Consider the following 44,884-nt stretch of genomic DNA (forward strand, 5'->3'; position numbering starts at 1 on the left):
GATCTCGTATGCCGACCAGTCCTTGACCGTCAGCAGTCCCAGGATCATGTACGAGGTAGGTGTGAGATCACGCTGAGCCACATGGCTCCCTTCGTTCCGCGGTTACATCCGAGCCTACAAGTGCTACTTCCCTTCACCGTTTGCATCCTCGGTGTCGGCGATGTCGTCGGATGTGTCCTGAGCGGGCTTGCCGTAGATGAAGGGGACGAGCGCTGCAGCGACGGCAGAGGCCGGGGCGAAACCATCGGCCGTGGGTGCCAGATTTCCCCACACCACCAAGGTCACGTCGTTGACCGGGTCGTACCCCATGAACGAGTTGTAGCCGGGCAGTTCGCCGATGTGGCCGTACATCGGACCCATTTGAGCGATACCGTATCCGTATCCTGCAGATCCTTCGCCATCTGTGGGTTGCACACTGTTCAAACGCAACTCTTGTGTGGCGGGACTCAGGAGCGAACCGGTTCCCAGAGCTTTGACCCATGTCGCCATGTCGTTTGCAGTCGAAATTCCCTGACCTGCAGACCATGTCCACGAGGGATTGTGCCTAGTGGTGTTGGTCGGTTTTTCGGTGCCTGCGGCGATCGCGTCGAGGCGAGATTGTGGGAGAGCCTCTTTGCCTTCGCCGAGCGTTTCGACGTTGCCACTGTAGGTGTAGCCGTCTGCAAAGGGAGTCGGGATGCTGGTGTCGGTGTTCGCAGGAAACGACGTCCCTGCCAGTGCGAGTGGCCCGAAGAATCGGTCCGCGAAGATCTGCTGAATCGGCTTGCCGTCCAGCTGCTCGGCGATCAAGCCGAGGAGAACGGTATTGGTGTTGGAGTAGTGATAACCGGAGTCGGGCGCGAAATACGGCGGCTGGCTCAGCCCCATTGCCAGCAGTTCCTCGGGTGTCCACACTCGCTCCGGTTGCTCGTCGAGCGCCCGGTTGAGTTCGAGGGTTTCGGTGTAGTTGTACAGGCCGCTACGCATGTCGAGCAGGTCGCCGATGGTGATGTTGTCGCCGTTGGGGACATCGGGGCGGAACTTGCTGACCGGATCGGTTACCGCAACCTTGCCTTCGTCGACCAACTGCAGGATGGCCGTACCGGTCCAGGTCTTGGTGTTCGAGCCCACGCGAACCTTGGTGTCCAGAGTGGGAGGCTCGTTCACGCCTTCCTTGACCGAACCCCATGTGTTGACGTACTTCTGCGTCGGCGTCGTGACCATGACCACCATTGCGATCTCACGGAACTCTTCTGCCTTCTCGGAGACGACGGAATCCATTGCGGCGCTGTCGAAAGACAAGACGGCGCTGTCCGCAGACCCGGCGGAGGTCGGCGGGGACGATGAGGGGGACTCGGAATCGGTTGCGGACGAACAGGCTGAGAGCAGCAATGCCGTAGCGATGCAGGCCACAGCCACTTTGCGGGTCTTGACGTTGTGAAAGGACGTCGACTTCCCAAAAGGGTTCATAGAGGGACTTTAAACGATACTGCACTCTGCATGCTGCACTTTGCAGTAAATTACGACAAATCAGTCATGCATCCTCAGGAGCGTCCATGCCGCACACCACATCAGTTCGCGCCGTCGCTGCGTTGATCAGCGTCGGAGTAGTCCTCACCGCATGTTCGGCGAAGCCGTCGAATTCCGATTCCGCATCGGCTCCGGCGCAACAGGTTCCAGAGGAGGCAGCCCGCATCATGGCCACCGATCCGTACGCCATGGCTCGGTGGTCCTATCTCTTGGTCGACCCCGCCACCGACGAGGTGATTTACAGCAACAATGCTGATAGCTCTATGTTTTTGGCTTCCCAGACCAAACATTTCACCGTCGGCACCGCCTACGACACCCTTGGTGTAGACCACACTGTCACCACCCCCGTTTATGCCACTTCTCTCCCCGTCGAGGGCACCCTTACCGGTGATCTGGTGCTGGTCGGCTCCGGTGACCTCGCGCTCGGTGGGCGCAACGCCGCACAAGGCCGATTCGATTTCGCCACCGACGGCATCGACCACGTCTACGCCGATGCCCTGCCAGGAGCCGTTCTCGCGCCCGGTGATCCGCTGGCAGGCCTGAACGATCTCGCACGACAAGTAGCCGACGCCGGCATCACTCGGGTAAACGGCGACGTTCTGGTGGACCCTCGTCTGTGGGACACATACTCGACAGTCGAAGGCCTGGTCCCGTCGATTTTCGTCAACGACAACCTCGTCGATATCCAGGCGAGTCCGGGTGCGGTAGGTGAGCCCGCCGCCATCGACATGCTTCCCGGCAACGGCCTGTTCCGCGTCGATGCTCAGGTCACCACGGGTGAGGAAGGTAGCGACTCGACTCTGAAGGTTGCGGCCGATCCGTCCGATCCCACCCGGATCAACGTGACCGGGTCGGTGCCGGCTGGAAAGACATCGCTGACTGTCTATCGCATTACCGACGCGCCGACGTGGGCGCGTCAGCTGTTCGTAGAAGCACTGCGACGCAATGGAATCGAGGTTGCATCGGTATCTCGTACGAACAGCACGGCTGCCCTGCCTGTCGATCGGACATATTCAGGAAGTCGACAAGTTGCGAGCCTGCAATCGGCACCAATTTCGGAGTCGGGAGGGATGATTCTCGCGACAAGCTACAACACGGGCGCGAACACTTTCTTGTGTCTGTTGGCAGTAGCGACAGGATCGTCGTCGTGCAGCGACGGTCTTCCCACCGTGCGGGCACTCGCCGAGAAGGCAGGTATTGCAGCATCCGACCTGGTGGTCATGGACGGTCAGGGTGGAGACCCGTCACAATCGACGCCCGCAGCCGTCCTCCAGTGGCTCGACTGGGTGGACCAGCAGCCATGGGCCGATACGTTCTGGGCAGGTCAACCCGTACTCGGTGAGCGAGGCTCGTTGTCGGGCGTGGGAACCGACAGTCCGGCAAAGGGGAAGGTCATCGGTAAGACGGGAACATCCGCCGACGTCGAATCTGACACCGGCAGGTTGATAGTCACTCTTCAAGCGTTGTCGGGTTACATGATCACCCCCGACGATCGCCGACTTCTGTTTGTCGTCGCCGTCAGCGATGCAGTGTTTCCCGACCTGCCTAGGGGCGTGTTCCAAGTCGGGGGAGACGTCGGTGGTGTTGCCGCTGCATTCCAACAAGCACAGACGAATTGACGGGGCGAGACGGAGGTCCGGCGTTCGGGCGCTCATCCCTTTCGAATGAGGCACGAACGATGTAAGCGCACAGAGTGTCAGCATTGGCGCGCAGCGGTATCGACTGCGTCCCGATGAGAAACGAGTTTTGACATGGGTTCCGTTATCGGAGATCTCCTCCCCATAGCTGTCGGTGTCGCCGTGTCTCCGGTAGCCGTCATCGCCACGATCTTGATGTTGCTCTCCAAGCGCGCGGGTAGCACCAGCATCGGGTTCGCGTTGGGTTGGCTGCTCGGAATCTTCATTGCCACAGTTCTTTTTGTCATCCTGTCCAGTGCCCTCAGCGCCTCGGGCAATGGACCGTCTGCCACGGTATCGTGGATCAAACTAGCTCTCGGTGTACTCCTGTTGGCGGTCGGGGTCAAGCAGTGGCGAGGGCGCAGCGGCGAGCACGAAACACCGAAGTGGATGCAAGCCATCGACGAGATGACCGCGGTCAAGGGGTTGGGCCTAGGATTCGCGCTCGCCGCGATCAACCCGAAGAATCTGCTGATGTGCATCGCGGCGGGAGTGTCGATCGGCTCGGCGTCGCTGGCGACCAGTGGAGTGATCGCCTCTGTCCTCGCCTTCACGATCATCGCCAGTTCAACGGTCGCGATCCCGGTCATCGGATACCTGGTGGCTGCTGATCGTCTGCGCGAGCCGTTGGCCAAACTCAAAGTCTGGCTCCAGGACAACAACACCACGGTGATGAGTGTGTTGATCTTGGTCGTCGGAGTTGTTCTGATCGGCAAAGGAATCGGCGGAGTCTTCTGATAAACCCTCTTTCAGGTGGTGTGAACGCGGACCGCCGAGGTGGGTGTCCTATCAGGCCAAGTTCACCGCGTAGTCGCCATCGGCGTGGCCGATCAGTTGCCAGCCGCCCTCTATCGGGGACAGTCGGACGTCAGCGAGATTCGTGGTCTCGAGCTGTGGCCGGTCGGTGCCGGGGTACCAGGCTTCGACCTGTCCGGTACCCGTCCCGGTAAACCCGTTGCGCGACAACCCCGTCAGTGTGCCGGGCGCTGCTCGCGGATAAGCACGCGAGAGAGGCCCGGCAAATCCCTCTACGAGCCCGAGTGATTCGCCGGAAGGGCAGTCGATGCGATTCAAATTTCCTTGCGGCTGGTGGGTATTGCCGTCCCGAACCGGGTGGGGGTCACCGCACGCTTGTGTCCACGACCACCACGCGCCGCCCATCCGGTACTTGTCGGTGGCGTCGACGAAGCGGTCGACGTCTGCTCCCTGCTCGCCGGCATCCCCGAACCAACCCCATTCACCCGTCCACAACGGGGCGTCGTACCAGGCGGCAGCGCGGTCGGCGATCTTGAACCCGTCTTCGATTCCGGGGAATTCGCTACTGACTGTTATCGATTCGCTGTAGAGATGTGGCGAGAAGACCACCAGAGGATCGGTCAGGTACTGGCGTGGGGGCAGCGCGTCGAAGCCGAATGCCGACCAGATCGCGCTGGGCTCGAAGAACACGAGGTGCGGAAATCCGCCTGATTCGGCCTGTCTGATGGCGTCGGTGGCCCGCTTGTAGAACTGCCCGATCTGATCAGCGGCGGTGAATGGATCGCGCAGGCCGGGATTCGGTTCGTTCAAAAGGTCGTATCCTGCCACCGCCGGTTCGTCTTTGAACTCGGCGGCCAACCGCGCCCACGTAGCCACGAGGCGACTCTGGATTCCTTGCTCGTCGTCGTAAAACGCCTGGAAGGCATGGGCGATCGCCGGTGCGGCTTCCCGGAGTCCACCGATGTTGCAGGTCGTCCATCCGCCGGTCAGGGTTGCCCACTCCGGTGCGCCGTCCCAGCCGACTCCCGGCTCCATGAAAGACGGGCACGACTGGTCGCTCGGGGTGCCGACGTACGGGCCCCATGCGTCCTGATGCATGTCGAGAACGGTGTAAATGCCGTGATCTTTCGCGTTCTGGACTGCGCCTCGAATCCGGTCGACATACGCAGTGTCGAATGCACCGCGGGTCGGTTCGAGGAGGGACCACGCGACGTTGAGTCGGACGACGTTGAAGCCCAGCGCAGCCATCTGCGCGAAGTCCGTTCTTCCCAGCGGCGTAACGGTGGGTAGACCGGTGCCGTTGGTTGCGTAGTCATTGAGACCGTTGGCGTTCACGCCGCGGAGCAACACCGTTCGTCCGTCGACGTCCTTGATCGTTCGATCTGCGACGGTCAGTTGGGGGAGAGTCCAGCCCGGATCCGGAGGTGAAGCGTTTGCCGCCGGGGCTGCAATCTGGATAGCCAGGATTGCAAGGGTGGCAAGCAACAGCGCGCGCATCCGGTGACCTTTCTAGACAAACGTCCAATTTGGAGATGAGGGTAGCGCGAGAAAGCCTTTCTGCGGCGCGATTCGCACATACCCGTCACGTCTTCACTGCCTGGAATGCCCCGGCTCGAGGCTGCTGTACGGGGTGCGAGAATTGTCGACAAGTCGCGACCCGAGGGAGCATTTGTGAAGCTTGCACTGACTGATCTGGCCGAACAACTACCCGGCGACGATGTGGCGATCACCCGAGCGTTCTATGCGCCGCGGCTTGCCGGTGTCGGTCCGAGTTCGCTGCAGGAACTGCTTGTGGCGCGAGCATCCAGGGTGGTTGAGCCCACGGCGACCCGGGCTGTTGAACACACACTCGACATCGAGGGTCGATCCGTTTCAGTGCGCGTAGTCACGCCGAAAGACGGCGTTGTCAACGGGGTCTATCTGTATCTTCCGGGTGGTGGTTTCTACATAAGTTCAGCGGCCAGCGCTGACGCCCGAAGTACGAGACTTGCCGACGCGGTCGGGGTGGCAGTGGTTACCGTCGATTACCGGCTTGCACCGGAATTCCCTTGGCCTGCAGCGCCGGACGATTGTGAGGCAGTTGCTTTGTGGCTACTTGATGTCGCTGCCGAACGGTTCGGGACGACCAGGCTCGCCATCGGTGGCATGTCGGCGGGAGCAACCTTGGTGACGACGACATTGCTGCGCCTTCGTGATCGAGGTCTGGCCAAGTCGTTTTCGGGTGCCGTGCTGGAAGCGGGCACGTACGACGTCAGTGCGCAGACTCCCGCGGGCCGCACCATCAGCGACGAATACTTCATCGAAGCCTATGTCGGGCATGTCGATGATCGCACTCTCCCGGATATTTCTCCGACATTCGGCGAACTCAGCGGCCTGCCGCCAACCCTCGTGGTGGTCGGATCAGAAGACGTGGTTCTGGCTGAGAACCTTGCCATGGTGGCGCGGCTGTCGGCGGCCGGTAACGACGTCGACTTGCGCCTCTATCCTGTTGTCCCGCATGGATTTACAAACCATCCAACGCCTGTTGCCCGGCGTGCTGCGCTCGATATGGGTGCTTGGCTTCGGAATCGACTCGACTCCGACCCCGCGTGACAAGCACGGGCGCGGTTCAGTGTGCCGAGGGTGTAGGAGTGGCAGGAGCGGGCAATTCGGACACCTGAACAAATGTCCGGTTTTTGGGGCAAAGTCGGGACGAGGAGCGCGCCACCCTTGTAATCTCGCACGTGAGTTTGCGGGGGCGCGGGGTCGTCCAGCACAGCGAGTGAAGAGGACGACGATGACGACTGCTTACACGCGCCGCCGAGGGGCGCATTCTTTCGGAATTGCCCTCACTGCGCTGTTTACCGTGGTGGCGGCCTTGACCGTTCCCGCACTCGCCTCCGCCTCGAGCGGCGACCCGCAATCGGGTTCGAGCCAGTTCGGATCGTCCGAGGAGCAACCGCCGCTGCCGGAGATCCCACCGCCGTCCGCGGCCGAGATCAGGCTCGACGAGGCGCGGAACTTCCGCGACATCGGCGGCTATCGGACTACCGACGGCAGGACCGTCCGGACAGGCCTGGTGTTCCGTTCCAACAAGCTCAGCTCGCTCAATGAGACTGATCTGGCCAAACTCACCGCCGCGAACCTGACCCTCGACGTCGATCTGCGTAACACCTCCGAACGCACGGAGGATCCCGATCGGATCCCCGCCGGGGTCACCTACCAGGTCGCCGACGTCGTCAGCATCGACCATGGCATCGCGTTCCACGAGTTCGTTCCCCTGACCCTCGGTCGCGCATTGATCGACGGCGCGGTCAACGGAACCTCGAACATCGGCCAGAGCATCGGCTACCCGTTCATGGTCAACTACCGTGGCTCCGATGTCGCCTTCCATGATCTGCTGACGGCGATCGCGAACAACTCCGACGGCGCAACCGTCTACCACTGCAGCGCAGGGAAGGATCGCACCGGTTGGGGTACCGCGATCCTGCTGACCATCCTCGGTGTCCCGCGTGAGGTCATCAGTGCGGACTTCATGGCGTCGAACACGTACCTGGGCCGGGACGACGCGGTGGACCTGTCGTGGCTCGATGCGGCGTACGCCCAGGTGGACCGGCTCTACGGCGGTATGGATACTTACGTACGGGAGGGCCTCGGCGTCGACCAGGACACTATCGACTCTCTGCGTGCCAAGCTTCTCCTCTAGGCGCAGCCCCAGGCCTCGACTTCCTGCCCACTCGGACCCTCTGCTGTTCCAGTGCGACCAATGATTACGGGAATGCGCAATTTTGTGGCGCTGCTCCTGCGGTGGGCTCGACGTTGCGGTCTCCATCATCAGGCCGCATGCCATCACCAAGTGGCGCAGAAACTTTGCTCAGAAGAAGCACGCCTGATCATGCACTCGACGCTGGCCAATTGGTCAGCATCGAATCGAGAGCCTCGAGGATCCTGGACCAGCTTTCGGCGCTGTCCGGTGCACTGTGGCTGAACGATCCACCTAACTCCAGGCTGGCATATCCATGGAAAACGCTGCCTAGCAACCGAACTGCGTGAGTCTGGTCGAGGTCGGTGAGGTTGTATCCGCGCAGAATCGATCGCATCATCTGCGAGTGTCTGAAGCCCGCGCTCGCTGCTGCGTCCTCCGGGGTGAGGCGCATCTGTGACGCGGCGTACCGGCCGGGGTGTGCCTTCGCGTAGTCGCGATAGACGTTCGCGAAGGCGGTCAAAGCGTCGCGGCCGGACCGACCGGCCACGGCGTCGGCAGCCTGGCCGGCCATCTCCTCCAAAGCGAGCAACGCGATTCTGGTTTTGAGGTCGTTCGAACTCTTCACGTGGGAGTACAGGCTTGCGACCTTGACGTCGAACTGCCTGGCGACTGCCGATACGGTCACGTGCTCGAAGCCGACCTCGTCGGCCAATTCCGCGCCCGCCATCGCGAGGCGGTCGGCTGTGAGTCCTGCGCGAGGCATGTCAATCGGTCCTGTTCGTTGGGAGGGTAAACCACTTGCCTAAAGAGTATAGGCAAATTACTATCAGCAGTAGCAAACTTCCGTAAACGATTTTCAGGTGAATGAAATGCACAGCCAGAGCAGCTGGATTACTACCGAAATTTCCGACGACATCGTGCGCGGAGCCCTCGAAATCGAACGGACCGAACGCGGTGTGCTGACGCACCGCCTACCTGCCAAGGCTCGCACGCAATTCGCTGACGGGCAGATGGCAATGGCGCAATCACAACCGTCCGGAGTGCGGCTAGTATTCCGAACCAGCGCCACGAGCATCGAACTAGATACTCTGCCCACGAAAATGATCTACACCGGCGCTCCGCCGAGGCCGCAAGGGGTGTACGACCTGCTCGTCGACGGCGAACTGGCCGGGCAAGCAAGCGCTACGGGCGGCAATACGGTGACGATCGACATGGCTACCGGTACCGCTCAGAGGCAGTCCGGACCTGTCAGTATCATCCGTTTCGCGGAGCTGCCCGCGCGATCCAAGACCGTCGAGATCTGGTTGCCACACAACGAGACCACCGAACTTGTCGCATTGCGAACCGACGCGCCACTCGAACTCGCGGTTGATACGAAGCGCCGCGTGTGGCTCCATCACGGAAGCTCGATCAGTCAAGGATCCGGCGCTGAAAGTCCCTCCGGCACTTGGCCTGCTCTTGCAGCCTCCGTCGGCGGCGTGGATCTGATCAACCTCGGGTTCAGTGGCAGTGCTCTGCTGGACCAGTACACCGCCCGCGCGATGCGCGACACTTCTGCTGACCTGATCAGCATCAAGATGGGCATCAATCTGGTCAACTCCGACGTGATGCGCCTACGGGCCTTCACATCTGCAATGCACGGCTTCCTCGACACGGTTCGCGACGGTCATCCAGTGGCTCCGCTGTTGGTCGTTTCGCCCGTCTATTGCCCGATCCACGAGGACACACCGGGGCCTGGCGCCTTCGACTTCGACGCTCTTGCCAGAGGCGAAATGCGATTCGTTGCCACCGGAGATCCCGCCGAGCGGGCATCCGGGAAGCTGACGCTGCGCTCGATTCGGGAAGAGTTGGCGCGCATCGTAACCCAGCGGTCAGTCGATGATCCCAATCTGCATTACGTCGACGGGTGTGATCTCTACGGTGCCGCGGAGAACGAAGAGTTGCCGCTTCCCGATCAGCTCCATCCGGACGCTGCAACGCATCGTCTCATCGGCGAACGCTTTGCCCAACGTGTATTCGCAGACGGCGGTGTATTCGCCGGCGAGGTGTAATCGCCGGCGAGGTGTAATTGCGCAATCTGATTCGGCTCACACCACCACTCACATCACGGTGAGCCGAATCAGCGGGTACTTGCGATCGGACTTGCTCTGGTACTTGGCGATTCGGGGCTGGGCGGTGGCCACTTGGTGCCACGCATGCTCGCGATCGTCGCCTTCGAGTTCGTGAGCTGTGACTGGTACGACATTTCGGCCGGGCATCTCGATAGACACTCGATCGGGATGCGCCACCACATTCGAGTGCCAGTCCGGGTTTCGACCGCCGCCGCCCGAAGCCACGATCAACAGACCGCCCCTGCCGTCGGACAGGTGCATCAGCGGAGTCTCTCGGGGTTGCCCGCTGCGTCGGCCTACCGTGTGCAGGATGAGGACGTCCATTCCCATGAACGTGCCTTTCCCGCGCCGAATCTTGCGATTCGTGCGGGCGTTCGCGTTCCGCTGCATCCACCGTGACAGTGCGCCGGGACCGCCGGACTTCGGTTCGCAGTGATTCCCGATGGGATCTCTCGGTGTTGGATCCGTCTGTGCCATGGTCGGCTACCTCCAGTTTGTCGGCGTGAGCGTCGTTTCGACAAACCTATGAGGCTTGCGGGCTCGGTGCTTCTCGATTTCTGATCACTGTGTTTTCCGGTCACTGTGTTTTGTGATCGGAGTTCACAAGATTTGACCCTGACGTAGCGTGAGGGCTCACGATGACTTCATGACCGACACCTACCCTGCATTCGACGTCAGCCCCGTCCCTGTCCCTACGACCGATGCCGTGCCTCCGGAACAGTTCCGAGGTCTCTACGGTATGCCGATGTTCGTGTCTGTTCCGACTTCGGATCTGGCCGAATCGGCAGACTTCTGGATCCGCGGGCTCGGTTTCTTCGACCTCTTTTCGGTGCCTGATCGACTGACGCATCTGCGGCGCTGGGCATTTCAAGACGTTCTGCTCGTGCCCGGCGAGCGAGCAGATTCACCACCGTCCATCAGCGTGAGCTTTGCGTGTGTGCTGAGTCAGATCGACCAGATAGCAAAGGCGTGTGAGGAATTGCGGCCCGGATGCACCAGCGGTCCAGACCTGAAGCCGTGGAATTCACTGGAGTTGGAGATCGTGACACCGGAGAACGCGCGTGTGATCATGACGGCCGCTCGTCCGTACGACCCGAACAGTGCCGAGGCCGAGCATCTGCGAGGTATGGGAATTGACGGACCCGACGACTGAACAGAAGTCTGACGCGGTGGTCTCGCGCGCCGCGTCTGTCAAACTGGATGCCGTGACGGACCAACTCTTCGGAGGCGAGGCAGACAGTGCTCTTACCGTCGGTGCTGCCGCATCTCGGCTGGGCATAACTGTACGTACCCTTCATCATTGGGACGCAATCGGTTTGGTGTGCCCGTCCGGGCGCAGTGACGGTGGCTACCGGCTGTACACCGACGCCGACCTCGGCCGAATTGGTCGCGTACTTGTCTACCGCGACGTGGGCTTGTCGCTCGACGAGATCGGGATATTGCTCGAATCGCCGGCAGCCCACGTGGATGAAACACTGCGCGGGCAGCGCGCCGAGTTGCGACAACGGATTGCCGACTTGGAGCAACGGGGCGAGTCCTTGGATCGCATCATCGATGCCAGGAAGTCCGGTGTGCTGTTGCCGGCAGACGAGCAGGTGTCGATCTTCGGCCGACACTGGCAGCCGTCATGGGGGCCGGAGGCGCACGAGCGTTGGGGTGACAGCGCGCAGTGGGCGCAGCACGCGGAACGGTCGGCGGGTAGGACCGCTGAGGATTGGCAGAAGATCACCGACTGCGTCGAGACGCTCAACGAAGATCTGGCGTTGGCGTGCCGCGCGGGTGTCGAACCGGGAAGCGCCGAGGCGAATTCGCTGGCAGAACGCCACCGAGCGTCGATCGGGGTCTACTTCGACTGCACACATTCGATGCAGGTGTGTCTGGGGCGGATGTACGTGGCCGATCCGGGATTCTCCGAGTTCTACGACGCGCTGTTCTACGAGACGGTCGAGGACGGTCTGACCGCGTGGCTCCGCGCTGTCATCGATGCGAACGCTCTGGCACATGGAGTTGTCCCCGAATCGGCGACATGGGTGTGAGTGAGCTGGTGGTCGCTCGTCAGTCCAAAGACGCGCAGGCAGTGCACCACGGTCGGCCGTCGACCCCGGGGGCACGATGGGGTACTGCGATGCGCGCGGCCAAAATGCAGCTTTCGTTGTCGTGATAGACGTCGAGATCCGAAGGAACCGTCGAGTGGAACGCCGGGACCTTCATGTCTACCTCCGTTGTCACTCGCCAGAGAGTTGGCTCGTTGCGGTAATCCTCCCACCCCAGCGATCATCTCGCCTGTCGGAAGAAGCACGTGTCAAGGCGGGGGCCGACACCTGCTGTCCTCGCCGCGCGATCATGGAGCCGCACAGCGGTTTACAGGTGTGAGAGCCTGATCACCCTTCCGGCCGAACCGATGCGCACTGCGCGCGCGGTGTGATCTTCGACGGCGCTCACCGCAGAGAATCGCACAGGGATAGGCTGGACGAATGCGTGGAGAGTACAAGGTTCCTGGTGGAAAACTGGTCGCGGTCGACGTCGAGGTGGCGGACGGTCGGCTGGCCGAAGTCGCAGTCTCGGGGGACTTCTTCCTCGAGCCCGACAGTGCGCTCGACGACATCAACGCGGCGTTGCGCGGAATGCCAGCCGACTCGGATGCAGAACAGTTGGCACAAGCTATCTCCAGTGCGCTCGACGAGTCCGTCTCGATGATCGGCTTCACGCCGCAGTCGGTCGGTATTGCGATCCGGCGCGCACTCGGTCACGCCACGAGTTGGGCGGATCACACGTTCGACCTCATCCCACCGGTGRTTCTGGACCCAGCGATGCACGTCGCGCTGGACGAGGTCATCGCGCGTGAGGTGGCATCGGGTGAGCGTCCGCCGACACTGCGATTCTGGGACTGGGACTCGCCCTTGGTCGTGATCGGATCGTTCCAATCCGTGCGTAACGAGGTCGACTCCGAGGCTGCTGCGCGGCACGGCATCGGCGTGGTGCGCCGAATCTCCGGTGGCGGCGCGATGTTCATGGAACCTGGCAACTGCATCACGTACTCGTTGGCAGTACCGGCGTCGTTGGTCGAAGGTTTGAGTTTCGAGCAGTCCTACGCGTTTCTCGATCAGTGGGTGATGGGAGCGCTGGCCGAGGTGGGTATCAACGCTCGGTACGTGCCGCTCAACGACATCGCCTCGGACAAGGGCAAGATAGCCGGCGCCGCTCAGAAGCGATTCGCGTCCGGCACCGTGCTCCATCACGTGACCATGGCCTACGACATCGATGCGGAGAAGATGACGCAGGTGCTGCGAATCGGGCGAGAGAAGATGTCGGACAAGGGAACCAAGAGCGCAGCCAAGCGGGTCGATCCGCTGCGTTCTCAAACCGGAATGACGCGTGCAGCGATCCTGGAGTCGTTTGCGCAGCACTTCCGCGGCCAGTACGACACCCGTGACAGCGACTACACGGACTCGGAGTTGGGGCAGGCGCGCAAGCTGGTGGACACGAAGTTCAGCACCGAAGCGTGGACTCACCGCGTCCCGTGACGCCGTTGTCTCGAGACACCGACAAACCGGGACGAGACCCGAGAGGTCTCGTCCCGGTCGACCTAGCTGGCCGGAGTCGTTGAGTTTGCCCCGAGAAGTTCAGCGTCGTCGACGACGGAGTTCCTCTTCGGAATGGTGAAAGTTGCGCTCACACACAGGATTGCGATGACGAAGCACGCCAGTGTGTACCACAGGTTCCCGATGGGATCTCCAGCGCTGGTGGAACCGTCGACTGCGTCGAAGAAGTCCGGAAGCGCACTCGCCCACAGTACGGCCATGACAACCAGGTACACCACGCTGTAAATCTGGACGAACCTGTTGGTGTGTGCAGGAGCGTTCGATTCTGCCGTGCGCAGGTTTCTCCACTGGCGGACGAGAACCACGATCGCGACCACTGTGAGGACGGCGAGTTCCGCCGCATAGAGGAACCCACGAACGGTGTCACTGCCCATCCCGAAGACCGTCGCCGGGAGCGGGAGAATGAACGTACCCAGCGAGGCCAGCAGGCCGATCACGATGGTGCGCCAAACCAACTGAAGCCCGGAGAAGTGCTTGCCGGCATCGACGTGCCGTCCGACGAAGTACTGGACGCAGAATGCCAACGACATCGGCCACAGAGCGGCGAAGACGACCACGCTGGGGAGTGGAACCGCGTCGAACATGGGTTGGTTGATCGGGTTCGACGTCGACCACTCCCACCACCGCAACTGGGGTCCGAGGTGATCGAAGATTTCGTAGAACGCATGGTGGACGAAGCCGACGCAGACTGCACCCAGCAGGGGACCGTATTTGCGGAAAACGCCGAGCATTCTGACTATTTCGAAGGCCAACGTCGCCATGAGCGGGTAGATGGCAATGATGTACAGCGGCAGTCGACCCCACATGAAGTCGACGGTGAACACGTTGTGCGCGAACATCGTGTCCACTTGTTCTTCGATGCCGAACGCTGCCGGGAAGTACAGCGGAGGCTCGATGATGAACAGGTAGGCGGTGGCGCCGAACCAAAGGACCAGGTTGGTGGGGTCGCCGTTGCGGCGCAGTCGCACGATCGCCAAGACCAGTGCGAGTACCGAGCCGACGATGATCGTCCATTCGAGTACGGGCAGGGTCCAGTTCTCGAGGGCCGCCGGGTTACGGAACTCGACGAGTCCACCTGCTTCCTGACAGGAGAAACCGAGTTCTGTTGCCAGTTGGGCAAACGTGGGGGAGCAGTGCTCTGCCATCAGTTGGCCCCTGACGTGATCGACTCTTGTGCCTGAGATTCGGCGGTGTACCAGCGTGTGCAGTCGTAGCCGTCGTCGTAACGCTTGAACCACTGGTCGGCCAGTGCGGGGAGCTTCTCGTGGTCCGGGTTGTGATTGGGCATCTGGCTGCGGAAGACACCGCCGAGCGCGACGAGTTGTTCGCCGAGTTGTAGGTGATCGAAGGCGCGGGGCATGGTGCCCTTGGTCAGGTAGGGCGCAAACGACGTCAGAATCTTCTGCTTGGTGCGGTGCATGGCGAACATCGACAGTGAGTCGACTTGCCGTTCGGAGAGTGGAACGTGCTGGTTGAACCCTGCACAGGCGATGCGAATCACCTTCATGACGTGCGCGAAGATCGACGGCGCCATTCGCATCCGGTAAAGCTCGCTTCCGACAACGGAATTGAAGATGATCAGTGCCGAGCTGCGATGCTCGACCTCCTCGACGAAGTGCCAGATGAACAGCGACGCGACGCGGTCGTCTCCCGGACGGAACAAGGTCGCCTCGTTGTCGAGCATCAGTTTGAACACCGGTGTGAAGGTCGCCTCCAGATCTGCGGTGTACGCGAGCCGGTAGTTCAACGAGGTCGCCTCGGTGAGTAGATCGAATTCACCGATCACGGCGTCGAGTGTGTTCTGCAGTCCGGGGTATCGCCTGATCAGAGCTTTCACATGTTGGCGGTGGGCGGTCGAGTGGTGGCCTTCTTGACGCATGAATGCCACGGCTTCCTCGGCGACCTCCGGATCGCTGATCCGCGACTTGGTTTGCATGATCATCTTCACGATCATCTTTTCGAAACCGATGGCCAGGAACGAGACCGCGTTGGACATGCTCGACCAGGCCGGATTCTCCGGGTTCCACAGGAAGGGAACGTCATGATCCTCGAATCCGAAATCCATCTTTCGGGGCTGAAGGTTGGTCACTTGTCGAACCTCGTCTTTCGGAGGGGCTGGTCAGGTGGCCGCTCTGGCATTCGAAGCCACGTGTGGCGGTAATCATACATATTGGTGTGCAGTTGTATGTTCACTTTTCGATGACGAACGTGAATTCGAGGGACGCAGATGCAAAACCTGCCTGTGTTAGCCTGTGGCTCTTGGACTTCGAGCGCAAAGACATGGTTCGAGCCTCGTTCGAGCGAGGAAGTGGGCAGTGGCACGAAGGCGTGGGTGGGGCGGCAATCCACCGGACAACGACGAAGATGCGTCTCGTCGAATTGTCGAGGCCGCGGTCGAGCTGATCGGACGGACGAGTTCGGAAATCAGCATCGGCGACGTGGCGGAGTCACTGGGCGTGATCCGGCAGACCGTGTATCGATACTTCCCCAGCGCCGACGCTCTGATGCGGGCAGCGGCGATCGCGTCGGTGGACGGTTACCTCGATCGACTCACCACACACGTGAGCGGCATCGAAGATCCCGTCGAGGCGATGACCGAGGGTGTTCTCTACACACTGACTCAGGTCCACCGAACACCGCATCTCGGCATCCTTCTGACAAGCACGAATTCGAGTCTGCACCCGGAGGGTCTGACCTCTCAGGAGGCGCAAGCCTTCGGAATGGCGATGATCAACCGCTTCGACGTGGACTGGGTGCATTACGGCTACGACGACGCGTCACTTCAGGAACTGGTCGAATACGTCCTGCGGACGATGCAGTCGTTTTTCCTCGCGCCTGGCGACCCACCGCGGAGCGATGAGGAACTGCGGCGATACCTACGGCGCTGGATGGGTTCTGCGATCATCGCCCAGGCAAATTCTGTCAGCGATGACTCGATCAGCGCAGAACTATCGTCAAAGCAACGGCACTGACGCACGCGGCGATGACGACGGTCAGTGCGAACAGGTCGGCGAGCTGAGGGCGCTTGGGGTACGCCGCAATCAGTCCAGTGCCCCCGCGAGCGGAGATTGCTTCGCCCATTTCGGCAGACCGCCGAATTGCCACGGACATGGTTGTGGTGATCAGGTCGACTATCGAATTGTCGGCCGCGCTGTTCACCACAGCTTTCGGGCGCAGTCGTCGCGCCGCTACCAGGGTGAGCATCTCGTCGATCAACAGTGGAAGTGAACGAATGCAGAGGGCGGTCGCGATGGCCCACTCGTCGACCGGGATCTTGAATATTCGCAGCGGTCTACCGAGCGTTGCCAGTGCCGGCGCCACGTCGCTCATCGACGTGGTCCACGCCAACATCAGTGAGACGCAGAGCAATACAAGACCGAACGTCACAGCTTGCAGGTAGATGAACACCGCGTCGATGCCGATCGGAAGGTTGATCAACGCGCCGAGCAGGATCAGCGCCCACAACCACCACGGAGGCCGGGGAACTGCAGTCGGGGGGATACGTCCGATCACCGCGGTCAGCAACAACAATCCCAGTACGACGCCGATCGCCGGCCAGGACGGCGCGGCCACGACCACGATGCTGACGAGAACGACGGCAACGATCTTCGTTCCGGCCCACAATCGGTGGATCGGCGATGAAGTCGGGACTTCGCGCAGAAGTGTTGTCACGTCGTCGATCCTTCCAAGGCACTGCTGGCGGCAGGGTCGAGGATGCGACCCTGCGACAGTCGAATTGTTCTGCTGCAGACGGCATCCATGCCGTCGACATCGTGGGAGATGACGACTACTGCGGTTCCGTTCCGACGAATCCACCTGAGTACGTTCAGGATTTCGTGTCGGCCGGGTGGATCGAGCCCGGCCAATGGTTCGTCGAGGATGAGTACTCGGGGTTGGCGGACGAGGAGACCGGCCAGTACGACGCRTCGCATCTGTCCGCCGCTCAACTCGTCGATACTGCGGCCGGCGATGTGACGGTCGAGTCCGACGGCGTCGAGCGCCCAGGAGACTTGCACCGATCCGATCTCCGGACCGCCGGCGGCCTCGATGTCTTCGGCGACGGTTCGGCGTTGCAGCTGCAGCCTCGAGTGTTGGAACGTCAGACCGACAGTGCCGAGCTGACGCGAGACGGGTTTGCCGTCGAAGACCGCGGTTCCCCGGCTCGGTGCGATCAAGCYCGCCATGATCCAGGCCAGGGTCGATTTACCGGAACCGTTGCCGCCCAGGACCAGTAGCCCGTCCCCGTCTCCGATGGTCAGATTCACGTCCGAGAGTGCGCGCCGCGACCACGGAGTCCGGTCGTTGTAGGTGTGGGTGACATCGGTGAGTTGGAGGACAGTTCGAGTGCCGGCCGGCCACGGCGCAGACGGCGGACCCGCGAACGTCGACGTCATCCAACCGGGTTGGTGATCGATCTGCCGTCCGCGGTGTAGTTGAATCACCCGATCTGCGTTGCGGGTGTCGGCGTGGTGATGGGTGACCAGCACCACGGCCATCGGATGGCGCTGGGGCAGTTCGGCGAGGAGCGAGACCAATTCCTCCCGGCCGGCCTGATCGACCATCGCGGTGGCTTCGTCCGCGATCAGCAGAGCGGGGCGACGAGCCAGAGCGGCAGCAACCGCCAGACGTTGCATCTCGCCGCCGGACAGCCCTGAGGTCTCGCGCATGCCCATGCCCGCGAGTCCCACCTCGGCCAGCAGTGCATCGACGTCGGGATGCGACTCGGGCGGAAGCCCCCAGACGACGTCATCGGCGACGCGGGTTCCGAGGATCTGGCTCTCGGGACGTTGGAGGACGACGGCGGTTCCGCCGTGTCGACCGAGACCGGCGGACCCGGGCCTCGTCAGGGTCCCGACGGTCGGTGCGCGACCGGCGAGCAACCGGGTGAGTGTGGACTTGCCCGAGCCGTTGTGGCCGACGACGGTGACGAACTCTCCTCGTCGGACCGTGAAGTTGACGTCGACGAGCGCCGGCGTCGATGCACTCGGATAGGTGAAGCCCACGTGATCGAAAGTGACCGGTAGCGGGTCGATCGGACGGTCGTCGGGAGCTGTCTGGAGCGGGTCGGCCGAGGGGAGTGCGGCCAATCGATCGAGGACGGCACCGAGGACAAAATAGGAGACGACGGTGCTGAGGACGATTCCGGAGCTGATCGACAGGCCGATCCACAACCACCAGTAGTCGATGATCGAGCCGATGCTGTTCTCGATCCATTCGGCTGCGCCGACCAGCGTCGGGGCACGCTTCAAGATTGCGGCCACGCCCAGCGCGGTGTTCTCCAGCGAGGTCAACAACAAGGTGCGCAGGGGCGCGAGAACAAGCAACAGGACTATGGAGAACAACGCCAGCGCGGGTCCGATGACAAGCGACGACAGCAACGCGGAGATGAAGCCGAGACCGCGCCGCTTGACCGTACCGATGATTCCGCCGAGGAGAGCGCTCAGCGCGACCGCCGCCGCAGATCCCGAACCCGCTGCGACGAAAGCGACCGCAGTAGCCGAGACGCCGGCCGTCATCACGGCGCGGACTCGAAAGCGCTGGGCAACAATTCCCATCGGAACGGCGGCCACGAGGTTGAGGGCGCTGGCCATGGGGATGACCGTGGCAATGACGGACAACGCGACCGTGAATCCGGCCATGACGGCACCCGTTGCCAACTCGAGTGGTCGAAGGTTGCCGGTTTCGCGGACTTGCGGACGGTTGCTCACTACGTCCAGTGTGCCAGTGGTGACATAACTCCTGCCCGACTGATGGTGAGCGCATCGGCACGATTGCGTAGGCTTCACCTCAAACAATGCATCGGACGGAGCGTGGAAGACGTGAGTGCAGCACCCATCAGGGTCGGGGTTCTGGGAGCCAAGGGCAAGGTCGGTCGAGCGATCTGCGAGGCAGTGGAAGCTGCTCCCGATCTGGAACTTGTCGCTCAGGTCGATACCGGTGATCGCATCGAGACGTTCGTCGACACCCGCACTCAGGTAGTCGTCGATTTCACGCACCCCGACGTCGTCATGGGAAATCTGGAATTCCTCGTGGCCAACGGAATTCACGCCGTGATCGGCACCACCGGTTTCGACGAGTCCAGGCTGGCGACTGTGCAGTCCTGGCTCGACGAGCAGCCTGCAACGGGTGTTCTGATCGCCCCGAACTTCGCCATCGGTGCTGTGTTGTTGATGCGCTTCTCGGCTGCCGCGGCGCGCTTCTTCGATTCCGTCGAGGTCATCGAACTTCACCACCCCAACAAGGCAGATGCTCCCTCGGGCACCGCATACCGAACGGCCGCCATGATCGCCGAAGCTCGCGCGGAAGCAGGCGTCGGACGCAGCCCTGACGCCACCACGACCGAGCTCGAGGGTGCGCGTGGAGCCGACGTCGACGGAGTCCGGGTTCACTCCGTGCGGATGGCCGGACTGGTCGCGCATCAGGAAGTGATTCTCGGAACTCAGGGCGAGACGCTGACCATTCGCCACGACTCGATCGACCGGAATTCGTTCGCGCCGGGCGTTCTGCTCGGTGTCCGCCAGATCGGGTCACGTCCGGGCCTGACGGTCGGTATCGATTCCTTCCTCGATCTATGAACAAGACCACCCGCACCCTCGCGCTGATCGTTGCGATCTGTATCGCGCTCGCGGTGTACTTCGTGTTGCTCGGCCAGCGCGGAATCCAGCTCATCCAAGACGGAGGCGGCGCCGCGATCGGTCTCGGGATCGGCGTGCTGATCCTGCCGTTCCTGGGGCTGTGGCTCGTCATCGCCACCCTTCGTGCCGGCTTCACACACCAACGCCTCGCGCAGCAGATTCACGACGAGGGCCTCGCTGTCGATGCGTCTTCACTTCCGAAATTGCCTTCGGGCCGGATCGAGCGGGCGGCCGCCGACGAGTTGTTCGCTCAGATCAAGGTCGACTGGGAAGCAGACCCGGACAACTGGAAGCAGAACTTCCGACTCGCTCGCGCCTACGACTATGCCGGTGACCGAAGCCGGGCACGGGAAACCATGCGCCGCGCAGTGGAACTGGAACGTCGGTCGCGAGGTAAGTAGTTTCTCCCTGCTGTGAACAGGGGTCTGCTGGGATGCTACCGCTCCGGAACTGTTGCGGGAGAAGACGGATCCGGAGTGGTGGGGTCGAATGGCGGCGGGTTGTTCGGGTCGAAGCTAGTCATCGGCACCGAACACGTCGCGCCCACTTCGGGATACGTGTTCGGGTTGACTCGTAGCGCCGAGACGAATTGATCGATGCGAGCGTCCTCAGCGTTGTCGAGTTTGAGTTGACGGCCCCAGGACTGCAGCGAGATAGGCGAATCCAGGGTCGGATACGGCGACATCAAGGTGTAGCTCATGCCTTCGACTCGCTGTGCCAAGCGCGCCTGATCCTCACTCGAGACCAGGTCGGGGTTGTACGTGATCCACACTGCCCCGTGCTCGAGGGAATGGACCGCATTCTCGGTTCGAATGGCTTGCGGGTAGACAACTCCGGTGCAGTTTGCCCAGACCGAATCATGGCGACCACCGAAGGGCGGTGAATGTGTGTACGCCACACGTTCGTTCGGCCGTACGTGTTGAGCTGCCGGGTAGTCGACCGTGACAACTCCGTCGATGGATTCGGACGGATCCGGATTGTCGACGCTCGGAACAAACGCATCCGGTCGAGGTGTTCCTTCGAGAGAATTCGCGCACGAAGCCAGCGCGAGAACTGTCGAGATCGCCACTGTTGCTCGAAGTTGTTTGTTCACTCGGCCATGATAGCGGCGCCTGTCCGCTTTCCCGAGACGTGAATCGACTACGACCCGAGAGAGCTTGTGGTTCCGCCCGAGCGCGCGATGTCACTGGCGCCTCGAAGAATTCGGAGCGGAGGCAGCGGCCCTTGGTATGCCTCGGAGCCACTGATCAGATCACCGGCCGCGTCGAACGCGATCGCTTCACCTTGTGGCTCGTCGGGAAGGGGCACACGAATAGGATTGGTGGTCAAGGCTTTCGCGACATCGCCGTCGGGAGCTGTGTAGAGGTAGACATCGGTGTAGTTGCGCAGCGCTACCACCGTGCCGTCTTTGCTCACGGCGCCTCCGGTGACAGCCATCGTTCCGGCATGGGGGACCGGTCCACCGGAAGTGAGGGTGGGAGTAAATCTGAGCTGACCTACCTTGGCCAACATGGTCGGCGACGCCATACTCAGATCCTGAACCTGCTGTCGTTCAGCGGTTGTGTAGACCACGCTTGCGCCCAGGTAATCCTTGGTGACGATGACGGGAAGCCCGTTGCTCTGGATCAGCAGTGTCTCGGCGTCGTGCGCCCCGTCCGGATAAACCAGGGGGTAGGAGGTGGCGGTGCCTGAAGCTGGATCGAGTGCGATCAGCCCGATCGACGTTCGCATCGCGTTGTTGTCGCCGATGTCTGCCAGCCACAGATGGCCGTCAGGAGTCGACGAGAGATCCTCGACATCGACGCGAGGGGTGCCCACATTGATCCAGCGCTGAACTTGGCAGTTCGAATCGAGTTGGGCGACGCGATCGTCGTCGAACGCGAACACCTCAGCCTCGACACCGATCAGGTCCACAACAGCCTGCACCGACTGCGCCAGCACGTCACCGGCGCCTCAGTGACCCGATGCCTCGACCAGTGGGAACACATCGTGAGCAACAACGACATCGACGCCGTCCGCGAGATCGCAGCCTCCGACACCGAGACTGCCCGCGAAATGCGCAACCTCTCACCCCTGTCGGTTCTACTGAGCGAACCGGAACGCCTCTACGTGATCGACGACCTCCGTAAAGCATGAGTTCGTGAGCCGCGAAGACCTGRCCAAAGCCATCGTCGCGGCCTGTAAATGGATCGACGAATCGCAGGTGGTCATCTTCGTCTCTCAGTCGCTGCTGGGCAGCTACGACGCCGACGTTCAGCCCGAAGGCAACCAGCTCCGTCGAAGCGGGTATGACACCAGGCAGCGCCTTCACCGCTCAGACCTTCGGCGAGCGAACGCTGAACGAGAAGGTCAGCATCCTCGATGTCTGGGTGGGAGAGGACTCCGCGTTCCGCTTCTATCTCGAAGACGTTCCGCGCGTGTGGCTCGAAGGAAGCAAGGCCGAGGCGACACTTTCGCATGGAATGAGCCTGTCGATCCCGGCGTTCATTACCGCTGTCATCGCCCACCCGAAGGTGACCGGCAAAGCCGCGACGGCCTGGCCGAAACCGGTACAACCCTGAGCTGTGGGCGATGGTCCTTGGGTACGCGGCGGAGTGCTGCATCATCGATGTTCGCGTTGTCACCGCCGAGCGAACATGAAGTGGCGTGGTGGGGCTCGCTATTCAGCCAAAGAGCTGACCCGGTAGCTGATCTTGTTGGTGGTCGTCCTGGGCATGTCGTTGAGATACGAACTCAGCGCACGCGCGGCGTCGTTCGCGAGTGCCGTTGCAGCGCCTGGTGTTCGTGCGCGAGCAGTCACCGCAATCCCGGCGATGTCGGAGGCCCCAGTGATAGTCAGATCTGATTCGTAGTCTGCTGCAGCGCCGCCGCGTGTGCGTGCGAGGAGTGGCGTTTCCGGTGAAGTAGCCCTGCCCCACTCGGATGGCCACAGCGATCGACTCCTCGCGAAATCCCATGCCTAGCAGGCTCTCACGTGTGCCGTCATCGCTACGATTTGAGAGTCAACCGGTACACCCAGACATGCGGAACGCGAGATCTCGACGTCGCGCGAATGATGGTCCTCGACTACCTCGCCACCATCGAGCCCCTTCGCTCGGTAGGTCACCGTGCGTTTGCCGACAAATGACTGCACCGCGTTTGGCGTCATCATTTCGTGACCATGAGGCTCGTCACATCTCTCCGGGGAACGAACCGCCTGGTCCGGGCTTCTCCGTAATGTTTCCGTAACTCGGAGTACGACTTTAGGTGGACTGATCCGGACATTGGAGGCTAGTCGGGCATGTATGCGGTGTTGTAGCGTCCCGGTCAGACGTTCAGTTAAGTTTCGGCAATCGTTCTGGTTTCCGAGATTTCGACTCATCCCCAGGGAGACCGACCATGGCCACCACCACCGCCGAAACCGTCCGCACGTTGACAAGAAAGCGCCGCATCGGAAAAGCCGTGGGCGCATGTGCTGCGGTGTCGTCGGTATTGATGGTGAGCGCACTCGCGTTTGCCGGTACCGCCTCGGCGACCCCGACGGCACTGCCGGACAAGTTTGCAAGCACGGTCACCGATGACGGCTGGACCCTCGATCTCGCTGCTACCAAACTTTCGGCGAACCCGGTGCCGAATCTGGCCACGACGACGTTCACGCGTGAGGGTTTCGTGTCGGCGAAGGTCACCGGCACCATCTCCGGTGCGGGCGATACGGCCGTCAAGACCGGATATATCGAGCAGGGGTTGCAGATCGGTTGCCAAATCGACGTCTCCTCCGGCCTCGGCGTGGGACTGGGATTCTCCCTCGGCCCGTCCGTCGGTGTCTCCATCTCCGGGGTTCCGTCGGCGAACATCGGCGTGAACGCCTCGGTAAACCCGAGCATCCAGACGACGATTGCACCGGGCACGATCACCACGATCCCCCTGGGGAAGAAGGACCTCGAAGCCGCGAAGGCATCGATCACGGCGGAGAACGTGCACGTCAAGGTCGATGCGTGCATGGGTCCGGTCACGATCCGCTCCTACGCACAGTTCGCCGTCTCGACGGCGACGTCGGACAACAGTGTGTTCGTGTACTCCGATCCGACCTGGCTCTGACAGAACTCTCGTACCACTCGGACAGCCGAAAAAGCTGTAACCCAACAGCGTTCGAGCTCATCGGACCTGTCTTCCCAAGGGAGAACTCTGTGACCCCCCACGCACGTATGAAGAAAATCGCGGCAACGACCGCAGCAGCCACAACTGCGATCGGTGGCGTTCTGCTCACCTTCGCTCCGGCAGCATCGGCGGCACCCACTCTCGCAGAACTGGGCGCCCCCGTCGTGCAGATCCCCATCAATCACGCTGTCACGGTCGCGGCCCGCGACAGCGGCATCCCGGCCGCCCTGGCGAATGCGAATGTGATGGTCCCAGTTCCGGGGTGGGAGAGGGTGATCGACTCCTCCGCGAACGTCCTGGCAATCGAAACGGCCCGGGCGGCGCAGTACCCGAACGGCTGCGCTTCCTACGAGTTCTACCTTCCGCCGAGCGGGAAGTGGGCAGCCGGAGCCACCTCGTACATCAACTGCCCTTGGTAACAACCAGAGCTTTCTGCCCACTGATTCGTCACCCATCCGCATCTCACCCGATGCTGTTCAAGGGGGGTGACACGCATCCCGAGACCCGCAGACCGGCTGGCGGGGAAAGGCATTCACCTCCGATGACTACCTCACCGAACGCCCCGATGACTTCACCCACCCGCCGCGACATCGCGGCGGAGAACGCGTTGCCGTACATCCCACCCGGATCAGGTCGGGAGTCGTCCACCAATCCCGGCCGCTCAGGCGCTGAACCCTCGAGACAGGAGTGGGACCGCGACAGTGAGCTGAGCCAGACGTCGAAAGCGGTCATCGCCACCGTCTTCGGGCTCGCATTGTTGATTGCCGCATTCACGGTGATCGGACGCCTCGCGGACTGGGCCGAGGATTACGGGACGATCCTGGTGTATCTGGCGTTCTTTCTGTGGATGTCGATCGCGGGCAGAGTGTTCTGGTGGGGCGTAGACACACTCATCGCCGAGATTCGGAAGAAGTCGAACACGAGTGGTGATCGACGGTGAAGTCCGCACTGAAACTCAAGCGGCCATTGGCGGGGTTTCTCGCTGCCGGAGCACTGTTGACCGGGACCGCCGGCGTGATCGGTGCGGGGCTCGCGCTCACTGCCGGACCGGCGCATGCGACACCGGAAGAGGATTGCGCGGCGGTGCGGGCACGTGATCATCAGATCTACCTGAACCTGATCGCCTCACTACCACCTGGTGCATCGATCCCGCCTGAGTACATCAACCCGTGCCTTACTGCGCCGTCCACGACCGCAACAGCTGCGCCGACGACCACCGTCGGGCTTCCCGGTGCACAGGCTCCGGGCGGTGGCCCGAACGTCGGGGCGAATGCTCCGACGAACTTTCCCACCTACAACGGCACCCCGATCGTTCCCGTGCCAGGTGCGGCGCACCCGGGGCAGCCGCAGTCGCCGACACAATCTGGTATCGAGAACCCTGCAGGAATTCCGGTCCCGTCGACCACAGGCGGACCTGCCCCGACCACGCCTCAACCCGCTGAATCGACCACACCCACAGCGACCACCGATCGCGGCCCCGGACCAGTACCCACAGAAACCCCGAATACTGCTCCCGCGCAATCGGAATCGACTCCCACCGTCACTAAATCGGGGCTCAGCCAGGACGACGGCCGTGACCGCTACCTCGAATTGGTTCTCGTCGGTGCCGCAGCGTTCACGGCGGCCGGAATCGGAGTGCGCGGTCGGCCCGGACCGTTCAGTCCCCGCACACCCGAATCAGTCCTCTCGCAGGTCGTCGGAACCATCGCCTCACCGCTCATGGCGTATTCCCCTGGCGGGCAGTCTGCGTTGCGGGTGTTCGATCCGATCGCCGACGGATACCGGTTCTTCTTCCTGATCCACGACCAGGCGTCGTCCCACGAGTCCGTGATTCCGGTGACGGTGCCGCCCGGCGGTCACATGAGCGTCAACCCCGATGGCACGGCCACCGTCTTCGACGCCGACGGAAACCCGGTCTCGACGATCGACGCTCCGTGGGCCTACGACGCCAACGGCACACCCATTCCGACGCATTACGAGATCCGCGACGGACAACTCGTCCAGGTCGTCGACACCGCAGGCATCGAAAACATCCTGTATCCGATCCTCGCGGACCCACTCTACGGCGGAGACAACGTCGCCTCCGGACAGTCGATGACGGCGACCGCACTGCCGAACGGCCAGGAAGCGATCTCGGGTCAGCCGGACGGCGTCGCGGTCGTGGGTACCCCCGACCCTGGCTACACGGCGTACGTACCGAACCAGGACACGATGAAGCCTGGATCCGAAATGACAGTCGATCAGGGGGACGGCACCACCAACCGGTACAACAATCCTGTTGATTCGGCCGATGCCGAGTTGGAGGTCACCACGGTGCCCACCACTGAGGCCCTCAACACGATGGCCGCCGCGCAGGAGAACGCCAACCAAGAATCCGCAGTTGCAGCGGCGCAGGCCAAGGACGACCGCGACGAGTGGCTACGTGAAACCGCTGCAGAACGCGCACGGGACGACTGGTTCAGTGAACAAGGATCCGTCCTGACGTCGTTGTTCCGGTTCAGCCAGAATGTGCGCGGCGCCAACGGAATCGAAGGCCTTGCGGAGGCGGGGTCGGATCTTCTCGGTCTGGGGAAGTCCGTCGCCCAAGCCGTTGTTTCCTACAACCAGGACCCCAGTGGTACCACCCGTGACGTACTCGAAAGCGCCCTGCGGCTCGATGCGCTGCGGGAAGAAGGTCCGCAGTACTGGTATCAACAGATACAGCTCGATGCCGGTGCAGCGGTGCTGACCGGTCCGTTCGCCGAAGCCGGACTGGGTACGCGCGTGGCGTCCACCGCAACGCGCGTCGAGGCTGGTATCGCCCGCACTGCTGCCGACGACGTGATTGAGGGGATCGGGCGCACCGGTGTGGATGCCGGTGCCATCGCGCCGGTGAAACCTCCCGCCACTGCGCCGGTGAAGCCTCCGACAACGTCGGCTGCCGATCCTGGCCTGGCGCCCGGTAGGCCCCCGGTCGGGGCGATCGACCCCGCTACACCTACTGCCACCCCGGCACTGCCGCCAGCCACTCCGGCCCTGAGCCCGTCGCCGAAACCCACCGCCGGTATCGGGGCATACCCCGACCCTGCCGGGATCGACCCTCAAGCGGTGCGCCTGTTCCCGCCGGACGCCACGCCTTACGGTCCGGGAGGGACGCTGGCAACGTGGGAGGCAAAGTTCATCGACCCAGTAACAGGGCTTAAGTATCCTGATCAGAAGGGTTTCGTTATCGACCCCACCACCGGTCAAGCGATCTACGAAATGCTCCCTCAGTTTCCGCCCGGAACCGCGTTCGACCGCTTCGGCAAGCCCGACGGTAGATTCCTTGGGGCGGACGGGGACATGTTTCCCGCGCGCAGCCTTCCACCAGCGAATTCCGCCGAACCGTTCTACCGATACGTCATCGATCAACCCTTGCCCCCGAACATGGCGGTGCTCACCGGTGAGATCGCAGAAGCGTTCGCCGCGCCTGGCGGTGGCACCCAATTCGTGGTCACCCAAATAGACTCTGCAACTGGACTCCCAATCCTGTGGCGGGGCACTGATTACACGAACATCGACAACTATTCCCTGCTGACTATCGAGCAAATGATCGCTGCGGACATCCTCAAACAGATCTACCCACCACCCACCCCATGATCGACCTCGCTACGCGCGCACTGCGCAGTGTCGGCAGCGAACAGTAATCTTCAGCTCACACCCACCCAGGAGCAGACATGACCAGGAACCCCCTCCGCCAGGCGGAAGTAAACAATCCCCACGGCGTGGGATTGTTAACTGATGCCGAGGTCGCCGAGTTCACCGCGACCGTCGACTATCTGCGCGCTGTCATTCCTGCCGCGTTCGGGATGGGATGGAATGATCAGGTGTTTTCCGGCGACGGATACGTCGTGACGCAACTTCCGCGTAGTAGTGGTGGTTACTTCGGAGGGTATCGCGGGGTGCGGAAGACCGCGAACGGGTACGTGGCGATGACGTGCGACGAGCGGTCCTACGAAGGTGGGTTGGTGACGTTCGGTCGTTTCGAGGACGCCGTCAAGGCCTATGCGGCAGGGATAGTCGGATCGTTTCGGATGGAACTCAGTGGCCGTTACCTGGGGTATGTGGCGTGGATGTGGAGCGGTACGACCGGCCCGGGTGTTGTCACCGAGTCGTTGAATCCTCCGCACGACACGGAGTTCCGCTTCTACCTCAGAGATGATCCGAGCGCATGGCTCGAAGGAGACAAGGTCGCGGCGACGCTCTCACACGGTTTGGGAATGTCGATTCCCAGTTTCATTGCCGTCATCATCGCCCACCCCGCTGTAACGGCAAAGGACGCGACGGCGTGGCCGAAAGCAGTGAAACCCTGAGCGCTCCGCACCACCGGATGTAGCGCCTCTCCAGGTACAGCACGAATAGAGCTGACATGACCAGGAACCCTCTCCGGTGCTTGGTAATCCGACACCCGAACATGAGAACGCCCGCYAGGTACAAAGCCAGGCGGGCGATCGTCATTTTCAGGTGCTACTCGGCAGCGCTCATATCGAACGTGAAGTGAAAGCTAGTCGCTCGGGACGAGCACAGTGAACTCGGCTTTGCCCGCAGTTTCCTTCTCAGCCAGAATATCTCCACTGTTGTAATCCGTCAGTGAAGTCTGGCACGTTCCAGTAGTCGGCCGCGTCGACACCGTCAGCGTTGCATCCACGCCGTCATCCGTGGCCCCGTAATTATTCGAGAACTTTTCGATCGCGCCGACCGAACGCGAAGTGGCATTTCGGGCCACCATCACCTGCTTGCTGGTCACGCCGTACGTAATGTCGACGACGCCGACGCCGTCGGTTCCGCAGTCGACTTCCAAAGCGATGTTGGCGTTCGGCCCTGTGGCTTTCGGAACAGAGGGTTCCTTCTCGGACGAACAAGAACTGACTACCGTCGCAACACTTACCGCAATCGAGGCAGCAACCAGCAGCGAGCAGCTCGGCGCTGCACCAGCACGCCCCGGAGGTGTGCCGGTAGTTGCGTGTCGCGCATTCCGATGATCTGGACCTGACAGACTGGCTTCATGGCATCGATACACGTGACGGTGAGCCGGTGGACGTGCAGAGGACCATGGTGGCGCGGCTGGCGCCGACAGAACGGTCTCGAACTCCGCATCGAAGGGCACGGGTACACGCAGACATACGGAACGCGAGATCTCGACGTCGCCCGAATGATGGTCCTCGACTATCTCGCAACAGTTGACGCGCCAGCTCCACGCGACGCGGAGATTTGGTGGACCGACCGCGGAAAGTAGTGCATGGCAGCATTGGACGGATTTTGGGAGGGTGTGGCAGATCGCCGCCGAATTGGGCTATCAACAGTGGAATGCGTTTGCGGGCAGCGCATTGCGGTTGAAGGTGCCGGTTCGACAGCTAATCGGTTAGCGCTCGATCGTAGTGGTAACTGTCACCATCAGGGGTGTCGAAGCCTCCGCGATCGTCAGTTTTGGCGCCGGGGTAGTAGCGAGTGAGGATGTCCTCGGTGGACTGAGTGTCGTCCACGCGGATGATTTTGTCTGGTGAGTCGGCTAGGCGGCGTGTGTGACGATCACACTGACACGCGGGTGAAGTGGGCTGTGTTTCATGGTGTTTCCGACTTCCTTTTCTGGTTGTGGTTGCGAGAACAGCCTTACATGATGCAGCTCGACTCAGGTGGGTGGTAGGTGCCGTTGTTGTGTGGTGGCGATTGCACTGGAGAGAAGTGGTGCTCCGCCCTGAGGTTTGGAGAATGAAAATGGTTGGGCCGCTGGATGAACCGCGTCTAGAGCGGCCACGCCTTAGCTGCCATCTAGAGAAGCAGGCATCATACTTGGCCCTTTAGGGATGGTTAGTTGACAATAGCTCGGGGGGCCAAGCATCGACAGGGATCGTGTGAGTGCTGCGGCCTTGTTGGTCGACGAGACGGCCGTAAACTTTGACTTGCCGTATTACCAGACGGCGGTCGACGATTTGTGCGCTTGGGTGTCGATCGCGGATGCGAGTGGCGATTTGTTCGAGGTGTTCGAAGGAGCGCAAATTTACGATCAACAGCAAGTTGACGGCGCCGACCACTGCGGAGCACTGGCGTGTTTCTTCCCAGGTGCTGATGTCCTTGCCCATAGTGCGGAGGTCCTGGTCGGGGACGCTGAGCCACAGAAGGGCCATGGTGTGCCATCCAGATAGTGAGCGGGCTGCGTCGCAACGGAAGGTGATTTCGCCTTGGCTCAATAGGTCGCGAACCCGGCGACGGATTCCGTGGACGCTGCTGTTCAACTCTTCTGCGAGGTCTGTGTACGCGCGTCGACCATCTTCGGCGAGGGCGAGGAATAAATCCCTGTCTTGCGGGCCGAAAGGTCGGCTCTGTCGGGTGGACTGAGCGGCCGGATCGCGAAGAAGGTCGGTCTGAGCTCGGTTGAGTACTCCGAGCCTCCATTGGATGCCTCCGAACATGCTGCCAAAGACATGGCTGCGCATGCGCGTGACATCAGCGGGGAGTGAGATCGACTGGAGTAGAGCGTGCGTGGTCGCAGACAGTGTTGGAGCGAGCAGGTTGGCATACACCTGATAGTCGCCTGTGGTGATTCCGACCGTGCTGATGTATGGAAGTTGTGCGATATGTCGGGCTACCGCCATCTCAGATTGGGGGGTGCAACTGAGTTCGATGACTGCGCCCCGACTTTTTTCGGGTGGTTGGGTGATGGACACCCAGGCCGCGCCGGAGTTTCTCAAGCGTTCCCATCTGCGTGCCAGGGTTATGGGAGCGATTCCCAATGCGTCTCCGAGCTGTAGCCAGCTTGAACGTGGGTTGACCTGTAGGGCGTCGATGAGTGCCAGATCGGTTTCGTCGAGCACATCCTGGGTCTGGGTGTAATTATTCATCGTTATTTCCGTATCTGTGCAAACTTTCCTCAATTTCGGCGGTTGTAGGCATACTACCGATCAGACTGTGTCCGTTCGGGGGAGTGAGAACGGAGAAACGAATGGACGTCAGCAAGCCCATAGCGGTGTCTGGTCAGCGGGCCGACGGTAGGGAACGGATGTACAGGCGGATCGCGTGGCGAATTTTGCCGTTGGTGCTGTTGTGCTACACCTTCGCGTACCTGGATCGCGTCAATATCGGCTTCGCGAAATTGCAAATGTCGGAGGACATCGGCATCAGCGAGTCGGTGTACGGACTCGCCGCGGGTATCTTCTTCCTGGGCTATGTCCTCTTCGAAGTACCAAGCAATCTACTTCTCACCAAGATCGGTACGCGCAAAACAATCGTGCGCATTATGATTTTGTGGGGTCTGACATCGGCAGCAATGATGTTCGTAACCGATACCACAAGCTTTATCGTATTGCGTTTCATGCTCGGTGTGTTCGAGGCCGGTTTCGCCCCGGGAATTATCCTCTATCTAACTTTCTGGTTCCCCGCCGCCCGTCTTGCAGCCCCGATGGCGCTCTATTTACTGGCCGGGCCACTTGGGTCGATGGTGGGAGGCCCGGTTTCGACGTGGATAATCACGACCTTCGACGGCACGTACGGGCTTGCGGGGTGGCAATGGATGTTCCTGCTGGAGGGCATCCCCACGGTCCTGCTCGGTCTGGTGGTGTGGAAATACCTCGTAGATTCCCCAGCCGAAGCCAGGTGGCTCTCCCCGGTGGAAAAAGCACTCATCCATGATGATCTCAGTCGGCAACGTGCCCAAGCTTCCAATCACAACTTCGGGCAGGTTCTGCGCGATCCCCGGATTTTTGCCCTCGCTGCAAGCTTCTTCTGTTTGATCAGCGGCATCTACGCCGTTAGCTTCTGGCTCCCCACAATATTGAAAGACAGTGGTATCGAGAGCACCCAAACGATCGGCTGGCTCTCCTCGCTGCCCTATCTTGCTGCGATCGTAATGATGGTGCTGCTCAGTCGGCGCTCGGATCGACACGGGGAGCGACGCTGGCACAGCGCTGTGCCAGCATTGGTCGGAGCGCTCGCCCTCGCCGTCGCTGCACTGACTCCCGGCACGCTCGCCGTATCGTTCCCGGCTCTGATCATCGCAACCGCGTGCATTTGGGGAGCGTATGCYGTCTTTTGGTCAATCCCGTCGTCTTATCTCACGGGCACTGCTGCAGCTGGTGGCATCGCCTTGATCAACAGTATCGGGCTCCTGGGTGGGTTTCTCAGTCCGACGCTCATCGGCTTCATCCGAGATGCCACAGGCAAAAGCACGGCCGGTTTGCTAGCTTTGGCGGTCCTCGTTGTCTTCGGAGGAATCGGAATCGCTGTCAACCGAATGCCAGTGGCAAAATAAAGACCTCTGAGAGAGATTCTGATGCGAATAATGACAGCCGGATTTCAACATGAAACGAATACTTTCTCCCGAACCTCAGCGGAGTACGAGAACTTCCTGAATGGGGAAGGATTCCCCGCTTTGCGTCGCAATGAAGAGTTATTCGAGTTAGTCGACGTCAATATTCCGATGGGTGGTTTTCTGGCGGAAATGCGCGACACCGCGGCAACGATCATCCCGGTGATTTGGGCTGCAGCGAGCCCCTCTGGGCCGGTGTCACGCAGCGCCTACGACCGAATTGCTGGTGAAATCCTGGAATCGGCGGAAAAGACGCGACCCGACGCTGTTTATCTTGACCTGCATGGCGCGATGGTGGCGGAGCATCACGATGACGGAGAAGGTGAGTTGCTGACTCGGCTTCGCTCCATTGTCGGAAGCAGTGTGCCCATCGTCGTCAGCTTGGATCTGCATGCCAATGTCAGCGAAGCAATGATGGCCAATGCGGACGGAATGGTCGCATTTCGAACGTATCCACATGTGGACATGGCTGAGACGGGCCGCCGCGCAGCCCAGCTTCTGACGCACCTCTACCGCGGCGGGCAGCTACATCGGTACTGGCGCCAAATTCCCTTCCTGATCCCGGTCAACGCTGGCAACACACTCGCCGAACCCGCTCGCTCGATCTACGAGGAGGTCACCCTTCTCGACAGAGCTGACCGATGCCTCTCGTTCGCGCCCGGGTTCCCGGCCGCCGACACCCCAGACTGCGGCCCGACGGTCTGGGGCTACGGCTCAGACGCCGACGACCTGAAAGACGCAGTCGATGAGCTCTACACCCACATCGTTGCTCGGGAGTCAGAGTTTCAAGTATCCTTCCTCACTCCCGAGGAGGCAGTCGCAGAAGCAGATCGGTTGGCCAGCAGAGCAACTCGGCCCGTGCTCATCGCCGATCCGCAGGACAACCCGGGTGCCGGTGGGGATGCAAGAACGACCGGGCTGCTCTCTGCTCTGATACGCGCGGACGCACAAGGTGCCGCCGTGGCATCGATCTGTGATCCCGCCGCCGCCGCAGCAGCGCATTCCGCTGGTCTCGGGGCAAGCATTACCCTCCAACTTGGAGGGCACCCAGGTATTCCGGAGACCGGACCGCTCGAAGCGACCTTCGTGGTCGAGTATCTCTCAGACGGTAAGTGCCGATTCGAAGGGCCGATGATGAACGGCAACGAAATCGACTCGGGCCCAAGCGCCTCACTCCGCCACCGCGGGATCTTGATCGGAGTCACCACACACAAATCGCAAATAATGGATCGCGCACAACTTCGAATGATCGGAATTCACCCGGAAAAACTCCGAATAGTCGTTGTCAAGAGTGCAATACACTTCAGGGCTGACTTCGACCAGATCGCCGAAACTGTTCTGAACGCGAGGGCTCCTGGCCCGATGACCGCAGAGCCCGCAGACCTCCCCTGGCGTCGACTTCGATGCGGTATCCGCATCACAGCGCTCGGGCCGGCGTTCGAAGGAATCAACTGATTGACACTCCCAATCGCAGCGCATTGCAACAACTTGCGCGATGCAAGAGCCGTACCGAGAAGATCCGTGGAGGACGAAATTGATACTTGGAAAGTCACGCGACGACTGGTATCAGCAGTGCCCGCTTTTGCCCAGCCTGGTGGGGACGACCGAAGTGCTGTGGCTGAACCCGCACCTGACGACATCCCGTACCGCGCTGTCAGGCGTCGCCCTCACATCCGCTGACGTTGACGATGCAGCGGACAGGTTACTTCGGTTCGCCCCCTTCCTTGCCGAGATTTTCCCTGACACACGTTCTTCGCGGGGGATCATCGAATCGCGGATCGTCGCTATCCCAGCCATGCAACAAGCGCTCACCAACTCGTATGGACAATCGATTGATTCGCTGTGGTTGAAACTCGACAGCGAATTGCCTATCAGTGGCTCCATCAAAGCTCGTGGTGGTATCTACGAGGTGCTTGCCCATGCCGAAGCCATCGCGCTTGATGCCGGGGTTCTGAAGCTCGATGACGACTATCGCGTGCTTTCGGGTTCTTCAGCGAAGCAACTCTTCGCAAAGCACACCATCGCAGTCGGTTCCACCGGAAATCTCGGTCTTTCGATCGGGGTGATGAGCGCTGCCCTCGGGTTCCACGTGACCGTACATATGTCGTCCGATGCTCGACAATGGAAGAAGGACAAACTTCGCGACCACGGTGTCACAGTAGTCGAACACGAGGCTGACTATTCGGTCGCTGTCGCAGCAGGACGTAGTGAAGCGGAAGGAGATTCCTTCACATATTTCATCGACGACGAGAACTCCGAAACGCTCTTTCTCGGATACGCGGTCGCCGCGCGTCGTCTTGCAGGGCAACTGCAAGCGTTGGACATCCGGGTCGATGATGCGCACCCACTTGTCGTTTACCTCCCTTGCGGTGTCGGAGGCGGACCAGGAGGCGTCGCCTTTGGTCTCAAGACCATCTTCGGGGACAACGTGCATTGCATCTTTGCCGAACCCACCCACTCACCCGCCATGCTGCTCGGCATGTACACGGGTATGCACGAGATGGTCAGTGTCCAGGACTTCGGTATCGACAATCTCACTGCTGCCGACGGTTTGGCGGTAGGGCGCCCGTCCGGACTCGTCGGACGACGAATGGAACATCTCTTGACCGGGGTGTACACAGTCGACGACAACGAACTCTTCCGAATGGTTTCCATGCTCCATGACACCGAGCAGTTGAAGATCGAACCGTCCGCCGCAGCGAGCCTCCCCGGTGCCTTCCGACTCGCTCGCGACCTTCGACAAGGCGTGAGTTGTCAGCTTTTGAGCCCAGAACGATTCCGCAACGCTACGCATATCGCCTGGGCCACTGGCGGTGGAATGGTCCCGGACATAGAAATGGAGACATACATTTCCAGAGGCCGGGCCCTGTCCGACTGAACAACCCGGAATGAGGACGTGAAACTGCCCTCGGTCGATTGTGAGCCCTGATGACGTGTGCCATGCGGGCGCACTAACAAGCTTTTCGAACGGTTTCCGCAAAACCTGTGGGTGACGAAGACTCGCTCCGTCCTTAACACATAGGGGCGGAGGCGAGTTGACGCTTTGGCACGCGGGGCCCGACCGGAAGTCCCCGGTCACCACTTCAGCGTCTTTCCGGACGCTTCCACCCGAGCTTGTTTATATGGCGTGTCGGTTCTGGCGAACGTTGTTCGGATTTGTTGCCGGACGTAACCTCTCAGATGACGGAGACAGCGCTGACGGCGAGGCGGTGGCCGCCGCGAAGCAATACGCCGCACTCCTCGCGAATTACAGCCCCGAGAGCATCGACACCTACTTCTCTCAAATGCAAGATGCAACCACGGGCAACGCTCGCGACCAGATCGGTTGCTCGGAAACAACATTGAAGGACACCATCAAAACACTGCAACTGACGTCGACCGGATCACTCCTCTCGACCGGAGTCGTTTCCTCGGACGACAGTTCCACACAAGTCCTAGTCGTGTTCGACCAAACAACCACGTGGAAAGACGCCGGAGACGAAACGGGAACAGGCACCGAGAACGGGGCAGCGAACGTGCTGACATTCACAATGAAACCGGTGGACGGCGCGTGGAAGGTCTCCGAGATCGAATCTCCACTCGCTCCGGGAATCGGCACCACTCCCGCTCCAGGGCAGAGCAATGCCTGCGAATCAGGACGTGCCGCATCGTCGGGAGGCCCCGCCCTCGATCCACCGCGTTGACCGGGCCGTGACCCGCGTATCCGCCGGCCGAGTCACGAGTGCAGCATCGAGGGGCTAGGCCTGACTTATTCGTTTTTCCGGAAATTCCCTGACATGTGCACGGACAGAGTTTGTCGTACATGAGTCCGACCCGAGACACGGCCCGACTCATCTCATATCGAGCTGCGCCAACGCCCCGCGCGAATAGTTTGTTCGACATCTATGTGTCCGTGCGGTCGTCGGTACAGTGTTGTGGATACGGGGAATGGTGGACCAATTGTTGTCGAGAATTCGGACGAGCTACCTTCGGTGAGGCCGTGTGTGTGCCCGCCCCGTCATCGCGTTGAGGCCGGGTTCCCCACCATCTCGGGCCGTTGCGATCAGGCAGATAGGCCGCGATGTCGGCGCATGAGTCGTCGGGTTACTCGTGCCCGTTCGGGCGATGCTTGCGCCATTTTTTTCTCGCGCGAGTCGCGAATGAATTGGTTGAGAATAGCGATTCTTCCGGCGACATTCAGGAGGAATGCGGCGATCTTGGGGATCGAAGTGGTTTGACGACATTTCGGTCGACGACATGGACTTCGGCCCGCGTCTGGACATCGAGGCCGTCACGTTCCACCCTGGGTCAGCATCGCCGGAAAGTCGAGTATGGTCCGGTCATGGGCCGACTCACAGAACTACTCAAGTCCGTAAAATCACTCGGGTCACGCAAAGACACCACCGCCAAGCAGGAAAAACGCGCACTGGAGCGGTGGKAAAACGAAGGCGGCCCTGTCGCAGAGGATCCACGACAACGCTGACCCCGGGCGAGTGTCAGTGCGCCTGAACCGATCAACTCAGCCAGAATAGGCCGCAACGACCTCATCGGCTCCTCAAAGCCGCACCCCGCGCCGACTCCGGTCAGTGGATCGCCGCCGGCAGCGCAGACCTCGACGCACACGGAAATGCAACAGAGGTTTTCGACGGCTGAGTTCGGTCGCACTACGTCGCGGGCAGTGACGAATCCCTGTGGTGACCAGTCGTTATGACGACTACCTGGACAGCAGCGTCTTCAGGCATATCGGGGTAGTAGTTGGCCCGGAGTTGTTTTGCGAAATTCGTCATGTCGGTGCCGGGTGGCTGGTGAGCTGCTAGCGGCGACAGGTGAGCGAGATCGTATGTTTCTACAGCGGTGACTTGTCCTGCAAGGGGGCGGGCGGTCGGGTGATGATCGAAGATGAAAATTGCCGGCCCTTCGTGTGTGTCCTCGCGCCAGCGGACGATGGAAACTTTCGCGCCAGAAACCACTGCCGTGTAATGCTTCTGATGAAAGTGCACGGTTTGAGCAGGAGCGCCGGTCGTCATGTTCTCATTGTCCACTAGCACGGCCAGCACCCAGGCGGTCCCACTCTCGATGGCGGCGGCCGAAAGCGTGGCCTTCACGACCTCCCGCAGGGTCGGCCGGCTTTCCCGGCAGGCATCGCCGCGCAGGGACTCGTCGGTGGAGCGGAGGGAATCCTCCTCCGTCTGCAACGTCACGCCATAAGCGCCCTTCTGAACCTCGGAGTACTTCAGGCGCGAGGGCTCGAGCGTCGAGCACGAGAGCGGAAGCCGCTCATCAACGTGCGGATTTGGTTGTCATCTGGCACTGATGTCGCCGGTTCGGCCTCGATCGATGCGCTTCCTACAATTTGATGGGCGATTCGGGTGTGGGCCTGTGGTTGGCGCGCTGATATCTGTGCGCCATTCCCTCGACCGCGGTGAGCGGGTAACGCAGCTGTCTGTCGAAGTGGGAGAGGGGCAGTTGCGTCGCGGGTTGAAGATCGTCAGGCTGTGGCCCTCGACGGCTCGTTGCGGTAACGCGACAGCCGGCCGTCGGTTCCGGTAAGCCGCCAGGACCAGAGGGTGAGCCGCGTGCGCATTCCGTTGGCGTCGGCGAGACTCCGGACGTCTGCGCAGGACTCCGCAAGGAGTCGCCGGAAATCGGGGTTGCGCATCGAGTAGGTCTCGCGCAGAACATTGCGGGGGATACCCAGCAACGTCGCGTCCTGCCGGCTCGGGACGACGATGGCCCAAAACCCTATGCGCATGACTACCGGCGTGGTGAGGCCGAGTGCGAGGCGGTTGAATCGGCTCATGCGCGGAGCGTGATGGCGCAACCATGCATGGGCGAATCCGATGTGACGTGCTTCCTCGGCGAGATGGATCTGCATGATGCGGTCGGTGAGCGGGTGAATGCCACCGCCGCGCATGATGCTCTTCTGGATGTGGTCGATCGGCTCCTCTCCAGCGAGGATGATCTGAAAGAAGAAACTGGGCCACAGCGATCCCAGCGAACCGACCAGGGGGAAGGCCTTGACAAGCCACGTTGGGGCACCGTGTACCTCCGGAGCCACCCGGTTGGTGAACTCCTGAAACATCTGGATGTGGTGTGTCTCTTCGGTGAGTTCGTGCATGAAGTAGCGAAATTCGGGGTTCTCGTTCGCCAGGCTCATCAAGAACTGGGTACCGCCGAGAAGGAGCAGTTGCTCGAACTGGGAGCCGGTCTTTGTTATAGATGCGAGCCGAATCCGGGCAACTCGTCGTTGTTCCTGGGGTGAGAGCGCGCGGTACCAGTCGGTGTGGGACAAGGGGTCGACCGCGGGGAGTGTCCATCTCGGGTCGTCCGCGGGGGCGGCGAACTCGGGCGAATTCCAGGCGATGTCTTTGAACGCCTCGAAGTGGAGCCCTGTCGAGGATGCCTCGGACAGTGTGCGCAGAGTGTCGTGGTAATCGCGGCGTTCGTTGACGGTATTGCGCCCCGGAGTTAACCGGACAGATGGCGCGTTACGCCGCGTGCGACGAAGTGTTAGGAACTGCATTTCGGGCTCCTTTGTGGCATCTATCTCAGATGTGCCCACAGTAAACTAAGTGTGACTAAGCGTCCACAGTAACTGTATGAGTCTGCACGTCCACGGGTAAGTCCGGAAGGGCGAAAGGGACGCTCAATATCGCACCATGCACGCGGCTCTCGGCGTTTGATGGTGGTGTGGGTCCTGCCGTCGAGACGACGGCGCTGGACGTGGTCGACGTTAGGCCGTTGTGTGCATCTGCCGACCTATACGGTGGGATAGGTGCAGGACGAGGTTCTCGCGATCTCGTCACGGTCGGTGTCCCGCTTGATCGGGTCGGAACTCACCTCGCCGAACTCGCGTCCCTGCACCGCGACGACATCCGAGGCGGCGCAGACAGTTGATCATGTGGATCGGCCCGCACGTCTTTCGTCATGCGACGGGGATCCGATGGCCCGTGGTTTGTTGCTCGGATGGCGATCGGTAACAGTGGAAATATCTCACCGGTAACTTTCAAGTTGTGTCAGTTCTCTTTCTTAAGTGACTGTGTAACAACCAGTTTCGACGGAAGTTGCTATCTGAATTGAAATTATGGGCGAAAATGCACGACGACCAATGGCTCTGGCAGGGGTAACTGTGCGCGTCACCGATGGCGACGGAACCAACAGCGTCGAGATCGACATGCTCGTGACCGCCGACGCCATCACCGAAGTGCCGTCGGCCGGCTGAGACTTGTTCCGCGCCGAGTCTGCAAGAGCGGAGTTTGCGTCAGGCGCTCCCGGTAGATGGGCGGTAGCCTTCATGGTGTGATCGCGCTCTATACGGCACTGGCTTTGGTGGTGGGTGTTGCTGTCGCGGCGCGCCGTCCTGTGGGTGGCAGGAAGAATCTGGCCGACGTGTTCGGCGGGACCGAGCATGAAGCGGTCCGAGCCGGAACGCGTTGGGCTGTAGGCGTACTGGAGTCGGAGGGAGTTTCTGCTTCGGAGCAACCTTTGGTCGCGTTACGTGAGTTGCGTCGGGCTAATCGAGCGTTGTCGCTTACCGGTGCCAAGGTTCTTTCTGGATCAACTTCTGCCACCTCGCTAGCGCAGTCGCGGATCGCTGTCACCGAAACGTCCGCGACCTAGGCCTGGCAACTACTGAATGCACGGAAAGGGCCCGGCGAGCACTTTGCTTCTACGTGGCCATCGTGACCGATGTCTGCGATCAATTCATCGTGTGCCATTCCGGTGTGTCGTTCGCGAGATCCGGGTCGAGCGCATCAACCGAAGAGAAAGCAGTGCGAATACTGACCTACCAGACGATGCCGCAAAGCGACGCCACCAAAGACGGGAGGGCTGGACCGTACGGATCACGATTGGTGCCGGTATGTTGTTAACGTACCGTTCGACTCCTTCGGGTAAGATTCCCGGTATTGGTGATTTGGCGATTCGGCCGCTCATGTCAGGTTCAAGTCGTTGGTTCTTCTAGAGATTTTTGTCGGCATCTGGAATGCTTGCTCGCAAGTGCCGTATCTGCGGCATCTCGAAGATCGGCACAGTTCATGGGCATAAAGAGTATTAGCACGAACCGTGGGTCGATGGTGCGATGGGTGTCGGGTCTGCTCCTGTGTTTCGTCCCGATGATTTCCCTTTATCTGAGTGCGTGGAGTTCCTACGCGCCGTTTATCTACCTTGGACTTCTTCCGGCTTTGGTGGCCCTTGAACGCGGGGTGCGGGTCGCAGCGGTAACCGCGGTACTGACTCCGGTTTCGGTGTTCTTCGGCCTTGTAGTTAGTGGGTCCGCCTGGATCTCGGCCGTGTTCGTTGCCGCGATATGTGTAGGCGTTGCATGGTCGTACACCAAGGGATGGGAAGGGGCTGCGACGTACATAGCAAGCCAAGCCGCTTTGGCAGCAATCGCTGCTCCTGGGGCACGCGTGACCGATTTGGCACCGAACTCGTTTGCTTCGGCAGCGGTGGTGACGGGTTTCGTGCTTGTCGGAGGTGTATGGGTTGTACTGATGGGCATTCTGCTTCTGGGTGACCTCCCACACAATGCCCATGAACAACCCGCTGATGAGGATCTACGCCGGTTCACGATCGTTTTGGTCGGTCTGGTTTTCTTCGGGACTCTCGCGGCCAAGCTCTGGTTACCAGGGGGTCACGCGTGGTGGGTGGTACTGACGATCCTCGTAGTACTTCAGCCTGGTGTCGCTGGAACCAGCAGAAGAACCTTCCATCGCGTGTTGGGAACTGTGGCCGGTGGGTTTGCTGCCGCATTGTTGGTCAGTGTCATTGGCATCAATTCTGTCACTACGGCGATTGGGGTGTTCGTGGCAGTTCTCAGTGGAATCGCGTATCTGAAGGCGCCGTATTGGGTTTTCGCTTTTCTTCTCACCGCTGTGCTGATGTGCTTATCGTTCACTCCGGAGACGGTAATGCACGGGTATGTCGAAAGGGCAGGGTTTACGCTGCTTGCTGCGGCGGCAACGGTATTGGTGCTGAAAATATCTGCAATGGCATTGAGGCCTGTTGAAAATGATTGATAGTCCGTGAATTGGGAGCATCTTGAGGGTCGGCGCAGGGCGACTGATTGATCATCACTCATATGCGGACTGAAACCATCAAATCTATGTGCCAATTGGCGTAGTGCACTCCTGAGTGTATCGACTTCTACGCACGTGGCCTTAGTAGCAACAGGCTAGCGCGTTACCGGCGATTGTGGATCACCCCGGGAAGATCGGATCCCTGCTTTTCGATGCGATAGAGCGCATATTGAAAAAAGGACCGAGCTCCACCATCTGGCAGTGGTGAAAGTTCAGGCACGGTCCCGCTTTGGTGAAATCTAGAGGCGGGCTATCGGGAAAATTTTTCACTCCTGGTCCGAAGTGCAGTTGGGACTGGAGTGGACGCTGTTGCGGGGAAGCGGTGTCGTGGATTCCCCGCAACAGCGGTCAGTGGGCGAAGGCAGTCCTTTGGGGTCGCTCGGCGTTGCTCTTGCGCAGTTGTTCGACGACCTCGTTGATGGCGGTGGCGAGTTTGTATGCGAGATCTTGGCTGAAACCTTCTCGTAGCACGATACGCAGGACGGCGACATCTTCGGCGTCGGCGGGCATGGTGTAGGCGGGCACTTGGAATCCGCGTGCCCGGAGTTCGTGGGAGATGTCGAAGACAGTGAAGCCTGGGTCGTCGACGACTTCGAAAGACAAGACCGGTATAGCGGTGCCGTCGGTGATGATCGCCATGTTGTCGATCTTGGAGATTGCGGCGGAGAGCATAAGCGCGGTGTCGCGCAGCGATTCCATGATTTGGGTGTACCCAGCGACGCCGAGGCGGATGAAGTTGTAGTACTGCCCGACGACCTGGTTGCCAGATCGAGAGAAGTTGAGGGTGAAGGTCGGCATGTCGCCGCCCAGGTAGTTGACCCGGAACACCAAGTCTTCCGGTAGGTGTTCTTTCGAGCGCCAGACGACGAAACCAATGCCCGGGTAGGTCATGCCGTACTTGTGGCCACTGACGTTGATCGAGACCACACGCGGAACCTTGAAGTCCCACATCAGCTCGGGGTGCAGGAACGGGACGACGAAACCTCCACTGGCAGCGTCGACGTGGAGGGGGACGTCTGGACCACCGTTTGCGGCGATCTCGTCGAGGGCTTCGGCGATCTCGGCGACGGGTTCGAGCTCGCCGGTGAATGTCGTGCCCAGGATCGCGACCACGCCGATGGTGTTCTCGTCGACGGCGTCACGGACCTGTTCGGGAGTGATGACGTAGCGGCCCTTTTCCATGGGGAGGTATTTCGGTTCGACGTCGAAGTAGCGGCAGAACTTTTCCCAGACGACCTGGACGTTGCTGCCGAGGATGAGGTTGGGCTTCGTGGTGTCTTTACCTTCTTGTTCGCGGCGCTGGCGCCAGCGCCATTTGAGTGCGAGGCCGCCGAGCATCACAGCTTCGGAGGACCCTACCGTCGAAACCCCCGTCGCGGACGCAGGGTCAGAGGTCAAGCCCTCTGCGTGGAAGAGGTCGGCAACCATGTTGACGCAACGAGTTTCGATCTCCGCTGTCGCGGGATACTCGTCTTTGTCGATCATGTTCTTGTCGAACGTTTCGGCCATCAGCTTGTCGGCCTGAGGATCCATCCAGGTGGTGACGAAGGTCGCCAGGTTCAGTCGGGAACTGCCGTCGAGCATCAGCTCGTCGTGGATGAATCGATACGCCGCTTCAGGATCCGACCCGGCCTTGGGCATTCTGAGAGCTGGAATCGGATCAGTACCGAGCCGTCCCGTGTACGCCGGTGCGAGGGTTTCGGCGGGAGCTGCGAAAATATCTGACATCTTTCTCCTCCAATAGTCGAACGAGCGGTTGCGGATCAGTTGGACAGTCGAGTATCAAGTCGGATGTTGTTGTATCGCAGTGATTACACTTCGATTGACGGGTACAAGCGTTCCATGGTGTATCGGCGATTGCGGCGAACCGAGAGTGCGCTGATAGTCATCGAGACGAGCAGAATGCCGGAAAGAACGGCGATGGCTGTCCAGAGTCGCGAATCGACGTGTTCGGCGGTGATGAGTTGGCGCAGTCCGTTGACGGTATACGTCATCGGGTCGAAGGGATGGATGTATTGGAATGGTGTCGCTGTAGTGGGCACTGGATAGATGCCACCGGCGGAGACAAGTTGCAGCATCAGGAAGGCCAAGGTCACCACTCTGCCGACTGCGACTCCGAAGAGAGCATTGAACATCTGGATCATCGCCAGGTAGGTTGCCGAGACCAGCATGAGGAACAGGATCGTTCCGGGAACGTGTTTGACGTCCAGGCCTACTCCGATGTGTACTACGGCGTACATCGTGATCACTTGGAGGATGCCGATGAGCAGCGCCGGCCAGTACGACGCAAGAACTGTTCGATAGAGGCCGAGATTGCTTACAATTGCACGGGATTGTAACGGGGTCAACAACATCCAGGTGATGATGCAGCCGACGAAAAGGGCCAAGGAGAGGAAGAACGGCGCGAATCCGGTACCGAACGTGGGCGCCTCGTTCGTGTAGTCCTGTTTGAGTGCGACTGGAGTGGACAGAGTGTCTGCGGTGGCGGTGCGTTGCTCGTCGGTCCAGCTGGGTACTTGTCCAGCGCCTTTTGCGAGTGCGTCTGCTAGTTCGCCCGAGCCTGATTGCAGTTCCACCATTCCCGAAGCTAACTGATCGGCTCCGCTCGCGAGCTGGTTGCTGCCGTCGGTCAACTGGATCAGTCCGGAGTTCAACGTCGTGGCTCCGGAACTGAGCTGGTCGGCGCCGTCGCGTAGTTGTCGAACGTCGGAGGCGAGTCCGCCGTTTTGCAGCAGTAGGAGTCCTGATTGGAGTGGGCTGGATGGATCCGTCAACTGGTATTCGAGTGCTCGTGCATCGTTGCTGAGTTGATTGATTTCCGCTTGTAGTGCGGCAGTGTCACTTTGGGGTTGTGCTGCCGCGAGAGGTGTGAGGGCTGCAACGGCCTGTTGTGCGAGTGGGTCGGTGCTGGGTCCGAGAAGGTCGAGCACTCGCTGGATTGCCGGGGAGACGGTAGCTTGTGGCGGTTGTGGGAGGCGATCTCCGAGCGCAGTCAGTGATTGCCGTAGTTGCGCTGCTTGGGCTCCGAGGTTGGGTACGTTGCCGGAGTCGAGGGCATTGAGCAATGGGTCGGCGACGCCGTCGATCGCCGTGGCGAGTTGCCCGGCGCCGGCTGCGAGCTGCGCTGAACCGTCGCGTGCGGTGACCATGTTGGTGGCGAGTTCGTTTGCGCCGGAGCTGAGTTGATCGGCCCCGCCTTTGGCTGTGTCGATACCGGCCGCGAGGGTCTTCGCTCCGTCGGCAGCCTGGCCCAGGCCCGAACCGGCGGTCTGCAGACCCGTCAGGACTTGGCCGACGCCTTGGGCGCCGATGGTCGAGTTGACCTGATTGATGACCTGCTCGGACGCGTCCTGCCCGATGATGGTGGCTAGATAATTATTGGCGTCGTTGAAGG

General features: G+C 60.9%; 46 protein-coding genes. 27 read left to right on the forward strand and 19 right to left on the reverse strand.

The features are described 5' to 3' along the window. Positions 1-123: 123 nt before the first annotated feature. Positions 124-1,449: a serine hydrolase domain-containing protein gene (locus AC1DWA_RS26330; RefSeq protein ID WP_151530826.1), complete on the reverse strand. Its 1,326-nt coding sequence runs from the start codon at positions 1,447-1,449 to the stop codon at positions 124-126. An 86-nt stretch (positions 1,450-1,535) separates the two neighbouring features. Here AC1DWA_RS26330 and AC1DWA_RS26335 point away from each other — a divergent pair, with 86 nt between their 5' ends. Both AC1DWA_RS26335 and AC1DWA_RS26340 read left to right on the forward strand, forming a co-directional pair. Then, positions 1,536-3,128, forward strand: coding sequence for a D-alanyl-D-alanine carboxypeptidase/D-alanyl-D-alanine-endopeptidase (locus tag AC1DWA_RS26335; protein ID WP_151530825.1), 1,593 nt, complete (start codon positions 1,536-1,538; stop codon positions 3,126-3,128). Positions 3,129-3,260: 132 nt separating this feature from the next. Then, positions 3,261-3,923 (forward strand): GAP family protein, encoded by a 663-nt coding sequence (locus AC1DWA_RS26340; protein ID WP_042951710.1) that lies wholly within the window; start codon positions 3,261-3,263, stop codon positions 3,921-3,923. Positions 3,924-3,974: 51 nt separating this feature from the next. Here the strand turns inward: AC1DWA_RS26340 and AC1DWA_RS26345 are convergent, their stop codons facing one another. Beyond that, on the reverse strand, positions 3,975-5,438 hold the full coding sequence (locus AC1DWA_RS26345) for a glycoside hydrolase family 5 protein (RefSeq protein ID WP_477845928.1): 1,464 nt from the start codon (positions 5,436-5,438) through the stop codon (positions 3,975-3,977). A 174-nt stretch (positions 5,439-5,612) separates the two neighbouring features. Between AC1DWA_RS26345 and AC1DWA_RS26350 the strand changes: the two genes are divergently transcribed. Together AC1DWA_RS26350 and AC1DWA_RS26355 are read left to right on the forward strand one after the other, a co-directional pair. Next, entirely contained in the window at positions 5,613-6,533 is a 921-nt protein-coding gene (locus tag AC1DWA_RS26350) for an alpha/beta hydrolase (protein ID WP_477845929.1), read from the forward strand. Between the two features lie 184 nt (positions 6,534-6,717). After that, positions 6,718-7,626 (forward strand): tyrosine-protein phosphatase, encoded by a 909-nt coding sequence (locus AC1DWA_RS26355; RefSeq protein WP_477845930.1) that lies wholly within the window; start codon positions 6,718-6,720, stop codon positions 7,624-7,626. Between the two features lie 187 nt (positions 7,627-7,813). On the opposite strand, the gene AC1DWA_RS26360 is transcribed toward AC1DWA_RS26355, so the two are convergent. Then, positions 7,814-8,389 carry a TetR/AcrR family transcriptional regulator gene (locus tag AC1DWA_RS26360; protein ID WP_020969429.1) on the reverse strand — a complete coding sequence of 192 codons (576 nt, stop codon included), beginning with the start codon at positions 8,387-8,389 and terminating at the stop codon, positions 7,814-7,816. A gap of 106 nt (positions 8,390-8,495) precedes the next feature. On the opposite strand from AC1DWA_RS26360, the gene AC1DWA_RS26365 reads away from it, so the two are divergent. Next, positions 8,496-9,677 (forward strand): GDSL-type esterase/lipase family protein, encoded by a 1,182-nt coding sequence (locus AC1DWA_RS26365; protein WP_477845931.1) that lies wholly within the window; start codon positions 8,496-8,498, stop codon positions 9,675-9,677. A 48-nt stretch (positions 9,678-9,725) separates the two neighbouring features. Here the strand turns inward: AC1DWA_RS26365 and AC1DWA_RS26370 are convergent, their stop codons facing one another. Then, positions 9,726-10,214 carry a nitroreductase family deazaflavin-dependent oxidoreductase gene (locus AC1DWA_RS26370; RefSeq protein ID WP_080910499.1) on the reverse strand — a complete coding sequence of 163 codons (489 nt, stop codon included), beginning with the start codon at positions 10,212-10,214 and terminating at the stop codon, positions 9,726-9,728. 169 nt (positions 10,215-10,383) lie between these two features. Here AC1DWA_RS26370 and AC1DWA_RS26375 point away from each other — a divergent pair, with 169 nt between their 5' ends. Both AC1DWA_RS26375 and AC1DWA_RS26380 read left to right on the forward strand, forming a co-directional pair. Continuing rightward, entirely contained in the window at positions 10,384-10,890 is a 507-nt protein-coding gene (locus tag AC1DWA_RS26375) for a VOC family protein (RefSeq protein ID WP_019748135.1), read from the forward strand. A 52-nt stretch (positions 10,891-10,942) separates the two neighbouring features. Beyond that, positions 10,943-11,773: a MerR family transcriptional regulator gene (locus tag AC1DWA_RS26380; protein WP_477845932.1), complete on the forward strand. Its 831-nt coding sequence runs from the start codon at positions 10,943-10,945 to the stop codon at positions 11,771-11,773. Positions 11,774-11,792: 19 nt separating this feature from the next. Here the strand turns inward: AC1DWA_RS26380 and AC1DWA_RS26385 are convergent, their stop codons facing one another. After that, positions 11,793-11,966: a hypothetical protein gene (locus AC1DWA_RS26385; protein WP_153211278.1), complete on the reverse strand. Its 174-nt coding sequence runs from the start codon at positions 11,964-11,966 to the stop codon at positions 11,793-11,795. A 245-nt stretch (positions 11,967-12,211) separates the two neighbouring features. Between AC1DWA_RS26385 and AC1DWA_RS26390 the strand changes: the two genes are divergently transcribed. Then, positions 12,212-13,261, forward strand: a complete 1,050-nt coding sequence (locus AC1DWA_RS26390) for a lipoate--protein ligase family protein (RefSeq protein ID WP_477917226.1) — start codon at positions 12,212-12,214, stop codon at positions 13,259-13,261. A 62-nt stretch (positions 13,262-13,323) separates the two neighbouring features. On the opposite strand, the gene AC1DWA_RS26395 is transcribed toward AC1DWA_RS26390, so the two are convergent. Further along, a complete protein-coding gene (locus tag AC1DWA_RS26395; protein ID WP_021333568.1) occupies positions 13,324-14,484 on the reverse strand; it encodes a DUF7802 domain-containing protein in 1,161 nt (386 codons plus the stop codon). After that, positions 14,484-15,428, reverse strand: coding sequence for a metal-dependent hydrolase (locus tag AC1DWA_RS26400; protein ID WP_029255210.1), 945 nt, complete (start codon positions 15,426-15,428; stop codon positions 14,484-14,486). Before AC1DWA_RS26400 ends, AC1DWA_RS26395 begins: the two co-directional genes overlap by 1 nt. Positions 15,429-15,654: 226 nt before the next feature. On the opposite strand from AC1DWA_RS26400, the gene AC1DWA_RS26405 reads away from it, so the two are divergent. Further along, positions 15,655-16,311 carry a TetR/AcrR family transcriptional regulator gene (locus AC1DWA_RS26405; protein WP_019748141.1) on the forward strand — a complete coding sequence of 219 codons (657 nt, stop codon included), beginning with the start codon at positions 15,655-15,657 and terminating at the stop codon, positions 16,309-16,311. On the opposite strand, the gene AC1DWA_RS26410 is transcribed toward AC1DWA_RS26405, so the two are convergent. Further along, positions 16,277-17,011: an energy-coupling factor transporter transmembrane component T family protein gene (locus tag AC1DWA_RS26410; RefSeq protein ID WP_020907480.1), complete on the reverse strand. Its 735-nt coding sequence runs from the start codon at positions 17,009-17,011 to the stop codon at positions 16,277-16,279. The genes AC1DWA_RS26405 and AC1DWA_RS26410 overlap by 35 nt on opposite strands. Then, a complete protein-coding gene (locus tag AC1DWA_RS26415; protein WP_477917228.1) occupies positions 17,008-19,047 on the reverse strand; it encodes an ABC transporter ATP-binding protein in 2,040 nt (679 codons plus the stop codon). Before AC1DWA_RS26415 ends, AC1DWA_RS26410 begins: the two co-directional genes overlap by 4 nt. A 102-nt stretch (positions 19,048-19,149) precedes the next feature. On the opposite strand from AC1DWA_RS26415, the gene dapB reads away from it, so the two are divergent. Further along, positions 19,150-19,914 carry a 4-hydroxy-tetrahydrodipicolinate reductase gene (gene dapB, locus AC1DWA_RS26420; RefSeq protein WP_019748144.1) on the forward strand — a complete coding sequence of 255 codons (765 nt, stop codon included), beginning with the start codon at positions 19,150-19,152 and terminating at the stop codon, positions 19,912-19,914. Further along, entirely contained in the window at positions 19,911-20,375 is a 465-nt protein-coding gene (locus AC1DWA_RS26425; protein WP_020907483.1) for a hypothetical protein, read from the forward strand. The genes dapB and AC1DWA_RS26425 overlap by 4 nt, the downstream gene beginning before the upstream one ends. Before the next feature lie 35 nt (positions 20,376-20,410). Here AC1DWA_RS26425 and AC1DWA_RS26430 read toward each other — a convergent pair whose 3' ends face one another. Further along, the gene (locus AC1DWA_RS26430; RefSeq protein ID WP_019748146.1) at positions 20,411-21,067 is read right to left on the reverse strand and encodes a DUF3105 domain-containing protein; all 657 of its coding nucleotides are present in this window, start codon (positions 21,065-21,067) and stop codon (positions 20,411-20,413) included. Positions 21,068-21,114: 47 nt separating this feature from the next. Next, positions 21,115-21,915 (reverse strand): hypothetical protein, encoded by an 801-nt coding sequence (locus tag AC1DWA_RS26435; protein ID WP_428690398.1) that lies wholly within the window; start codon positions 21,913-21,915, stop codon positions 21,115-21,117. Positions 21,916-21,963: 48 nt separating this feature from the next. Here AC1DWA_RS26435 and AC1DWA_RS26440 point away from each other — a divergent pair, with 48 nt between their 5' ends. Then, positions 21,964-22,110: a hypothetical protein gene (locus AC1DWA_RS26440; RefSeq protein ID WP_378666273.1), complete on the forward strand. Its 147-nt coding sequence runs from the start codon at positions 21,964-21,966 to the stop codon at positions 22,108-22,110. 152 nt (positions 22,111-22,262) lie between these two features. Next, the gene (locus AC1DWA_RS26445) at positions 22,263-22,535 is read left to right on the forward strand and encodes a hypothetical protein (protein ID WP_378666276.1); all 273 of its coding nucleotides are present in this window, start codon (positions 22,263-22,265) and stop codon (positions 22,533-22,535) included. Between the two features lie 98 nt (positions 22,536-22,633). Here the strand turns inward: AC1DWA_RS26445 and AC1DWA_RS26450 are convergent, their stop codons facing one another. Beyond that, entirely contained in the window at positions 22,634-22,774 is a 141-nt protein-coding gene (locus AC1DWA_RS26450) for a hypothetical protein (protein ID WP_378666278.1), read from the reverse strand. Positions 22,775-23,352: 578 nt separating this feature from the next. Here AC1DWA_RS26450 and AC1DWA_RS26455 point away from each other — a divergent pair. The 5 genes from AC1DWA_RS26455 to AC1DWA_RS26475 all read left to right on the forward strand — a co-directional run bounded on the left by AC1DWA_RS26455 (position 23,353) and on the right by AC1DWA_RS26475 (position 28,442). Then, complete coding sequence (locus AC1DWA_RS26455) at positions 23,353-24,051, forward strand: MspA family porin (RefSeq protein ID WP_378666280.1); 699 nt, start codon at positions 23,353-23,355, stop codon at positions 24,049-24,051. 89 nt (positions 24,052-24,140) lie between these two features. Then, entirely contained in the window at positions 24,141-24,530 is a 390-nt protein-coding gene (locus AC1DWA_RS26460; protein WP_378666282.1) for a hypothetical protein, read from the forward strand. A gap of 122 nt (positions 24,531-24,652) precedes the next feature. Beyond that, a complete protein-coding gene (locus AC1DWA_RS26465) occupies positions 24,653-25,051 on the forward strand; it encodes a hypothetical protein (protein ID WP_378666284.1) in 399 nt (132 codons plus the stop codon). After that, the gene (locus AC1DWA_RS26470) at positions 25,048-27,729 is read left to right on the forward strand and encodes a glycohydrolase toxin TNT-related protein (protein ID WP_378666286.1); all 2,682 of its coding nucleotides are present in this window, start codon (positions 25,048-25,050) and stop codon (positions 27,727-27,729) included. The genes AC1DWA_RS26465 and AC1DWA_RS26470 overlap by 4 nt, the downstream gene beginning before the upstream one ends. Before the next feature lie 77 nt (positions 27,730-27,806). Then, positions 27,807-28,442, forward strand: coding sequence for a hypothetical protein (locus tag AC1DWA_RS26475; protein WP_477845934.1), 636 nt, complete (start codon positions 27,807-27,809; stop codon positions 28,440-28,442). 191 nt (positions 28,443-28,633) lie between these two features. Here AC1DWA_RS26475 and AC1DWA_RS26480 read toward each other — a convergent pair whose 3' ends face one another. Next, positions 28,634-28,876, reverse strand: a complete 243-nt coding sequence (locus AC1DWA_RS26480) for a hypothetical protein (protein ID WP_477845935.1) — start codon at positions 28,874-28,876, stop codon at positions 28,634-28,636. Between AC1DWA_RS26480 and AC1DWA_RS26485 the strand changes: the two genes are divergently transcribed. Both AC1DWA_RS26485 and AC1DWA_RS26490 read left to right on the forward strand, forming a co-directional pair. Continuing rightward, positions 28,866-29,111: a hypothetical protein gene (locus AC1DWA_RS26485; RefSeq protein ID WP_477845936.1), complete on the forward strand. Its 246-nt coding sequence runs from the start codon at positions 28,866-28,868 to the stop codon at positions 29,109-29,111. The genes AC1DWA_RS26480 and AC1DWA_RS26485 overlap by 11 nt on opposite strands. A gap of 23 nt (positions 29,112-29,134) precedes the next feature. Next, positions 29,135-29,365 (forward strand): hypothetical protein, encoded by a 231-nt coding sequence (locus AC1DWA_RS26490; RefSeq protein ID WP_378666292.1) that lies wholly within the window; start codon positions 29,135-29,137, stop codon positions 29,363-29,365. A gap of 118 nt (positions 29,366-29,483) precedes the next feature. Here the strand turns inward: AC1DWA_RS26490 and AC1DWA_RS26495 are convergent, their stop codons facing one another. Both AC1DWA_RS26495 and AC1DWA_RS26500 read right to left on the reverse strand, forming a co-directional pair. Continuing rightward, on the reverse strand, positions 29,484-29,612 hold the full coding sequence (locus AC1DWA_RS26495; protein WP_378666294.1) for a hypothetical protein: 129 nt from the start codon (positions 29,610-29,612) through the stop codon (positions 29,484-29,486). 315 nt (positions 29,613-29,927) lie between these two features. Next, positions 29,928-30,941, reverse strand: coding sequence for an Lrp/AsnC family transcriptional regulator (locus AC1DWA_RS26500; protein WP_477917230.1), 1,014 nt, complete (start codon positions 30,939-30,941; stop codon positions 29,928-29,930). A gap of 128 nt (positions 30,942-31,069) precedes the next feature. Between AC1DWA_RS26500 and AC1DWA_RS26505 the strand changes: the two genes are divergently transcribed. The 4 genes from AC1DWA_RS26505 to AC1DWA_RS26520 all read left to right on the forward strand — a co-directional run bounded on the left by AC1DWA_RS26505 (position 31,070) and on the right by AC1DWA_RS26520 (position 36,114). Then, the gene (locus AC1DWA_RS26505) at positions 31,070-32,374 is read left to right on the forward strand and encodes an MFS transporter (RefSeq protein WP_378666298.1); all 1,305 of its coding nucleotides are present in this window, start codon (positions 31,070-31,072) and stop codon (positions 32,372-32,374) included. Between the two features lie 30 nt (positions 32,375-32,404). Then, complete coding sequence (locus AC1DWA_RS26510; protein ID WP_378666300.1) at positions 32,405-33,886, forward strand: M81 family metallopeptidase; 1,482 nt, start codon at positions 32,405-32,407, stop codon at positions 33,884-33,886. Positions 33,887-33,965: 79 nt separating this feature from the next. Further along, positions 33,966-35,309, forward strand: a complete 1,344-nt coding sequence (locus tag AC1DWA_RS26515) for a D-serine ammonia-lyase (protein ID WP_378666302.1) — start codon at positions 33,966-33,968, stop codon at positions 35,307-35,309. A 244-nt stretch (positions 35,310-35,553) separates the two neighbouring features. Further along, the gene (locus AC1DWA_RS26520) at positions 35,554-36,114 is read left to right on the forward strand and encodes a hypothetical protein (RefSeq protein WP_477845937.1); all 561 of its coding nucleotides are present in this window, start codon (positions 35,554-35,556) and stop codon (positions 36,112-36,114) included. A 960-nt stretch (positions 36,115-37,074) separates the two neighbouring features. On the opposite strand, the gene AC1DWA_RS26525 is transcribed toward AC1DWA_RS26520, so the two are convergent. Continuing rightward, positions 37,075-37,611 carry an ASCH domain-containing protein gene (locus tag AC1DWA_RS26525; protein ID WP_477845939.1) on the reverse strand — a complete coding sequence of 179 codons (537 nt, stop codon included), beginning with the start codon at positions 37,609-37,611 and terminating at the stop codon, positions 37,075-37,077. Positions 37,612-37,898: 287 nt separating this feature from the next. After that, a complete protein-coding gene (locus AC1DWA_RS26530; protein ID WP_477845940.1) occupies positions 37,899-38,933 on the reverse strand; it encodes an AurF N-oxygenase family protein in 1,035 nt (344 codons plus the stop codon). 167 nt (positions 38,934-39,100) lie between these two features. Between AC1DWA_RS26530 and AC1DWA_RS26535 the strand changes: the two genes are divergently transcribed. The 3 genes from AC1DWA_RS26535 (at position 39,101) to AC1DWA_RS26545 (ending at position 41,430) form a co-directional block, all read left to right on the forward strand. Next, complete coding sequence (locus tag AC1DWA_RS26535; RefSeq protein WP_477917232.1) at positions 39,101-39,307, forward strand: hypothetical protein; 207 nt, start codon at positions 39,101-39,103, stop codon at positions 39,305-39,307. A gap of 402 nt (positions 39,308-39,709) precedes the next feature. Further along, positions 39,710-40,030 carry a hypothetical protein gene (locus tag AC1DWA_RS26540; RefSeq protein ID WP_477845941.1) on the forward strand — a complete coding sequence of 107 codons (321 nt, stop codon included), beginning with the start codon at positions 39,710-39,712 and terminating at the stop codon, positions 40,028-40,030. A gap of 464 nt (positions 40,031-40,494) precedes the next feature. Continuing rightward, entirely contained in the window at positions 40,495-41,430 is a 936-nt protein-coding gene (locus tag AC1DWA_RS26545; protein WP_477845942.1) for an FUSC family protein, read from the forward strand. 408 nt (positions 41,431-41,838) lie between these two features. Here the strand turns inward: AC1DWA_RS26545 and gad are convergent, their stop codons facing one another. Next, positions 41,839-43,218 (reverse strand): glutamate decarboxylase, encoded by a 1,380-nt coding sequence (gene gad / locus AC1DWA_RS26550; RefSeq protein WP_477845943.1) that lies wholly within the window; start codon positions 43,216-43,218, stop codon positions 41,839-41,841. Between the two features lie 83 nt (positions 43,219-43,301). Continuing rightward, the coding region (locus AC1DWA_RS26555) for a YhgE/Pip family protein (protein WP_477917234.1) at positions 43,302-44,884 on the reverse strand (1,583 nt) is incomplete at its 5' end.

The organism is Rhodococcus sp. P4_F3_2 (genome assembly GCF_056401335.1).

Bases quoted from the DNA above. Each gene is read 5' to 3' on its own strand.
- AC1DWA_RS26335 (WP_151530825.1), top strand. From the start codon at position 1,536: ATGCCGCACACCACATCAGTTCGCGCCGTCGCTGCGTTGATCAGCGTC.
- AC1DWA_RS26445 (WP_378666276.1), top strand. From the start codon at position 22,263: ATGACACCAGGCAGCGCCTTCACCGCTCAGACCTTCGGCGAGCGAACG.
- AC1DWA_RS26395 (WP_021333568.1), bottom strand. From the start codon at position 14,484: ATGGCAGAGCACTGCTCCCCCACGTTTGCCCAACTGGCAACAGAACTC.
- AC1DWA_RS26345 (WP_477845928.1), bottom strand. From the start codon at position 5,438: ATGCGCGCGCTGTTGCTTGCCACCCTTGCAATCCTGGCTATCCAGATT.
- AC1DWA_RS26370 (WP_080910499.1), bottom strand. From the start codon at position 10,214: ATGGCACAGACGGATCCAACACCGAGAGATCCCATCGGGAATCACTGC.
- AC1DWA_RS26330 (WP_151530826.1), bottom strand. From the start codon at position 1,449: ATGAACCCTTTTGGGAAGTCGACGTCCTTTCACAACGTCAAGACCCGC.
- AC1DWA_RS26355 (WP_477845930.1), top strand. From the start codon at position 6,718: ATGACGACTGCTTACACGCGCCGCCGAGGGGCGCATTCTTTCGGAATT.
- AC1DWA_RS26520 (WP_477845937.1), top strand. From the start codon at position 35,554: ATGGCGTGTCGGTTCTGGCGAACGTTGTTCGGATTTGTTGCCGGACGT.
- AC1DWA_RS26510 (WP_378666300.1), top strand. From the start codon at position 32,405: ATGACAGCCGGATTTCAACATGAAACGAATACTTTCTCCCGAACCTCA.
- AC1DWA_RS26425 (WP_020907483.1), top strand. From the start codon at position 19,911: ATGAACAAGACCACCCGCACCCTCGCGCTGATCGTTGCGATCTGTATC.
- AC1DWA_RS26530 (WP_477845940.1), bottom strand. From the start codon at position 38,933: ATGCAGTTCCTAACACTTCGTCGCACGCGGCGTAACGCGCCATCTGTC.
- AC1DWA_RS26490 (WP_378666292.1), top strand. From the start codon at position 29,135: ATGGCATCGATACACGTGACGGTGAGCCGGTGGACGTGCAGAGGACCA.
- AC1DWA_RS26360 (WP_020969429.1), bottom strand. From the start codon at position 8,389: ATGCCTCGCGCAGGACTCACAGCCGACCGCCTCGCGATGGCGGGCGCG.
- AC1DWA_RS26340 (WP_042951710.1), top strand. From the start codon at position 3,261: ATGGGTTCCGTTATCGGAGATCTCCTCCCCATAGCTGTCGGTGTCGCC.
- AC1DWA_RS26475 (WP_477845934.1), top strand. From the start codon at position 27,807: ATGACCAGGAACCCCCTCCGCCAGGCGGAAGTAAACAATCCCCACGGC.
- AC1DWA_RS26465 (WP_378666284.1), top strand. From the start codon at position 24,653: ATGACTACCTCACCGAACGCCCCGATGACTTCACCCACCCGCCGCGAC.
- AC1DWA_RS26365 (WP_477845931.1), top strand. From the start codon at position 8,496: ATGCACAGCCAGAGCAGCTGGATTACTACCGAAATTTCCGACGACATC.
- gad (WP_477845943.1), bottom strand. From the start codon at position 43,218: ATGTCAGATATTTTCGCAGCTCCCGCCGAAACCCTCGCACCGGCGTAC.
- AC1DWA_RS26455 (WP_378666280.1), top strand. From the start codon at position 23,353: ATGGCCACCACCACCGCCGAAACCGTCCGCACGTTGACAAGAAAGCGC.
- AC1DWA_RS26375 (WP_019748135.1), top strand. From the start codon at position 10,384: ATGACCGACACCTACCCTGCATTCGACGTCAGCCCCGTCCCTGTCCCT.